Below are 55,789 nucleotides of genomic sequence, written 5' to 3'. Positions count from 1 at the left end.
ATCGACCTCGGCGTCTTCCGCCTGGGCGTCCGCCGACTTCTTCGCAGGTTGCGCCGCCTTGCGCTTGCGCCGATCCTCAACCCGGTCGACCATTGCATTCGTCGCCGAATCGCGCAGCCGGCCCAGCAGCAGATAGCTGAGCATGGTGGAGATGAGGATCGCCGCGATCCCGGTGATGAGCGACCACTTGAAGATGCCGATCATCACCGCCAGGACGAGGACGAACAGGCCGATCCGGGCCAGATTGTACAAGAGGAACTGACGCATGATCCACAATGTTAGTCCGTTAGACTGGGAGCGTGGCTAGAGGGTTAATTGCCGGTGTCGTCATTCTGGTGGCGATCACCCTGTACAGTCTGTTCGACTGCGCGATGCGAGATCGCACAGTCATCAGAATCATGCCGAAGTGGGGCTGGTTCTTCATCATCCTCTTCATCCCGCTGATCGGGCTGCTCATGTGGTACATCTTCGGCCGTGGCACCGTGGCCGGGCCCGGCCGCTCCGCCGGAAAGCCCAGCCGCCGCGGCCCCATCGCACCGGATGATGATCCGGAATACCTGCGGCGGATCCAGGACGACCTCGAACAGCGCAGGCGCCGTGAGGCACATGAGCGCGAGGACCGGCCCGACGCGGATGCCGGAGACGTGACCAAACGCGACGACGAGGACCGCTGAATCGCAGGTCCCGAAATCATTGGGGCGTTTGTTCCAGATTGGGCCGTATGAACGGTCGAATCTGAGACAAACGCCCCAATGATTTTCAGGGGTGCGGATTTTCAGGGGCGCTCAGTCCTGTGGCACCCAGGGGGCGGGCTCGTGCCGCAGGAAGGCGCGCATCCCGGCCTGGGCCTCGGCCGCCATGAACAGACGCGCCGACAACACCGCCAGTTCCGGCGTCCGGCGGGCCACATTGTCCACGACCCTCCGGTTCGCCAGGCCCTTCGCCGCCTCCAGACCCGATGGACCGGCCGCCTGCAGGTCTGCGGCGAAGGAGTCCAGGGCCTCGTCCACATCGGGGACGACCCGGGTGATCAGCCCGACCCGCTGGGCCTCTGCCGCATCGATGACATTGCCCCGCATCGACAGTTCGGCCATGGCCCGCGGGGTCAGGCGCTCCTCGAGCACCGCAACGGTGACGGTGGGAGCCGCACCGATCCGGACCTCGGTCATGGCGAAACTCGCCTCGGGCCCGGCGAAGACCACATCGCAGGCCGCGACCAGTCCTGTGCCCCCGGCGCGCACGTGACCGTAGACCGCGCCCACCACCGGCTTGGGTCCGGCCAGCAGGAGAGAGAACAGGTCGCCCAGCTCCAGTCCACGGCGCACCTGTAGGTGTTCGGGAGTGGCGCCGAAACCCTTCTGTTCGCGCAGGTCCGCGCCCGCGCAAAAGGTGTTTCCGGTGTGGGTGAGGACGACGTAGCGGACGTCCTCGTCGTCGTAGGCCCGTTGGACGGCGGCCTTGACCTCGCCGATCATCGCCAGGCTGATCGCGTTGCGGTCCGCGGTGGATGCCAGGGTGACGATGCCGGCCAGGCCGCGCCGCTCATAGGTCACCGGTCCGCTCATCTCGTCTTCGAGCGCGGCGTCCACACTCGGCTGGTCGGGGTTCGAACTCATGAGTACCACCTCTTCCACGTGCGTTCCGGCATCGGCGCCGGAAATCGACTCCCTTCGATTGTCACACGTCCAAGGCGCCCTGTGGGCTCGCCGAGCGACTGGTTCCCGCCGGTCACTCGGCGAAATGTTACAGCCCCGAGTAGGAGTGCAGACCGTTGAAGTAGGTGTTGACGATCGTGAAGTTGAAGACGATGCACAGGAAACCCACCAGGTTCAACACCGCAACCTTGTTCGCGCTCCAACCGCGGGTGGCCCGCGAGTGCAGATACGCCGCGTAGACGACCCAGACGACGAAGGTCCAGATCTCCTTGGAGTCCCAGCCCCAGTAGCGGCCCCAGGCGACCTCGGCCCAGATGGCTCCGGCGATCAGCGTGAACGTCCAGGTGATGAAGCCGACGGCCGCGATCCGGTAGCTGACCTGTTCGATCGACTTCGACGAGGGGATGCGGTCCTTGTCCAGCCAGCGCAGCCAGCCGGGTACGCCCTTGACGGAGGCGGATTCGCGCTGGGCCCGCTTCGCCTGCGAGCTCGCGACCGGAGCCGATTCCCCGCCCTCGGCCGCTGCCACCTTCTGGGCCCTGGCCTCGGCCTTCGCGGCCTTCTTCTTGGCCGACTCCACCGCTGCGTGACGGGTCTCCACGAAGGCCTTGAGCATCTGGAAGACGGCCAGGGCCGCGGAGATAGACAGCAGCGCCGTGGACAGGATCGCGATCGGCACGTGGATGTAGATCCAGTAGGACTGCAGGGCCGGGACCAGCTGGGCAGCCGGGGTGTAGAACACCGTGATGCACAGGCCCAGGCCCATCATGATGGCCCCGGAGACGAAGGTGCCCAGGTAGCGCACATCGCGCCATTTCATGACCACCAGGTAGACGATGCCGGCGATCGCCGTGGCGACCATGAGGTATTCCATCATATTGCCCCACGGCACCCGCATCACCGATAGGCAGCGGGTGACGATCGAGGCGATGTGCAGCAGCAGCCCGATGACGAACATGTTCGTGCCCAGGGCCGCGAGCTTGCGCCGCCCACCGGTTACCGCAGCATCGGATTCTCCGGCCGCGCCGGACTTCCCGGCCGCACCGCCGCCGGACTTCCCTGCACCCGTCGCCTGGTGTGAAACCGAGGCTTTCTCCGCGGTCTTCTCGGCCACGGCTGTGGCCCCGCTGCCGACCACGGATCGTTTCCGACCGGTCGTCCGGCTCTGCGCTCCAGCCGCATTCGCAGCCCTACCCGCAGCGCCGGCAGTGCCCGCACCCGCGGTCTTCTTCCCCTGTTCACGGGCGGCATCGGCCGCAGTGACGCGCTGCCGGCCGAACAGGTCGAACGCGTAGAACAGGAAGCTCAGCGCATAGACCGCCAGGGCCGAATACAAAAGCAGATTCGACCATGAGGCAAGGGTGATATTGACGTCCATCGGTATCCTCCGCCGGGGTCCCCGGCTAGTCTTCTCGGTCCTGCAAGTCTACGCTTAGGGCCCGCGCGGCCTGTTCGACCCGCGGATCGTCACCGCGGGCCAGGGCGGCGACCTCGACCGTGCCGTCCTTGACGCGCACCCACATGCGCCGTCTGGGCACGAACATCGATCCTGCCAGGCCCGCGAACAGCAGCACCGCGAACACCAGCATCAGGCCCTGCGTGGGGTCGTAGCGCACATCGAGGGAGACGAACTTGTCGATCCCGTCGAAGGTGATCGAACCCATGCCATCGGGCAGGTCCTCCGTCTGTCCCGGGCTCATCCGCAGGGTCATCGGCTGGCCCTCGGAGTTGCGCACCTGTTGCATCTTGTCGGTGTCGAGTTCGTAGACCGATTGCGGCACGCCCTCGCCCAGGCCCAGATCGCCCTTCCAGACGCTCAGGGCCAGCACGGGATTGCGCAGCTCGGCGAAGGTGGAGATGAGTTCTCCGTCGTCGTTGACTCCCGCGGTGGGCAGCAGCACCCCGCCGAAGCCCAGCTGATCGCTCGTGCTGCCGCTGGTCGTCACCCCGGAACCGGCTCCTCCGGTGTCGGGCACCTTGATGACCCCGCGCGAGGCGTAGTTGCCATCGGCGGGCAGGAACACCACGGGGCCGGCGAACACGACATCGCCCGCGTTATTGCGCACCGTGACCTTCGGCGCATAGCCGTTGCCGGTCAGGTAGGCGCGCGAGCCGTCCATCCGGATGGGCTCGTTGACCTGCAGTTCATGCCGGGATTCGACCCCGTCGCGGGTCTCCGTGACATCGGCGGCGAAGGTGCGCGGCTGGCCGAACTGCGGTCCGGAGCTGGTCGAGTCGAAGCTCGATTCGAAGTCGTTGAGTTTGAGCCGAAAGTCCGGCAACCGGTCGGGTGAGAAGAAGCGGCCAGGGGTGAACGAGTCATAGGACACCAGTGAGTTCGTGAAGGTCTCGCCCTGGACCAGGATCCGCTGGCCCGAATAGCCCAGGGTCGAACCGATCGCCATGGTCACGGTGACCGCCAGGATGCCCACGTGGAACAGCAGGTTGCCGGTCTCGCGCAGATAGCCGCGCTCGGCCGCGACGTGGTCGGCGTGCCGGTCGATCCGGTAGCCCGCCGACTTCAGCTTGGCCGCCGCCGCATCGAGCAGTTCATCGGCGCCGAGGTCCCCGCCTGCCCCCCGGGCGCCGGCACCGTCGGCGGCCGCCTCCTCGTCCGCACGGCCGACGGAGGCCAATGGGAAGGACTCATAACCGGGCATCCGGGTCAGCCGGCGCGGGGCCTTGGGCGGACGCGCCCGCATCGCCTTGAAGTGCTGGCTGGTGCGCGGGATGACACAGCCGATCAGCGAGATCATCAGCAGAATGTAGACGGCGGAGAACCAGAAGCTCGAATAGACGTCGAACAGCTGCAGTTTGTCGGCGATCTGCCCCCAGGCGCCATTGGCGTCGATGTAGTTCGTGACCCGCGCCGGATCCTGGATCCGCTGGGGCAACAGGGAGCCGGGAATGGCGGCCAGGGCCAGGATGAGCAGCAGGATCAGCGCGGAGCGCATCGTGGTCAGCTGCCGCCAACCCCAGCGCAGCATGCCGATGAAGCCGATATCGGGCGCTGCCTTCTTGCCGGGGCCACCGGGCCCGCCGGCACGCGCGCCGGGTTCCGCGCCCGGCTGGGAGCCCGTCCCGGCCTCGGCCAGTTCGTCCTTGCGATCGGCTGGTCCGCCACTCATCAAATCACCGTCTCAAATCCGCCAACGCTCAGCTGCAGCCGAGCCATCCAGGCGTTCCACAATCCACTGACCAATACGATCCCCAAGAGGATCAACATGACGCCGCCGGCCACCACGATCGCCCGCTGGTGGCGGCGCAACCAGGCCAGCCGGCCCAACCCCTTGCTCAGCAGGAAGGCCACCACCAGGAACGGGATGCCCAGGCCCAGGCAGTAGCAGAACGTCAGCAGGGCCCCGCGCCAGGGCGAGCCCGTTCCACCGAAGCTGGTGGACAGGGTGAGCACGGCGGCCAGGGTCGGGCCGATGCACGGGGCCCAGCCCAGGGCGAAGGTCGCGCCCAGCAGCGGTGCGCCCCACAGTCCGGCGGCCGGGCGCACCCCCAGATGGCGGTCGCGCTGCAACCAGGTGAAGCCGCCCATGAACACCACCCCGGCCAGGATCACCACGATCCCCATGATCCGGGTGATGATGTCGAGGTACTGCGTGAGCAGGGCGCCCACCGCGGAGAACAACGTCCCGAAGGCCACGAAGACCGCGGCGAAGCCCAGCACGAACAGGCCCACGCCCGCCAAGACGGTGCGGGTCCGCTGCTCTTTGAGCGTCGTGCCGGTCAGGCCCGTGACATAGCCGACGTAGCCGGGCACCAGGGGCAGCACACACGGTGAGATGAAGGACACAAGGCCCGCCAGTACGGATACCCCGATGGCCAGCAGGAGCGGGCCGGACATGACCGTCTCGGCGAACTGATGGCCCACGCCTCAGCCCTTCAGCACGTCTTCGATGACACCGCGCAGGGTGGAGGACTCGGAGGCGCCCACGATGCGGGCGGCGGCCCGGCCCTGGGCGTCGAGCACCACGGTCGAGGGCGTGGCCTGCGGGGGCAGGATGCTCGAGAGCAGGGACACCATCGCGCCGTCCGTGTCGATCATATTGGTGTACGGCACCTTGAAGGTGTCGATGAAGGACTTGGCCGCCGGCGCCTGATCGCGCACGTTCACGCCCAGGAACACGACGTCCTTCTTGAACTTCTGGGACACCTCGACCAGGTCGGGCGCCTCCTTGCGGCACGGTGGGCAGGCGGCGTACCACAGGTTGATCACGACGGCCTTGGGCCGGTACTCGGCCAGCGAGTGCTTCTTGCCCGCCAGGTCCGTGAATTCCAGGTCCAGGGGCTTGCCGCGGTCGCCCTCGCCCAACTGGGTGACGACGCCGTCGCCGGAGATGTAGCCCTGATTGGAGCCGGCCTGCTGGGCCAGTTCGTCATTGCTCGATTTGCAGGCCGAAAGCGTCACCAGCGCCGCGCCCAGCGTGATACTCAGGGCCGCGCGGCGGGTGACCGGTCGCTGCGTGTATTTCATGCCCCGGCCACGTTCTTCGCCGGCTGCAGATCCGCGCTCACATCGTCATAGTGCACGCCCGCCAGTTTCCCACCCTCGTATGTGAAGGTCGTGACAGAGGCCAGCGCGCATTCGCGGCGCCGCGGGTCGTGGACCAACGGGCGGCCCTGTGCTGCCAGGCGGGTCACCCAGATGGGCAGCTGGTGGCTCACGATGACCCCGTCGACGGTGTCCAGCGACTCATCGCGGGCGATCGCCTCGAGTTCGCGGCGCAGGGTGGCCATGGCCGCGCGCATCCGCACCACCTGGGCGGTGTAGGGCTCGCCCCAGGATGGGCGCAGCGGGTTGTAGACCAGCGGCAGGTTCTTCAGCTGCAGGAAGTTCGCGGCCCCCGCATGCTGGCCCTCAAAGCGGTTGGCCGCCTCGATCACACGCGGGTCCTCCCGCGGTTCCATCCCCAGGGCCGAGGCCAGGGGCGCGATGGTCTCGGCCGTGCGCAGCAGCGGCGAGCGGACCAGGGCACGGACCGTGAAGTCCCCGCCGGTGAAGTGCTCGCCGACCCGCTGGGCCATCCGGTGGCCCAGCTCGGACAGGCCGTAGCCGGGCAGGCGGCCGTAGAGGATGCCATCGGGATTGTGGACCTCGCCGTGGCGGGTCAGGTGGATGCGGACGGTGCTCATGCCAGACCTCCTCGATCAGCAGTGGCCGCGGCCGCGGAATCCTGTGCAGCAGCTGCGGCCCGGGCCGCCTTCGGCAGGGCCGCGACCACCCGGTCGAGCACCTCGGGGGTGTGGGCCAGGGACAGGAACCACACCTCGAAGGCGCTCGGCGGCAGGTGCACGCCCGACTCCAGCATCGAGGTGAAGAAGGCGGAGTAGGCGGCACTGTCCTGGCCGCGCGCATCGTCGTAGTCGCGCACCCGGCCGTCCGTGCCCGGCGTAAAGAAGACGGAGAACATGGAACCGGCCGACTGGATCGTGTGCGCCACGCCTGCGGCCGACAGCGCCGTGGAGATCTCCGGGCGCAGCCGGTCTGCGGCCGCTTCCAGATGGGTGTAGACGTCCGTTTCCCTCGTCAGGCGCAGGGTCGCGATACCGGCGGCGGTGGCCACCGGATTGCCCGACAGCGTGCCGGCCTGGTAGACGGGACCCGCGGGTGCCAGGTGGCCCATCACATCGGCGCGTCCCCCGAAGGCGGCGGCGGGGAAGCCCCCGCCCATCACCTTGCCGAAGGTGAACAGATCGGCGGGTCCGTCCGGGTAGCCGTCGCGGGCCGATTCGTAGCCGTACCAGCCGGTGTCAGAGACCCGGAAGCCGGTCATCACCTCGTCGGAGATCATCAGGGCGCCGGCTTCCTTGGTCAGCCGGCGGATCAGCTGGGTGAAGCCGTCCAGGGGCGGGACGATGCCCATATTGCCGGGGCAGGCCTCGGTGATGACAGCTGCGATCTGCGGGCCGTGTTCGGCGAAGACCGCGCGCAGGGCGTCCTGGTCGTTGTAGTCGACCACGATCGTGTCGCCGGATTCCGCGCCGGTCACGCCGGGGCTGTCCGGCAGAGCGAAGGTCGCGAGTCCCGAGCCCGCGGCGGCCAGCAGCGCGTCCACGTGGCCGTGATAGCAGCCGGCGAACTTCACGATCTTCGACCGGCCGGTAAAGCCGCGGGCCAGGCGGATGGCGCTCATCGTCGCCTCGGTGCCGGAATTGACCAGACGCACCTGCTCGACGGGCGCCACCCGGGCCACGATCTCTTCGGCCAGCACGACCTCGTTCTCACCGGGAGTGCCGAAGGAGAAGCCGCGGGCTGCTGCCCGCTGCACCGCGTCGAGCACCTGTGGATGGGCGTGGCCCAGGATCATCGGGCCCCAGGAGCCGATCATGTCAACGTACTCGTTGCCATCGACATCGGTCAGGATGGCGCCCTTGGCGCTGTGGATGAAGCGCGGGGTGCCGCCGACGGCCTGGAAGGCGCGCACCGGCGAGTTGACTCCGCCCGGGGTGACCCGTTGGGCGCGGGCGAAGAGGTCCTGCGATCGGGCGGTGGTGCTCATCCGTTTCCCTCCTGCTGGTGCAGATGTGCGTTGACCTTGGCGAACGCCGAGGCCAGGGTCGTCAGTTCGTCATGGTCCAGTAGGTCGATCAGATTGTCCCGCACGCTTTCCACATGGCGCGGTGCGGCGGCAACCAGCTGCCGATACCCCTCCTGGGTCATCACGCAGATGATGCCGCGGCCGTCCTCGGAGGCCGAACAGCGTTCCAGCAGTCCGCGCTTCTCCATCCGCGACACCAAATGGGTCAGCCGTGAGCGGGAGATTCCGCTGAGGTCGGCCAGGGCGGCCATCCGGATCTTCCAGTCGGACTGTTCGGACAGCCGGACCAGCAGTCCGTACTCGCTCAGCGAGAGCCCGCAGTCGGTGCGCAGATCGCGGTCGAGCTGCGCGTCGAGCAGACCGTAGGCGTTCCAGAGTTCGCGCCAGGCCAGCTGTTCGCAGTCGTCGAGCCAGCGTGGCTGGGACCCGGTTGCGGACTCGGCCGCAGCGGAGGACCCGGTCCGCTCAGTCATCGCCATCACGGAGTCTGCGAGCGAATTCGGTCGCATAGTAGGTCAGGACGGCGTCGGCGCCTGCGCGCTTGAAGGCCATGAGCGATTCCCAGACCGCCTTGTCGCGATCGATCGCACCGGCCCGGGCCGCGAATTCGATCATCGCGTACTCGCCGGAGATCTGATAGCTCCAGACCGGCACGGGGCTGGCCGCAGCGACCTCGGAGAGCACGTCCAGGTAGGGCAGACCCGGCTTGACCATGACGATGTCGGCGCCCTCGGCCAGGTCCAGGTCCAGCTCCAGCAGGGCCTCGCGGCCATTGGCCGGGTCCTGCTGATAGGTCTTGCGGTCACCGGTGAGCTGGGAGTCCACGGCCTCGCGGAAGGGACCGTAGAAGGCCGAGGCGTACTTGGCGGTGTAGCCCATCACGATCGTCTCCGACAGGCCGGCCTCGTCCAGGGCCACGCGCACGGCACCAACCTGGCCGTCCATCATGCCCGACAGGCCCAGCACGGTCGCGCCGGCCCTCGCCTGGGCGATCGCCATCGCCGCATAGCGGTCCAGCGTCGCGTCGTTGTCCACGCCGCCGTCGGCGGCCAGCACGCCACAGTGGCCGTGATCGGTGAACTCATCGAGGCACAGGTCGGCCATCACCACGGTGCGGTCGCCCACCGCCTCGCTAACCGCGCGCAGACCGCGGTTCAGGATGCCCTCGGGATCATCGGCCTGGCTACCGGTGGCGTCGCGGTGGGTCGGGATGCCGAAGAGCATCACGCCGCCCACGCCCGCATCGGCGGCCTCCCGCGCCGCCTCGACCAGGGATTCCAGCGTGTGCTGGAAGACCCCTGGCATGGATTCGAGTTCGCGCGGGGCGCTGAGGTCCTCGCGGACGAACAGCACCTCGATCAGATCGGACGGGTGCAGACGATTCTCCCTGACCAGCCGGCGCACCGCCGCTGACTGCCGCAGACGGCGCGGACGGACCGAGCCGGGTGCCAATTCGAATTCGCTCATTTCACACTTCTCTTCTTGTTCCGACGCCGGGTCTGCGAGGGCCGCACCGGCACCTGTCCCGCCGTCACCTGTTCATCGCGCTGAGTTCGGGCGAACTCGGCCAGATCTGCCACCAACCGGTCCAGGTTCGCCTCGCCGGCGATGACATCGACCCGCAGGCCCTGATCCATCGCGGTCTGTGCGGTGGCCTGCCCGATGCAGGCGACCACCGTGGTGGCCGGGGGCTTGCCGGCGATGCCCAACAGATTGCGCACCGTCGAGGACGAGGTGAACAGCACCGCGTCGAAGTCCCCGCGCTTGATCGCCTCGCGCACCGGGGCGGCGGGGGGCGCTGCGCGCACTGTCCGGTAGGCGGTGACGTCGTCGACGTCCCAGCCCAGCTCCGTCAGGCCCGCGACCAGCACCTCGGTCGCGATGTCGGCACGCGGCAGCAACACCCGGTTGAAGGCGTGGTCGTCTTTGTCGAACTCGGGCCAGTCGGCCACCAGGCCGCGGGCCGAGTGCTCGCCGCTGGGCACCAGGTCCGCCTCGATCCCCCAGGTCGCCAAGGCCTCGGCGGTGGGTCCGCCCACCGCTGCGACCCGCACGCCGGCCAGGGCTCGGGTGTCCAGGCCCAGGTCGTCGAGCCACATCTTCACGGCGCGCACCGCGTTGACGCTGGTGAAGCCGATCCACTGGTAGTCCCCGTCGACCAGTGCGTGCATTGCCCGCTCCATGTGCTTGGGGCTGCGCGGCGGAGCGATCGCAATGGTCGGCACGATGGTGCCCTCCGCGCCGTACTCGCCCAGCAGGTCCGCGGTCGAGGAACCCTGTTCCTTGGTCCGCGGGATCAGTACCTGCCAGCCGAACAGCGGGCGGGTCTCGAACCACGCCAGGTCACGGCGGACGCCCGCACCCTGGCCCAGTACGGCCTGCAGCAGACCACAGGTCGGCGCAGCGGGTGCCGGGTCCGCGGTGGTGTCCGCCGGGGCGGACAGGTGCGCGATCGCCGTGGTCAGCGTGAACTCATTGGTCGACTGGTGGATGGTCGACAGGCCCGAGGTCAACAGCACGGGCAGTTCCGGGTCCCAGCCGTCGGCGGCCAGGGACTTCAGCCCGGCCAGCAGGTCGACGGCGGATCCGGTGAGCACATTGGCGGTGTTGCGGTGCTTCGAGGCGTCCGAGTGGGTCATCTCGCCCGCCTCGATCAGGCGCAGGGAGCGGACCCGGTTGCCGGTGATCTCCGTGCCGGTGAAAGCGCCCAGCGAGGCGACCACGCCCACGCCCGGCACGATCTCCAACGGGACCTTGTTGCGGTTGACGGCCGAGGCCTCGTCAGCGGTGGAGGCGAAGAGCACCCCGTCGTCAGACACGATGCGCACCACCAGGCCGTGGTCCAGCGCCAGTTCTGCCAGACGGCGCCCGCGCGTGCTGGCCGCCTGTCCCAGGGTCGCGGCGTCGATGCGTTCGACCCCGGCCGCGACGAAGGCGGACAGGATGTCGTCGTGGGCCGGTGCGTCGTAGACCACGGCGGAGGCAGCACCCAGCAGTTCGGCGCCGCGGATCGTCAGCAGCTGCGGATCTCCGGGGCCCGCGCCCAGGAAGTACACGGCGGGCAGCTTGGCGTTCAGATGCGCCTTGTGCGCGCTGGGCTTGTGACCCAGGCTCTGCTGGGACAGGGACTGTTCTAGATTCATGAGCGTCCTCCGACCATGCCAGGCAGGTTCTCCGTCGGGGCGTTGGATCCGGCAAGGGTATCCGGGACCTCGCCCAGGATGTGCAAAAGTTCGTCCGCGGAATCGTAGCCGATCCGCAGGGCCGCATGGAGCGCCGCGGAACTCGACAGTTCAGGGGCGCCGTCCGCGCCGGCGGGCAGGGCCGTCAGGTGCGAGACCCGCTGCAGGTGCCCGTCGACCCCGGCCATCACCGAGGCCAGCCGCAGGGTCGAGCCCTCGATGGTCGCCAGCGCCCCGATCGGGGCGGAGCAGCCCGCCTCCGAGCGGCTGAGCACCGCGCGTTCGGCGGCCACCCGCAGGGCCGTTGACGGATCGTTGATGGTGTTCAGAGCGGCGCGGATCTCCGCGTCCGTGTCGCTTAGGTCCGCGTCCTCGGAGCGGCATTCGATCGCCAGCGCGCCCTGCCCGGCCGCCGGCAGCATCACGGAGGTGTCCAGAGTGTCGGTCACCTCGGCCAGGCGGCCCAGGCGGCGGACGCCGGCGGCGGCGATGACCACGCCGTCCAGCCGGCCCTCGGTCACGTGCTTGATGCGGGTGTCGACATTGCCGCGCACCCCGCGCACGTCCAGGTCGGGACGGGCCGCACGCAGCTGGGCGGCGCGCCGGGGCGAACCGGTGCCCACCACGGCGCCGGCCGGCAGTTCGTCCAGTGTCAGCCCGTCGCGCGTGATGAGCACGTCGGATGGATCCACGCGCGGGGGCACCGCGGCCAGGTCGATACCCGCGGCCGGAGCGGTTGGCAGGTCCTTGAGCGAGTGGACGACCATGTCGACCTTGCCCGTGAGCAGGGCACGGCGGACCGCGGAGACGAACACGCCCGAGCCGCCCAGTTTGGCCAGCGGGGTCATATTGACGTCGCCCTCGGTGACGACCTCGACGATCTCGATCCGCCAGCCGGTCAGGGCGGCCAGCTGCTGGGCCACGGCCGTGGACTGGGAGCGCGCCAGGCGGGACCGGCGGGTGCCCAGGCGCATGGTCCGGCCGGTGAAGAATTCGGGTTCGACCACATCGAGGGTGTGATCTGCCACCGGGCGCAGGCCGTCGGCCGGCACATAGTGGTTGGCGCTGGCGGTGCGCTTGGGCATGCCCTCCGCGGAGAAGTCCACCCGGTTCCGGTCGAGTTCGCCCTGCTTGTCCGCCGGGGTCTTCGAGAGGTCGAACAGGTTCGTCAGGGCTGCCGCGTAATCGACGGATTCGTCCTCGGCGGACAACTCCTTGACCCGCACGGTGGGCGTGTGGATGATCTTCTCGGCGATCCGCTGGAGTGTCCGGCGGATCTCGGCCAGCTGGGACTGCGGCACATCGCCACCGAGCTTGCGCGCGAGCCTGTCGTATTCGCCGTCGACGATCTCCTGGGCCTGCTCGCGCAGGGCGGAGACCGTGGGGCTGACCTTCTTCGCCACCCGGTGGACGGCTTCCTCGTCCAGCGCGGCCTGGATGATCTCCTTGACCTCGCCGATCACGGCGACCACCGACGATGTCTCCTGGGAGGAGGTGTCCGCGAACTGGCGGGACAACTCACTCAGTCCCATCACGCGCACATGAGGCAGTTCGGCGACGTCATGGGCGATGTCGTGCGGCAGGGCCAGGTCGATGAAGAACTTGTTCTTCGAACCCACCTCGTCACGCTGCAGGGCCTCAATCGCGGTGTCCTTGTCCACCACGGTGCCGCGCGCTCCGGTGACGGACACGATGAGGTCGGCGGCGGCAAGTTCGCGCACCAGGGCTTCGTCCGTCCACTGGACCGCGCGTCCGCCCAGCGGGGCGACCAGGCGTTCGGCCTTCTCCAGAGTCCGGCCCAACACGGTGATGGACTTGATGGAGTGCCGGTGCAGGGTCGTGACGGCCAGACCCGACATGGCGCCGGCACCGATCACCAGGGCGTTCGCCCTGGTCAGCGGCCCGATGTGGGCAACACCGGCGCCCAGGGCCGATTCCAGCAGGGATTGGGCCACGGAGTCCAGGGCGGTCTCCGAATGGGCCCGTTTGCCGACCTCCAGCGCCTTGTCCAGGATGTGGATCATATCGGGGGTCAGGGTCTTCGCCTGCCGGGAGGCGCGTGCCGAGTCGCGCAGCTGACCCAGGATCTGGGATTCTCCCAGGGCCATGGAGTCCAGTCCGGCGGCCAGTGTGAAGAGGTGCTCCTCCGCCTTCTCCCCGAAGTGCGCGTAGAGGTGCTGCGACAGCTCCTGCCAGTCCAACCCGGTCACCGCGACCAGGGCGGTGCCGATATCGGCCAGACCACCGTGGAAGGCCGTGACGTCGGCCAGGACCTCCAGTCGGTTACAGGTGGAGAGCACGTTGACACCGGCGACGTACTCACCGGCCAGTGCCCGCGTGCGCAGATCAGTGACTTCCCCACCACCGAGCGCGAACGCCTCCAGGACCGACATCGGCGCGGTCCGATGGTTCACGCCTATTACGAGGAGAGTCAATGTGTGCCCCCTTCAAGAGACGAACACCCACGGGCCCCGGTGGGGACTTCGCGTGAGTGTTCAAGGAATTTCACGCGGACTCCGCACGGTCGAGCGCGCGGGCAAGACGGTCCGGATCGACACGGTGGAAACTGTGCTGGCGTCCGTTGATCAGAACGACGGGAACATCCCAGTCGTATTTGGCCCGCAGGTCATCATCGGAGTCGATGTCGACTTCCGTGAGGTCCACATCGCGACAGGCGATTCCGGCCAGCACGACCCGGCGCGCGGCATCGCACAGATGGCAGTCGGCGCGGGTCAGAAAGGTCAGTGCGACACTCATGTTCGCGGATTCCTCATTGCTGATGAGCCCGGGCGGGCACAGGGTCCGTAGCGCAGGTACAGGCGCTCCCGGCGAATGCGGGAGCGCCTGTCGCGAACACGGACCGACTCTGGGACGGTTCTGCGGATCCCCTGCCGCCGATCGGGCGGGAGTATGGATCATCTCCCGAACCGGGGTCCGGGAGCCACCAAGAACGTCTTACTTCTTGTTGCGGCGCTGATGACGCGTCTTGCGAAGCAACTTGCGGTGCTTCTTCTTGGCCATACGCTTGCGGCGCTTCTTGATGACTGAACCCACAGTAAGTCCTTTGCTTAAGACACTAATGACGAAGAACGCCCGGATCGCGCGTCCCCTAGTGGAGCCGACGATAGAACGTAACACCCAATTCTATCGCCCAGTCCCCACGAAACCCAAACTTCACAGAAATTCCGGCTGTTCGTTACCTCACCCCACCCGCCGATCCGTCATAAACGTGCGGCTGAACCGGCGCACAGCGCACATCTGTGACGGCTCGGCGAACTCACGTGAATCAGTCGTAGTAGGCGTCCAGACCGTAGAACGGGAAGATGTTCTTGCGCGTGCTCATCACCGTGCGGTCCAGATCCGACTCCGGGTCGTAGCCGGTGGCCCAGGGCTGGAACTGCCCGTCGTGGCCGTCGGTCATGGCCAGTGGGGCGCGGTCCCTGCCCGTCATGTTCGCCACATAGTTGCGCCACCGTTCCGGGGTCGGGGTCAGCGGATCCAGATCCAACCCGGCCGCGATCGCCACCAGATTGGTCCACGCCCTCGGCACGACCTCGGCGATGGCGTATCCGCCGCCGCCGGTGGCCAGCCAGCGGCCCTCGCACAGGTCATCGGCCAGATCCCGGATCCACATGGCGGCAACCCGCATGGCGTCGACCGACAACCGCAGGTGAGTCAGCGGATCCACATCGTGGCCGTCGCAGCCGTGCTGGGACACGATGATCTGCGGATCGAACTCGCGCAGTACAGCGGGGACCACCGCATCGAAGGAGCGCAGCCAATCGGCGTCCGCGGTGCGCGGGGGCAGCGCGACGTTGACCGCACTGGCTGCCGCCTTGAGCCCGCCGATGTCATTGGCGAAGCCGGTACCGGGATAGAGGAACCGGCCGTTCTCGTGCAGCGAGACGGTCAGCACCCGCGGATCGTCCCAGAAGAAGTTCTCAGTGCCGTCGCCGTGGTGGGCGTCCAGGTCGATATAGGCGATGCGTTCGTATCCCGCGTCCAGGAACTGCTGGATCGAGGCCGCCACGTCGTTGTAGACACAGAATCCCCCCGCCTTGCCCGGCATCGCGTGGTGCATGCCCCCACAGAAGTTCACGGCGCGTTCGTACCCGCCGGAGGTGATCGCCCTGGCGGCCTCGATGCCGCCCTGGAAGATCCGCCCCGATGCCTCGTGGATCTGCCCGAAGGCCGGCACGTCCTCGGTCCCGATGCCGAATGCCTGCTGCACCTCGTCTGGGATGTCGGACCCGTGTTCGGACATCCGCCCGGCGTCGTTGACCGCGGCGATGAACTCGGGACTGTGCAGTCTGGACAGTTCGGCCTCGTCGACCTCGGGCACCGACCTGATGTGGATGCGCGCGCTGTCGAAGAGCCCGAAGTCCTGGGCCAACTTCGCCGTCAGGTCCAGGCGCAGGGGATGCATCGGGTGACCTGTGCCGAAGTTGTATTCGGTGAACACCTCGTCCCAGATGACCAGGACGTCGGTCTGGCGTTTGCTCATGGTTCATACTCTAACCGCCTGATGACGCGGATCACGCACAGGCCACGATCCGGACACTCGGCAGACGTCCGGGCCGGGAACCGGGCGCCCCGGGATCGTCGGCCGGGCCCGCCGCCCCGATGCCGACTACGATGTCCGTGTGAACGTCCAACCGCCGCCCGAACAGGGCCAGCACCGGCAGCCGGGGCCCCAGGGCCCACGTGCCCGAGGCGCCGGAGCGGCCGGCAGGCTCAGGGACCTCGTCGACCGGCTGGCCAGCGGTTCGCCGGCGCGCCTGGCGATCTTCTCCTTCCTGGCCGTCGTAGTCGTCTTCGCCGTGCTGCTGTGCCTGCCGATCTCCCATCAGGGGCCCGCACTGGACGCCGGCACCGGGGACGGCAGCGCTCTGGGCGACACCGCCGGACGGACCGCGGGTTGGGACCCGGACCTGGGCCACTATCTGGCCCGCAGCATCTTCGTGGCGGTCTCGGCCGTGTGCGTCACCGGCCTGTCCCCCGTGGTCACAGAGGACTACTGGTCGCCCTTCGGCCTGGGTGTCATCACCGCGGCCATCCAGGTGGGCGGCCTGGGCATCCTGACCCTGGCCAGCGTGCTGGGCATGGCGGTGTCCAAACGGCTGGGCCTGCGCCAGCGGCTGATCGCCGCGCAGGCGACGAACACCCTGCAGCTGGGCCAGGTCGGCACCCTGCTGCGCACCGTGGTCACCACGATCATCTCCGCCGAGGCCGTGGTCTTCCTGTTGTTGTTCCCCCGCTTCCTGATCCGCGGGGACTCCTTCGGGATGTCCGTGCTACATGCCCTGTTCTATTCGATCTCGTCGTTCAACAACGCGGGCTTCACCGTCCACCGCGGCGGAATGGAGTACTTCGCGGACGACCCCTGGATCCTCAGCGTCATCATGGCCTCCGTGTTCGTCGGCTCCTTGGGCTTCCCCGTTGTGCTCATCATGGCCGTCTGGTGGCGCCGCCCGCGGTCCTGGGACCTGCACACCAAGCTGACCCTGGCCACTTCCGGTCTGCTGGTGGTCTTCGGGGTGGCCTTCCTCTACCTGTTCGAGTACTCCAATTCGCAGACCCTGGGCCACAAGGGCGTGGGCCAGACGTTCATGGAGACCCTGTTCATGTCCGTGATGCCGCGCTCCGGGGGCTTCTCCACCTTCGACATCAACGCGATGAACCCTTCCTCGCATCTGATCCTCGACGTGCTCATGTTCATCGGCGGCGGATCCTCGTCGACCGCCGGCGGCATCAAGGTCACGACCCTGGCCGTGCTGCTGCTGGCCGCCTGGTCCGAGGCCAGGGGCCTGGGCGATGTCGTGGCCTTCCGGCGGCGGATCGACAGGGCTGCGATTCGCCTGGCGATCAGCGTGACCCTGGCCGGCTTCGTGATCGTCATCGGCGGGACACTGGCCCTGCTACAGGTCACCGGGCAGCAGTTGGACCAGGTGCTGTTCGAGGTGATCTCCGCCTTCGGCACCTGCGGCCTGTCGACCGGGGTGACCGCCGCCAGCCCGCCCGCCGGGCTCTACGTCCTTTCCGTGCTGATGCTGGTGGGACGGCTGGGTACGATAACCCTGGCGGCAGCGATGTCCGTCCGGGACACCCAGCGCATGTTCCGCTACCCAGAGGAAAGGCCCATCATTGGCTAACAGGTCCACCGACGCGCCGGAGCACGGCCGGGCCCGCGCGCCGTTCCCCTTCGGCGCCTTCAAGCGGGAGCCCAAGGCGACCGCGTCCTCGGTCCTGGTCGTCGGGCTGGGCCGGTTCGGTGCCGCGACGGCCGAACAGCTGATCCGGCTGGGCTACGAGGTGATGGCCGTCGAGCGCAATCCGAACCTGGTGCAGGACTGGTCGGGCCGGCTGACCCACGTGGTCGAGGCGGATTCGACGAATATCGACGCGCTGCGCCAGATCGGCGCGCAGGAGTTCTCATCCGCAGTGGTGGGCATCGGGACATCGATCGAGGCCAGCGTGCTGACCACGGCGAACCTGGTCGATCTGGGCGTGGACCAGGTGTGGGCCAAGGCGATTTCGGCCTCGCACGGAAAGATCCTGCGGCGCATCGGAGCCGAACACGTGCTGTTCCCCGAGTCCGAGGCCGGGGCCAGGGTCGCGCACCTGGTGTCGAGTCGGATGCTGGACTACATCGAGTTCGACGACGGGCACTTCGCGGTCGTCAAGATGCGCCCGCCCAAGGAGATCCAGGGCTTCACGCTGGCCGAATCGAAGATCCGCTCGACCTACGGCGTGACCGTGGTGGGCATCAAGAGCCCCGGGCGCGACTTCACCTATGCAGAGCCCGAATCGCGCGTGGGCAAGCAGGATGTGCTCATCGTCGCGGGCCACGTCGAACTGCTGGGGCGCTTCGCCGGCCGACCCTAGGCGCACTTCCCCGTGGGGCTGCGGCCCCCACGGTCCGGGGTTGTGGCCCGTCACTCCCCCGCGCCCGGGCCCCGCGTGGGACAATGGAACCATGATCGAAGTCTTGAGCCCTGCCGAATTGGAACGCGCCGAAGTCAGTGGAAAGTTCATCGGCGACACCCTGCGAACGCTGAGGGAACGCACCCGGGTGGGCACGAACCTCATGGAGATCGACGCCTGGACACACGAGCTGATCGACGCCGCCGGCGCGGAATCCTGCTATGTGGACTACGCCCCGTCCTTCGGCTCGGGCCCGTTCGGCCACTACATCTGCACCTCGGTCAACGATGCTGTGTTGCACGGGATGCCGCGGAAGTACAGGCTCAAGGACGGGGATCTGCTCAGCCTGGACCTGGCCTGCTCGCTGCACGGGATCGTCGCCGACGCCGCGATCAGCTTCGTGGTCGGCACGCCGAAATCGGATGAGGACCTGCGGATGATCGAGGCGACCGAGGCCGCACGCGCCGCCGGCATCGCCGAGGCCCGGGTGGGCAATAAGATCGGCGATATCTCGCACGCCATCGGCGAGGTCCTGCGCGGTTACGGCTATCCGGTCAACACCGACTTCGGTGGGCACGGCGTGGGCTCGACCATGCACCAGGACCCGCACATTCCCAATGACGGTCGACCCGGCCGCGGCTACAAACTGCGCGAGGGCCTGCTGCTGGCGATCGAGCCCTGGGTGATGGCCGGCACGGATCAGCTGGTGACCGATAAAAAGGACGGCTGGACACTGCGCTCGAAGACCGGCAGCCGCACGGCGCACAGCGAGCACACCGTGGCGATCACGGCCGACGGCCCCAAGATCCTCACTGCCTGAACGATCTGGGCCCAATCCCGGAGTGGCTCCACACTTGCTTGTGTGGCTCGATAAATCTGCTTCTATCGAGCCACCCAAGCTAGTGTGGAGCCACTTTCGGGTCCAGGCACGGTACGGTTCGGTTCAGCCCTGCCCCTGAGCCGCGGGGACCGCCAGTTCGTAGCCGCCCTCGCTGAGCACCGTGGTCCAGTCCCCGCCCAGGCGCTCCTCGGCCCATTCCTCGGTGGTCTGGCCCGTCTCCGAGGGCCGCAGCAGCACCGCGTCCGGCTTCACCTGGTCCAGTCTGCCGTACCAGTAGGTGTGCGTCTTGGGCGCCAGATACGCCAGCAGGCGGATATCGGTGGCCACGGTGCCGTACTGCTCGGCGGCCTGCACGGCAGGGCCCGCGTCGATCGCGTAGCGCTCGGATTCCCACAGCAGGTTGATGTTCGTGCTGCCCGCCAGGGCGATGACGCCCGCGGCCGCTGCGGCCGGCGCCCAGGTGCCCAGGGTCCGTTCCCGCACCGTCTGCGCGGCCTCGGTCCGGGCGGCAGAAGACTGCGCGGCATAAGCCTGCGCGACAGGTTCCGGGGCCGAGGCCGCGGCGTCTTCGCGCTCGGCTGCGGCCGCCGCTTCCGTGCCGGCACCGGCCGGCCCGGCGGCACCCGACTTGGCCGCACCGGCCCGTTTCCAGCCCGTCCAGCCCGGCCCGGCGATCCCATCGATCAGCGCGAGCGCCGCAATCGGCACCAGGCCCGCCGTGTAGTGAAAGCTCAGACCCCAATAACCTTCGACGTTTCCCACGAAACGCCAGGCCAGAGTCGGCAGAACCATGAGCATGAGTGGGCTGCGCAACCCCACCGCCCCCGCCGCCAGGACCAATGCACCCAGGGTCGCGAGTTTGGTCTGTGCGCCTGCACCCAGGGCATCGAGGGCCGAGACATTGTCCGTGTAGTCGTACTGACCGGAGTTGTTGAATGCCGGCAAGATCAGCAGGACCGTCACCGCGAACCACAGCACGCCCCAGACGAACAGTCCCAGTTGGTACTTGGTGGCCCGCTGGCGTAACCATACGGCGATCCCGAAGGCTGCGACGGTCAGCCCCATGTCCTCCTTGACGAAGACCAACAGGGCGATTGCGATGGCGCCCGCCAGATGGTGGCCACGTAGCCACCACACCAGGCCGAAGGCCAACAGCGGCACGGCGAAGGCGATCTCATGGAACTGCGAGGTCACCGAGTTCAGCAGCCCATAGGACCCCACGTAGGCCAGGGACAGGGCCCAGGCCCCGGCCGCCGGCAGCTTCTGCGCGGCATAGGACGCCACGGGCCAGGCCGAGGCCGCGAACAGCACCGCCTGCAACAGCATCAGAGTCAGGCCCGAGGGCCAGATCTTGAACACGGGCATCAGCAGCCACAGGATCGGGTGGAAGTGGTCGCCCCACAGGTTGTAGCCGGGGCCCTTGATGTCGACGATCGGCGCCTGCAGGTGCGCATAGTCGTTCAGCAGCTGGGTGAAGATCCCCAAGTCCCAGGACGGCGAATAGTAGATCCGCCACATGATGATGGACAGCGCCCCGTAGAGCACCAGGGACACCGCTGCCGAGGCTCCGGGCAGGATCCGCTTCGTCATGCCGCCGGCCGCGGCCTCAGTCCCTGCCCGCGCCTTACCTTCAGGCATTCTCACGTTCTCGCCGCCGGCCGCGGCTCCAGTTCCAGCCCGCGCCTTACCTTCAGGCATTCTCACGTTCTCGCCGCCGGCCGCGGCTCCAGTTCCAGCCCGCGCCTTACCTTCAGGCATTCTCTTCTTCCATAGCCTGGGCGCGGTTGTAGGCGGCTTGGGCGGCGGCCTTGACCGTGGCCTCGAGGTCGTGGGCGCGGAAGGTCTCGATCGCCGCATGGGTGGTGCCGCCCTTGCTGGTGACGGCCTGGCGCAGTGCTGCGGGATCCTGTTTCAAAGCCAGGAGCGATCCCGCGCCCTGGGCCGTCGCGACGACCATTTCCCGAGCCGCGTCCTCGCTCAGACCCAGATCCACGCCCGCCTTGACCATCTCCTCGGCCAGCAGGAAGAAGTAGGCGACCCCGGAGCCGGAGATGCCGATCATCGCGCCGATCTGCTCCTCGCTCATGGCGAAGACCCGTCCGGCGCCGGACAGCAGTCCCGACAGTTCCTCCACCCGTCCGGCGGGCACCCGCGAGGCCGGGGCCAGAGCAATGACACCCTGCCCGATCTCGGACGGGGTGTTGGGCATGATGCGCACGATCGGGTTATCGGGGACCAGCTGTGCCAGGGTCTCGATTGAAACCCCCGCTGCCATGGACACGATGACCTGTTCGGGTTCCAGGCTGGGCGCCAGGTCGGTCAGGGTGTCGGCGATCATCCAGGGCTTGACGCCCAGGAAGACGAAGTCCGCCCCGGCCGCCGCGTCCCGGTTGGCCGCAGGGTCGGCGTCCAAGGCCATGGTCGACACGCCGGTACGCTGGGCCAGGGCCTCGGCGCTGGCCTGCGACTTGGTCGTGGCGCGGGCGTTCTCCAGTGGCACCCCGGCTGCATCGACTGCACCCCCGGTGGAGGCATTCGGGGAGGCCGGGTCCGCAGAGGACAGCATGCCCGATAGCAGCGCCCCTCCCATCGAGCCGGTTCCGATCATCGCGATGCGCAGGGACATGGAGGGTTCCTCACTGTGTTGGTTGCAGTCCGCATTCCACTCTAGCTGGCCACGGCCGAACGCTCCTCAACCACTGACCGGGCCCCTGCGATCGGCCGGTCTCAGTGGCCTGCCCCGGTCGTCCGCCTCAGTCCCCCGCGGAACGGCGCCCGGTTTTGGTGTGTGTGCCGGCAGCCCGCGCGTCCTGGCCCAGGTGGGTGCGGGCGAAGGCCAGGGAATCGGCTAGCATCTTCTCGCGGGCGGAGCGCTTCGCGGTGAAACGCGTATTGACCTCGACGACCACGGTGCCATTCCAGTCGGTCTTGGCCAGGTGCTGCATCGTCTCTGCCACCGGCATCTTCCCGGTGCCGGGCACCAGGTGCTCGTCCTTGAGGGAACCGGCGCCGTCGGTCAGGTGGACGATCGCCAGACGGTCCTGAATCTCCTTGACAGTCTCCAGGGCGTTCATCCCCGCGGTCGAGGCGTGGGAGAAGTCGAAGGTGAAGGCGTCATAGTCCTCGTCCAGCGGGTTCCAGTCAGGGGCGTAGACCATGACTTCGCGCAGGCCGGCGCGCCACGGGTACATATTCTCCACGGCCAGGGTCACACCGGTTTCCTGGCTCATCGCGCGGACGCCGGGCACGAAGTTCTTCGCGTATTCGCCCTGCCAGCGAAACGGCGGGTGCAGCACGACCGTGCTCGCTCCGGCCCTGGCCGCGATCTGACAGGTCTTGCGAAGCTTCTCCCAGTGGTCCTTGTGCATCACCCGCGGCATCAGCAGCAGGGTGGGGGCGTGCAGGCTGAGCACTGGCAGTCCGGTCCGATCGACCTCGCGCAGCATGAAGTCAGGGTCCTGGGTCTGAGCGTTGTTCGTCACCATGATCTCCACGCCGTCGTAGCCCAGCCGCACGGCGGTGTCGAAGGTCTCCGAGACCTCCATCGGGTAGACGGATGAGGAGGACAGGCCGACCGGGATGTCGAAGGCCGAGGAGTGTTTGACCCCGTGCTCGTAGACGGGGTTCGATTCGAAGTAGGCACGGTGCTTGCGCCCGTTCCTCTTCGCAGCGTTCTTCTTGGTGTAGGCCTTGTGGCCACGCACCTTGGCTACTTCCGCGTGCTTCTTGGACTTCCCTTTTCCGCTCACACTCGTGAGTGTAGACCGCGGACCCTAGGAATTGCGGGGACGGCCGCTGGCCGGTCCTTGCACGACCATTCTCCCCGCGCGACTTGTCCTTGTACTACCGATTCCTTAGAAACCCGCGGGCGTTCGGAGTCCCACATGGCTGATGTGCACACCGGCGGTACCAGTGGATTCCTCGGCGGAATCCAACAGGTCCAACTTGCGCATGATGATGCCCTCGCGCAGGGCCCAGGGCGAGATCCGCATGGACTTGATGTCGAAGATCGTGAAGGCGGCCTCGGCGACGATCGCGCCGGCCAGGATCTGCCCTGCGCGCGATTCCGAGACTCCGGGCAGCAGAGTGCGTTCCGATGGAGTCCGCGCTGCCAGGGTGTCGACGATCGTGCTCAGATCCTTGCGCGCCAGTTTGCGGGGGACGTAGATGCCCTCGCCGCTGGGGGCGGCGCCTGCCAGGCGGGCCAGGGTCCGGAAGGTCTTGGAGGAACCGACGACCTTGTCGAAGGGGCCGACCCGGTTGATATCGCCGGCGATCCGGCCGATCAGGTGGCGGGCATGGCGACGCAGGGCGTGAACCTGGTCGACACTGGGCAGATCGTCGGGCAGGAAGTCGGAGTGCATCCGGCCCGCGCCCAATGGCACCGATACCGCCGCATCGGGATATTCGTCGCGTCCGGCGGCGATCTCCAGGGAACCCCCGCCGATGTCGAGCAGCAGGATGTTGCCGGCCGACCAGCCGAGCCACCGGCGCACGGCCAAGAACGTCACCCTGGCCTCGTCCTGGCCGGTGAGCACATTGAGTTTCAGGCCCGTCTCATCGTGGATCCGATCGATCGTCGCATCGCCGTTGGGCGCCTCGCGAATCGCCGAGGTGGCGAAGGCCAGGATCTGTTCGGCGCCCTGGTCCTCGGCGATCTCCATCGCATCGTGGCAGAACTGGACCAGCCGTTCGACTCCGTAGGACGAGATGGAGCCATCCTCCTGCAGGTATTCGGCCAGCTTCAGGATCTCCTTGTGGCTGCTGGCGGGCAGGGGTGGGGCGCCGACGTGGGCATCGACGACCAGGAGGTGAATGCTGTTGGACCCGATGTCCAGGACGGCTAGACGCATGGGAAAAGTCTAAGCGTGCGGCGAGGCCAGTCCAAAGACTGTGCCAATACCGCGACGCCAAAGGGCCCGGTCCCCGCGGTAAGCGGGGGGCCGGGCCCTTATGGGAGATGCGTCGCTACAGGAGCGTCAGTTCTTCGGCTTGCGGTTGTCCGCGCCGATGAACCAGGCCTGCTGCTCAAGCTTCTCGATGTAGTTGTGCAGGATGTCCGAGGTCGTCGGATCCTCGGCGTCGACCTGATCGTGGACCTCGCGCATCGTGTTGGTCGTCGCGTAGATGGAGTCGACGATCGCGTCGATCGCGTCGTGGGTCGAGATCTCGCCCTCCGGGAACTCCGGCAGGCTGGATTCCTTGGCGACGGTGGCGGTGCGGCCGTCGGGGGTCGCGTACAGCTCACGCATGCGCTCTGCGAAGTTATCCGAGGCCTCACGGGCGATCTCGACCATTTCGTCGAGGTTCAGGTGCAGGTCGCGGAAGTTCTCACCGAGGATGTTCCAGTGGGCCTGCTTGCCCACGGTGCTCAGGTCGATGAGGTCGACCAGAACGCGCTGGATGTTGGCGGACAGTTCTGCTGAAGCGGTGAACGGCTTGACGCTGGCCATTGTGATCTCCTTTTTCGGTTTCCCTTGATCGTTACATTGAGCATAGCAAAGAATTGAGCGATTCAATTCCCGATTCACTGATCTTCTCCGGTGATCTCCCACTCGCAAGGCAAGGCTGAACGAGGAGAGTCCGACCTTGCCAAGGCCCGCCAAACCTAGGGACGGGGCACCTATAAGGAGGTTCGGTAGTCCTTGCCTGTCGATGGTTCGGACATTGCCGAAAGACACTATACGCAGAGCGTCTACCCTCTATTCAATATGCGTATGAAACCTTTGTTCAACAATGCAACAATACCCTTATATTCAACTCGGTAACGCCGGATAATCGCTTTTCATTCATTCGTCCGGCCGTCTCAGCGATGCACCGGCACATTCTTGACAGAGGCAAAGCCCGGCAGTGTGAGCGTGACCGTGTGCACGGATTCGGGCAGCGGCGGCAGTTCTGCGTAGAGCAGTTGCCCCGAGTCGTTCGTCCGTTCGGGGAGTTCGCTGCACACGCAGGCGGTGTCTTCCCCACCGATCGAATTCACCGGCACATATGTGTACGGGTGGTAGACCCGTCCGCCGCCGGCATCGGCCAGGCCCAGGGCCCGGGTGTCCATCAGAGGCGGTCTGGCCAGCTGGAAGGACCCGGTGTCCACCGTGCCGTGGGCCAGGTTCTTCAAGCGCCAGGTCACGCGGGTCTCCTGCGCATCCGTCTGTACACTCACCGCCTCGGCTCCCACCTTGACCGGGCCGCTTGCAGCATCCAGGGTGCCCGCGCCCAGACCTGCCGAATCGGTTTCCTCCTGCGAACCCATGATCTGCTGTGCGGCCTGCTCTGCGGGCAGGGTCCCCGCGGCGCCCGGTGCCCCTGGCGAAGTCGCACCGGACCCGGCACCGCCGGGTGCGCCGTGGGACCCGGCGCCATCACCGCCCGGCGTCGCGCCACCACTGCAAGCGCCGAGCACCGCCGCGGCCCCCAGCGCGATCAGCACCGGGACCACCCGCCCGAGCCGGGACCTCGGCCTACCGGATTCGAACATCACGATCCTCCTTCCGAGGAGAACTCGACGGCAACCCGCCGGTTCTGCTGCCGGCCCTGCTCCGTGTCATTGGAGGCCACGGGGTGTTTCTCCCCCGACCCCGCGGTCTTGAACGTCAGACCGGCCTTGTGTACCTGGGCCCGCAGCGCTTTGACGACGGAGTCCGCCCTATCCTTGGACAGTTTCAGGTTGTGCGAGTCACTGCCCCGATCGTCCGTGTAGCCGGTGACCTGCACCGTTCCAGTGCCTTTGTCCGCCAGCCGCTTGGCCACATCGGCCACCGTCGCCTTTGCATCGGGGCGCAGCGTGGCCTTGTCGGTGTCGAAGAGCACGTCGGAGTTCAGGTCCAACCGGGTCGAGCCGCTGCGTTCGTGTTCGGTCTGCGCCCCGTTGCGACTGTTGCGCACCAGATCCCGGGTGTACTTGCGCGAATCGGCCTTGGCCAGCTGTTGTTGGTCCGGCAGGCGGGGCCAGCCATGACCCAGGGGCACGATGCCTGCGTCGACCGCAGGGGTCGGCGGTGCGGTATCGACGGGCACCCCCGTGATCAGGTTGCCGAAGCCGAACTCGACGGTCACCGTCTTCACGTCCGGCGGCAGGCTGGGCAACACGGCGTAGCCGACCAGGGGCACGGCGGTGCCGTCGTAGCTCGACAGATCGCTCTGGTCGGAACAGGCGCAGGTGTTCTTGCCCATGGCCAGCGGCTGATAACGCTTGAGCCCGGCGCCGTCGATGATCGCGACGGATCTGAAGGCGGTGATGTTGTAGTCCTCGCCCAGACCCGGTCGGCGATCGACCGCGCCCGCTGTCACGCCGGGACCGCCGACCGAGAAGTACACCGCCGTGCCGCCTGGGATCCGGGACACGGAATGGATCGCCCCATGGATGATGGCCCCGTCGGCGTTGCCGTCGGCATGATAGGTGAAGGTGCCGGCCAGCGGCACGGACGCAGTGCCCGGCGCCGTGGCCGAGGCTCCGGCTTGGTCTTCAGGCCCTACCATGTCTTCGGAGGCTGCTTGATCTTCGGAATCGGCCGGCGCCGCGTTCGCCGGTGGGCCGAGGCCGGATATGGTCAGTGCCGACAGCGCCAGCAGACCGACGGCCGACAGGGTCGAGGCCTTTGCGAATTGTCCGGTCCATTTGTGTTCGTCTGTACTTTGGTTCCGTCGTGCGACCACAGAGGTCGCCTCCCCTCGACTCGACATTGAGTGACGGACGCCATACACGGTACTCCGATATCGCAGGAATGGAATGCCTGCGGCCCTGCGACTCCGTATGTGGGCGCAGTGGCTCGCCGTGGTTCAGAAGGGTGGGACGTCGGTGTCGTCAGGGTCGGTGCCTGCATCCGTTGCGTAGGACCCATGAGTGCCCCACGGCATGCCGCCAGAACCCGCAGGGTCTTTGCTCGCAGTACTGGACAGTCCTAAGGAGTTCGGCGGGTCTGGTGGATCGGGTGGGTCCGATTCTGCGTTCCAGTCCGGTGGGGAGAAATCCTCCGGCACCCACACCGGCGGCAAACCCGCAGCGCTCCCCGCAGCACTCACATCCACCAGAGCAGCCGCGAACCGGGAATGGAATAGGGGCCGCTGCTCGATATCGACGTGTCTGGGTGGAATCCACGCCGGCAAACCACCAATCAACTCGGCCCTCCACCCATGCTGGTCATGCCACGTGTGATGGAACCGGCACGCCAAGGTCAGATTCGATACCGTCGTGGGTCCACCAGTGGACCAGGGGATCATATGGTGGGCATCACACCACCCCACCGGCATATCACACCCCGGGAACGTACACCCCCGATCACGAGCAGCAATCAACTCAACCTGCCGCCGCGTAGCAAACCGACTAGCACTGTGCACGGTGACTTCCCGGGTACCCGGCTGGTGGGCCTGGAAATACACAAGCGCACCCGGAGACAAGGACTCCAGATCCTGCAACCCGATGGGACCGGCAGTGGATTCAACCTCCGCCTTCCCCTGCGCATACTCTTCAGCAGTCGCCGTGACCACCAGGGCCATCCCCGCACCCTGCGGACCCGAACCCGCAGCCCGATCAATCAACGTGGCGAACATGTCATGCCGACGTGCCCCATCGGGCCGCTCCCGATACCCAAACGGATGATTCGCTTTCGTCGTGGGCCGGCCATCAACCGTCACCGCGCTAGCCGGCAGGTCCTGAGGTGGCAGGTCACCGGGCGGCACATCAGCTGTCACGGATTCCGCACCGTCGGGCACACCGGTGCCGACTCGCTGAGCCTCCCCGGAGTTCACTTCAGTCGTGTCCTGTCCAGGCTCCTGCCGGTTGGTCAACAAGCCATGCAACTTCCCACCCGTCACCGGATCCAACAACCCCGTCAGATTCCACGCACCATTCCTCCGCGGAGTCACCGTCACATGAAACTCATCAACCAACGGCGGAACCTCCGCGAAACGTCCATCAGGATCCAGGTAGTCCCGAATCCGAGAACCCAACACACGAACCTGGTCCACATCAACACTCGGCACCGTCTGAACCAACAGTCTCTCCGCTGTGGCGTGATGAACATGCCGGACCTGGCGGGGGATCTTCTCGATCTCCCGGATCACCGCCTGCGCCTGATCCACCGACACACCCCCACCAGCCAACGCGTGGGCAACATGGGGGTAGGCCGGTTCCAGACGGGCACCCGTGAAAGACCGGCCGGCACCGATCGCGTGCGCGAACCGCACCCGCCGCCTCGCGGCCGCCCCATCAATCCTCAATAGGCGAGTCAACAGAGCCGGAAGAGTCTTCGCACCATAATCAACAGTGGGCACCTCGTATTCGGCACGCGCCAGAACAACAGCCTCGGTCGAGGTGGTCACGCGGGACAGGTGTTCGATTCCCTTGAGCACCAGGAGCAGGTCGGAAGCGTCAAGGCTGGGATCCGTACCCACACCGGCACCCAGACCAGTGAGGGCCTCGGCCGCAACAGCGAGTTCCGGAGCGATCTCCTGTAGACGCTCCCAATCGTCGGGGGTCAGCAAGGGGTCTGCCGGGCGGGCGAAGGCCTCGGGGTTCTTGTCATCATCGGGGGAACCAGCGCGCGGGAGGGTGGAATCAATGGTCATGTTCTCTTCCCTCCTCATCCGCGCCGGTTTGGAACCTGGACTGGCTGTTTCAAAGCACGCCTGTGCTTGTGGTGTCGGGGAAGACAAGCCATAAAACCTGACGGGACTGCACTGTCCGATTCGGGTTTCCTGACCTACTTCAAGTGTAGCGTGTGTCACTCATGAAGGGAAGGGTTTATTCGAAACTGGTTTCCGATGTTTGCCGAGTAATGGTTGTCTGTTTCGGTGGCAGCAGATGCGCTGGGTGGCAGGGTATGCGCGCGCATCTAGTGCCACCGAACGCAAGTGGTACCACCGAAAGGCGGGCACTCGGCCTGAGGACACATCCGATTCGCGAATACCGCCGACAAGTGATGCCGCCGGCGACGACTAGGAGGATTTCGCGCCGAACTCGTGGCCGTCTTCGATCAGGGAGCGGAGCCAATCGCTGGTCGCGGATTCCTCCGACCTCACGACCACGTGGTGGTTCCACCTGTTCTTGGAGACCTGGGTGACGTCGTGAAAGTGCGAGTCGTCCTTCTTCCGATCCAGTCTCACATTGAGGTACAGCGTCCCGTCCGCTGTCCGCTGATAGGCCCACAGCCATAGGAATTTCCGCTTCACGGAGAAACTCAGTTGCGCCTTGAGCTCGCTCTCCACGCCGCCCAGGGACCTGGCGTACTCCTCGATGGCCGCAGCGAACCCCCGAGTCCTCGGCTTATCGCCGAACTCGCCGATCATCTTGTTCGAGCCCTCAGCCATCGGCCCCCTCCATCGAAGTGGCGCTGCCACCGGGGCCTCGGATCCCAGACCAGCCGGCAACGTCGCCCCTGCCGTTCTCACTGCTTCCCGCACACACTACCGTGCCGTCGGACCGCAGGCCCAGGGTATGAGTTGACCCGGCCGCGACGGCGACAATGTCCTCCCAGCCTCTGACATCACATTGCCCCCGAGTGTTGTCGCCGACAGCCACCACCCTTCCCGAGGCGCACAACCCCACGGTGTGGTAGCTCCCTGCGGCGACGGACACGATTTCCCGCCATAGCTGAACCCCCTCTGTCGCCGAGGCGTCTCCGACTGCATCGACCCGACCAGCACGGTCGAGTCCGACGGAGTGCATATACCCGGCAGCGACTGCGATGAGATCCTTCCAGCCCGCCACCGCACACTGTCCTCTGCGGCTGTTGCCGACGGCTACAGCTCCACCGTCCGAGCGTAGGCCGATCGAATGCCAGTCGCCGCAGGACACCGCGACGATGTCCCGCCAGCCGTTCACCTCGCAGGCCCCTTCGGTGGTTCGCCCGGTCGCGAGGACGGTGCCGTCGGCGAGGACCCCCAGGGTGCAGCGCCAACCCGCAGCCACCTGCTGCACGCCTCGCCAATGCGCGACGTCGCATTGACCGTCGCCGTTCCACCGGTCGCCAACACCGTGCCGTCGGCGCGCAGACCGATGGTGTGGGACTTTCCAGTGTTCACAGCGGTATGAACATTGCCCGCTGCTACGGAGACGATGTCGGTCCACTGATCGACCGCGCATTCCCCGGCCCGGTTGTCACCGACGGCGACCACCGTACCGTCACCGCGCACGGCAACCGAATGCCGTCGCCCGGCGGCAAGTGTGGCCAATGTGGCCGTGGCACCGCGGCTCCTCGCACTCACACCATCAGGATAGGCCCCCCTCACCCCTGCCAGTGGCTGCGGCGGAATGAGAAGTCGGGACGTTCTTTGGCGAAGAAGGCCGCCTGGCCCTGTTCGATCTCGGTCCGGTAGGCGGCATCGAGCCAGGCCGGCGGCGCGTCCACCTCGTCGAGCTCCCCCGCCAGGATGGCCTTGGCGCCGGTCTGGCTCAGGCTGGACAGTCCGGCGATCCGCTCCGCCAGCTTCCCGGCCGCCTGCAGCGGATCGGCCGCGGTCTCGTGGAAGAAGCCCAGCCGGTCCATCGTGTCGAAGTCGACGATCTTGGCACTGAGCAGTAGGTAACGCGCCCAGGACTCCCCCAGCACCCGGGCCAGGGACCGGGTGGGCCCTGGCGGGTAGACCAGGCCCAGCTTCGCCGCGGTCACCCCGAAGATCGACCCGGGTGCGGCGATGCGGATATCGCAGGCAGCCGCCAGTTCCGTGCCCCCGCCCACGCAATTGCCCTCGATGGCGGCCAGGGTGGGGGTGCGCGCTGCGGCCAGTGCGGCCTCGGCGGCGGAGTTGAGCTCCCAGAAGTCCGCCAGCGGGACGTTCAGGTCCGCGATATCGGACCCCGCGGAGAAGTGCCCGCCGGCACCCGTGATGATGAGCGCCGCGATCGAATCGTCGGCGTCCACCCCGGCCACGATCTCCGGCAGGGCGCGCCACATGGGGCGCGAGAGCGCATTGCGCTTATCGGTGCGGTCGATCGTCAGGGTCGCGACCCCGGCAACAATGTCGAAACCGAAGCCGGGCAGGTCGGTGGGACGGTACGGGCTGCTCATATGGAGATCTCCTGTCTGGTCGGATGCGTGATCGGGCCGAGGCCGGGCCCAGGTCCGGGCGGGCCTGCGCCCGCCGCGCCGGTGAACCGGGGTGAATGGCCCCGGCCCCGCCGGCACCCGCAACAGCGGGTGCCGGCGGGGCCGGTCGGTGCAGGTGGACTCAGCCGCGGTCGGCCGGGACATCCCGCTGGGGCACGCCGTTGTAGGCGGCCAGCGGACGGATCAGGGCGTTGGACGCCTGCTGTTCCATGATGTGCGCGGTCCAGCCGGTGATGCGGCTCATGACGAAGATCGGGGTGAACTGATCCGTGTCGAAGCCCATCAGGTGGTACGCGGGGCCCGAGGGGTAGTCCAGGTTCGGGTAGATCCCCTTACGGCCCACGAAGTCCTCTTCGAAGGTGTTGTAGAGGTCCAGCAGATCCTTGGCGTCCTTGACGGCGACCATTTCCTCGAAGGCCTTGCGCATGGTGGGAACGCGCGAATCGCCGTTCTTGTACACGCGGTGGCCGAAGCCCATGATCTTTTCCTTGTTGGCCAGCGCCTTGTCGATCCAGGCCGAGGCCTTGTCGGCCGTGCCGACCTCTTCGAGCATCGCCATAACGGCCTCGTTCGCGCCACCGTGCAGCGGGCCCTTCAGGGCGCCGACGGCACCGGCGACCGCGGAGTACATATCCGAGGTCGTCGAGGTGATGACGCGGGCGGTGAACGTCGAAGCGTTGAAGGAGTGCTCCGCGTACAGGATCATCGAGATGTCGAAGCACTTGACGACCTCGTCGGCCGGAACCTCGTCGAAGACCATCTTGAAGAAGTTCGCGGCGTAGCCCAGGTCCTCGGTGGGTGCCACCGGGTCCAGGCCGTGACGGCGGCGGTGGTCGATCGCGACGATCGTGGGCAGCTGTGCGTAGAGGCGTTCGGCCTTGGCGCGGTTGGCGTCCTCACCGTCGTATTCCGCTTCCGGATCCCAGGCGCCCAGCCAGGACACCGCCGTCTGCACGACGTGCATCGGGTGGCAGTCCTTGGGCAGCTGCAGGATCAGGTCGACCAGCTCGGGTGCGATGGCGCGCTGTGCGCGTTCACGGGCCGTGAAGTCCGCCAGCTGGGCCGCGGTCGGCAGCTCGCCGTTCCAGATCAGGTAGGCGACCTCTTCGAACGTGCAGTTCGCCGCCAGGTCCTGTACCGCGTAGCCGCGGTAGGTCAGGGAGTTGGTTTCCTGGACGACCTTGGAGACCGCCGTGTAATCGACGGTGACGCCGGCCAGGCCCTTCTTGATGTCCTCGCTCACTTGTGTCCCTCCTGAGAGAAGTTGAAGACGTGGGAGTCGAATTCGTTATATGCCGCGTAATCGATGGTGTCGTACAGATCCGCGCGGGTCTGCATACCGTCGACCACGTTGATCTGAGTGCCCTCGGACCGGATGGTCTGCAGGCCGCGCTTGATCGCGCCCATCGCGATGCGCAGCGTGGTCACCGGGTAGATGACCAGCTTGACGCCGGCATTCGCCAGCTGTTCGGTGGTGTACAGATCGCTCTTGCCGAACTCGGTCATATTGGCCAGGATCGGCACGTCCAGGGCGTTCGCCATCTTCTCGAACTCGCCCAGGTCGCGCATGGCCTCGGGGAAGATCAGGTCCGCACCGGCGGCCGCATAGGCCTTGGCACGGTCGATCGCGGCGTCCAGGCCCTCACCGGCGCGGGCGTCGGTCCGGGCGGAGATGACGAAGTTGTCGTCACGGCGGCCGCGCACGGCAGCGGAAATCCGCTTGACCATTTCGGCGGTCGACACGACCTCCTTGCCGTCGAGGTGGCCGCAGCGCTTCGGGTTGACCTGGTCCTCCAGGTGCATCCCGGAGATCCCGGCGTCCTCGAACTCCTGCACGGTACGGGCGACGTTCATCGCCTCGCCCCAGCCGGTGTCGGCGTCGATGAAGGTCGGCAGGTTCGTCACCCGCGCGATGTTGCGCCCGTGGTCGGCGACCTCGGTCAGGGTGGTCAGTCCGATATCGGGCAGGCCCTGCGAGGCGGAGAATGCGCCACCGGAGATGTAGACGCCCTCGAAGCCGGTCTGTTCGATCAGTTGTGCGTTGATCGGGTTGATGGCACCGGGGAACTGGACGATCTTATCGCCGGCCAGCAGGGCGCGGAAGTCCGCGCGGCGTTCGGCGGCGGTCCTGGTTGCTCCCAACATCAGAAGATCCCCTTCGAGCCGGAGTGCTTCAGACCTTCCACTGCGAAGGACAGGCCGCGGATGCCGTCCGCATCGAGTTCGCGCAGGTTCTGAGCCAGGTCCAGGAAGCGGTTCTGCTCGGACTCGCTGACGATACCCTCGGCCAGGGTACAGAACTTCTGGATGTAGTTCTCACGCCCGAAGGGCCGGGCGCCCAGCGGGTGGGCGTCGGCCACCGCCAGTTCGTCGACCAGCTTCGAGCCGTCCTCGAACTCGATCTCCACGCGACCGCCGAAGGCCATCTCGTTGGGATCGGTCGAGTGGTAACGACGCGTCCACTCGGGGTCTTCCTCGGTGGAGATCTTGTGCCACAGTTCCACGGTGTCCGGCCGGGCGGCGCGTTCGGGAGCGTAGGAGCGCTCGTGGTGCCAGCCCTGATCCTGCATGGCCACGGCGAAGATGTACATGATCGAGTGGTCCAGCGTTTCGCGGCTGGCCTTGGGATCCATCTTCTGCGGGTCGTTGGCGCCCGTGCCGATGACGTTGTGCGTGTGGTGCGAGGTGTGGATCGTGATGTGCTTGATCTTGGACAGGTCCTCGATCTCACCGCCGAGCTTGCGGGCCAGGTCGATCAGGGCCTGTGCCTGGTATTCCGCGGAGTGCTCCTTCGTGTAGGAGTCCAGAATCGCGCGCTTGGCCTCGCCGGCACCGGGCAGGCCCACGGTGTAGTGGGCGTCGGGGCCGTCCAGGATCCAGGCGATGACGCCGTCTTCGCCTTCGTAGATCGGGTTGGGCGAGGTCTCCCCGCGCATCGCGCGGTCCACGGCCTCGACTGCCATCTTGCCCGCGAACGCCGGCGCGTGCGCCTTCCAGGAGGAGATCAGGCCCTTGCGGGACTGACGGGTCGCGGTGGTCACGTGCAGGGCCTGGCCGATCGCCTCGTAGGTGACGTTCGGATCCAGGTGCAGCATGGCGCCCAGGCCGGCGGCGACCGACGGGCCCAGGTGGGCGACGTGGTCGATCTTGTGTTCGTGCAGGCAGATGCCCTTGGCCAGGTCGATCTGGATCTCGTAGCCGGTGGCGATGCCGTTGATCAGGTCAGCGCCGGAGACGCTGCCCAGGTGCTGGGCGACGGCGATCATCGGGGGGATGTTGTCGCCGGGGTGCGAGTACTCCTTGGCCAGGAAGGTGTCGTGGAAGTCGAGTTCGCGCACGGCCACGCCATTTGCGAAGGCGGCCCATTCGGGGGAGATGTGGTCGCTCAGCGGCTGGCCGAAGACGGTCGCACCCGGTTCGAGCTTGTGGGGCAGGGCCTGTTCGCGGGCGTGGGTGGGCGCCTTGCGATTGACGGAGGCGGCTGCGACGGAGGCGTTGTCGATGACACGGTTGATCACCATGTCCGCGACTTCCGATTCGATCGCGACCGGGTCGGCTGCGACCTGGGCGATCTTGTAGGCCAGCTGGTCCTTGCGCTCCAGGTTCTCAGCGCTCTTGTATACCCGGACTTCGTGGTTGATCATGGAGGATGCTCCTATTGTCGACTTTGACCTGATGCCGCGTCCACACCCCAGCCTAACGGTGTGCGCGCCTGGCCGGTAGCCCTGCGGCGCTTGTATGGGGATGCGGGCGACGTGTATCTGCCACCACAAATATATCTTGACATCAAGGTATTTCCCAAACCGTGGGTCCGCCGTTGGTCCGCCCGTGGGTCCAACCACGGGTCCGAACGGCGGACAGGCCGTTCGCTCGAACCGGGGCTCGACCGGACTCCGTCGGCACCGCGTCGAGGCCGCGTAGAGTGGGCCGCGTGAGTATCGAGATCGCCCCCGTGCCCCAGACCGTCATCGACGCCGTGATCGCCCGTGCCCTGGACGAGGACGCCCCCACCGGCGACCTCTCAGCGCAGACCTTCGTCCCCGCCTCCCTGACCACCACGGCCAGGGTCGTCGCCCGCGAACCCGGCGTGATGGCCGGCGGTGCCGTATTCGCCACCGCCATGGAACAGGCGGCCTACCGCACCCAGGCGCCCGGCGCGCCGGCCGGAATCGTCCCGCTGGCAGCGGGCGCCGCCGGCACCGTGTCCGTCCGACAGCTGGTCGCCGAGGGCGCCCCGTTCTCCACCGGAGACGCACTCATCGAGGTCTCCGGCCCCGCCCACGCGGTGCTGCTGGGCGAGCGCACCGGTTTGAACCTGCTGCAGCGCCTGTGCGCGATCGCCGCGCTGACCGCGCGCTATGTGGCCGCTGCGAACGCAGGCCGGGCGCAGTCCGACCCGGAGCACGGCACCACGGCACGTCCGGTGCGCGTGGTCGACACCCGCAAGACCACCCCGGGCCTGCGCACCCTGGAGAAGTACGCGGTGCGCGCAGGCGGCGGGCACAATCATCGCGCCGGCCTGTCCGATGCGGTGATGCTCAAGGACAACCACCTGGCCCTCCTGGGCGAGGGCGAGGCGCTGACCGCCGCCCTGCGCGCCGGCAAGGAGAAGCTGGGCCACACCACGCACCTGGAGGTCGAGGTGGATCGTTTCGAGCAGATCGAACCCGTGCTGGCCGCCGGTGTGGACACCATCATGCTGGACAACTTCGGCCCGGCCGAACTGGCCCGCGGCGTGGCCCAGGTGGCCGGGCGCGCCCTGGTCGAGGCCTCGGGCGGGGTGAACCTGGAGACGATCGGGGCGATCGCCGCCAGCGGGGTCGACATCGTCTCCGTCGGCGCGCTGACGCATTCGGTGGTCAACCTGGACCTGGGCCTGGACACCGTCGAGGACGTGCTCACCGTCTGAGCCGACCGCGTTATAGTGGAGGGACAACGACAGGGGAGCGCCACAAGGGGCGCTGAGAGTGCAGTGAACTGCAGACCCTCGAACCTGCTGCGGTTAGGACCGCCGAAGGAAGTCGAGTTCTCTTTCCCCTCCTGATCATCACAGGAGGCGAGCATGACCGATCATGCTGTCCACAATTCCGTGTCCACCCGCAGCACCTTCCGCTGGCGAGTCGTCGACATCGTCACCGCATCCGTGCTCGGCGTGGTGTGCGGACTGATCTTCTGGCTGTGGGCCGCGGCCTGGAGCTTCGTCGAACCGCTGTTCGCATTCTTCCCGCCGGCCTCCGGCCTGCTCAGCGCCGGCTGGGTGCTGGCCGGACCACTTGCCGGACTCATCATCCGCAAACCGGGCGCGGCCCTCTATGCTGAGGTATTGGCCGCCATCGTCGAGGCCACGCTGGGCTCCCACTTCGGCTTCGGCGCGATCATCTCCGGGCTCTGTCAGGGGCTGGGCGCCGAACTCGCGTTCACGGTCCTGGCCTACCGCCGCTTCGGCTTCGGCACCGCGCTGTTCTCCGGCGCGCTGGCCGGCCTGGCCCTGGGCCTGAACGAGAACCTGCTGTACAACACCGAATGGCTGCCCGCGTGGAAGTTGACGTATCTGGGCACGACCGCGGTATCCGGACTGGTGATCGCGGGTGTGCTCATGTGGGCGGCCGTGAGGGCACTGGCACGTACCGGCGCGCTGTCCGCATTCGCAGCGGGCAGGGCGAAACAGGAGGTTTGAGACTGTGAGCGTTGAAGCGACGACCCGGGGCGGCACACCACCGCGCGCCGTGGGGAACCGGCTGAGCTGGCGGGTCGTCGACATCGTCACGGCATCCGTGCTGGCGGTGGTCTGCGGCGTCATCTACTGGATCTGGTCGGCCGGCTGGACCTTCATCACCCCGGCCTTCGCGGCCTTCCCGCCCGGCGACGGGATCCTCTCGGGCACCTGGGTGCTGGCCGGGCCCCTGGCCGGGCTCATCATCCGCAAGCCGGGTGCTGCCCTCTACGCCGAGGTCCTGGCCGCCGTGACCGAGGCCGTGCTGGGCTCCCACTTCGGGTTCTCCATCCTGCTGACCTCCCCCATTCAGGGACTGGCCGCGGAGCTGGCCTTCGCCGTCTTCGCCTACCGCCGCTTCGGCTTCCCGGTCGTGCTGTTCTCCGGATTGCTTACGGGTACGGCGCAGGGCTGCATCGACAATATCGTTCTCTACGCCGAATGGCTGCCCGTGTGGAAGACGTCCAGGATCGCGTTCTGCGCGGTCTCCGGGCTGCTCATGGCCGGCCTGTTCGTGTGGTGGATCGTGCGCGTCCTGGCCCGCGCCGGAGCACTGACCGCATTCGCCGCCGGGCGCGGTGCCGACGAAGCGCCGGGCTCCCGCGGTTCCGCAGCCGAGGCCACTGCCGGTTCCGACCGAACGCGCGCCACCGCGGCCGGCGCCCCGACCGGTACCTCGACCGGCGGCTCCCCCGCACCGGGCGCCTCGGCCGACGGGCGATCCGACGTAACCGACCGGAGACCGGATGACCCCGCCGTCGTCCCCGCCGAGGTCGTGGCCAGGGACTTCTCCTACCGGCACGCCGGCCGCAAACGCGCGGCCTTCTCCCACCTGTCCCTGACGATCCCGGCCGGCCAGAAGGTATTGCTGGCGGGGGCCTCGGGCGCGGGGAAGTCGACCTTCCTGCACGCCCTGGCCGGGGTCCTGCCGGCCGAATCCGGCTACGCCACCGGAGAACTGCTGGTCGCCGGCGCCGCGCCCGATCCGACTCGCGGGACCTGCGGCCTGGTGCTCCAGGACCCCGATTCGCAGGCGGTCATGTCGAAGATCGGCCACGACGTCACCTTCGGGCTGGAGAATCTGCGGGTGCCCGCCGAACAGATCCCGGCCAGGGTCGCCCACGCGCTGGACCTGGTGGGCCTGGACTATCCGCTGGACCATCCGACCACGGCCCTGTCCGGCGGGCAGAAGCAGCGCCTGGCAATCGCCGGGATCGTCGCGATGCGCCCTGGCCTGCTGATCCTCGACGAGCCGACCGCCAACCTCGACCCCGAGGCCGCCGTGGCCATCCGCGATGTCATCGTCGACGCCGCCACCGCGACCGGCGCCACCGTGGTGCTGGTCGAACACCGCCTGCCGCTGTGGGCCGAACACGTGGACCGGATCGTGGTGCTCGGCGCCTCGGCCGACGACGCCGAGGGCACCCGGATCATCGCCGACGGATCGCCCAAGGCGGTGCTCGGCGATGAACTGCTGCGCCCGCACCTGCGCGCGGCGGGCCTGTGGCTACCCGGCGAGGCTGTCGAGGTCCCCGACGACATCCCCGACGGCTCCCTTGGCACCACCGACACCGGGCAGATCGCCGCGGTGGGCGCTGCCGGCCGGGACGCCTCCGGTAGGGACGCCGCAAGCGGTGTGGCCCCCGCACAACCCCTGCTGTCCACCCATGCCCTGCAGGTGGGCCGCGAGTCCCGCGCCGTGGCACGGGTGCCGGGACTCGAGCTGCACCCCGGCACGGTGCTGGCGGTGCGCGGTCCCAACGGCGCCGGCAAGACCACCACCGCACTGACCCTGGCGGGCCTGCTTCCTCCGGTGGCGGGCGATGTCGTGGCCGGTGAGGGCCTGGTGCGCCTGCCCGGTGCCGCGCGGGTTCCGAAGTCCACCCATCCGGGCGAGTGGAGTTCCAAGGAGCTGGTCGAACGGATCGGCATGGTCTTCCAGGAACCCGAACATCAGTTCATGCGGCCCAGCGTGCGCGCCGAACTGGAATACGGCCCGCAGCGGGCGGGCTGGGCCGAAGCCGATGTCGCCGCGCGCACCGCGCAGTTGCTCGACGCGCTGCGCCTGACACCCCTGGCCCAGGCCCACCCCAACACCCTGTCAGGCGGTGAGAAGCGCCGGCTCAGCGTGGCCGCGATGATCGCCGCGCGCCCGCCCGTGCTCATCGTCGACGAGCCGACCTTCGGCCAGGACGCCCTGACCTGGGGCGCGCTGGTGGAGCTGTTCGAGGAGCTGATCGCCGGCGGCACCGCGATCGTCGCCGTCACCCATGATGCGGACTTCGCCACTGCGATCGGCGCGCGCACCGTGCACGTCGACCAGGTGGGGAACGCTGGGAGGCGGGCATGACCTCGGCCCCGGAAACCGACACGGTGCGCACGAGCGCTGCGGACTTCGCGCCCGCCGCGGGCTGGGTCATGCGGATCAACCCGGTGGCCAAGATCGCCGTGATGGCGCTGCTGACCCTGGGCGTGATCCTGAGCATCGACGTGGCCTCGGCCTCGACCATGTTCGTGCTGCAACTGATCGCGCTGCCGTTGATCCGGCTGCGCTGGAAACTTCTGTCGCGCCTCTGGTTCCTGCCCCTGACGGCCCTGTTGGCCGGTTGGGGCACCGCGATCCTGGCAGCCAAGACCGGCACGGTGCTGGTGGACCTGGGGCCGCTGACGATCACCAGCTATTCGGCGTCCATGGGCCTGGCGATTTTCCTGCGCGCCATGTGCATGATGCTGCCGTGCGTGGTGCTGGTGCTCACCATTGACTCCACGGAGTTGGCCGATGCGCTGGTCCAGCTGTGGCACCTGCCCGAACGCGTGGTGCTGGCGGCCCTGGCCGCCAGCCGCCTGCTGGGCCTGTTCGCGGCCGAACTCGACACCCTGCGGATGGCCAGGCGGGCGCGGGGCGCGGCCTTCACCGGGCCCCTGGCCAAGGTCGCCGAGTTCTTCCCGCTGGCCTTCGCCCTGCTGGTCCAGGCGCTGCGGCGCTCGGGGAAGCTGGCGATGGCGATGGAGGGCCGTGCCTTCGGTACCGCGCAGCGGACCTGGTCGCGCAAGTCCCGATTGGTGGGCGCTGACTGGCTGTTCATGACAGTGGCCTTCCTGATGGCCGTGCTGTCGATCGCCACGGCCTTCTGGGCGGGCACCTGGAACCCGATCGTGTGAGGCGAGCCGGGGCCTCGGCCCGTGCGCGGTAGCGGCCCGCCGGGTTCGGGCGGAGCCGCCGCTCAGGGCCACCCGGTGCAGCCCGGGGTGCGGCGCCGGGATTGTGACCGGCGTCGCAACGCGTGGCAGGATGAGGGCATGACGCGTACTGCACTGGATTTCGACGACAACTGGTTCGACCCGGAGGAGCTCGTCGAGTTCCGCCGCCGTCTGCCGATCACCTACGTCAACGCGGTCCCCGTCCAGGTCGACGATATGGGCCGGGTCGAGCGCATCGGCCTGCTGCTGCGCACTCTGGCCAGCGGCAAGCTGGGCCGGGAGATCGTGGGCGGGCGGGTGCGCTACCACGAGTCCCTGCGCACGGCGCTGATGCGCCATGCGGAGAAGGACCTGGGTCCGCTGGCCCTGCCCGAGGTCCCCGCCTCGCTGACCCCGTTCCACGTCGCCGAATACTTCCCCACCGAGGGGATCGGGCGCTACCACGATCCACGCCAGCACGCGGTCGCGCTGTGCTACATCCTGCCGGTGCGCGGGGAATGCGCCCCGCAACAGGACACCCTGAGCCTGGACTGGCTGACTCCGGCCGAGGCCCTGCGCGATGACATCGTCACGGATATGGCAGGCGGCCAGGAGCACATCGTGCGCGCCGCCCTGGCCCACCTGGGCGTGCTGCCCTGAGGATCGGCGTGAGGCAGGGCTGCTGAGAGAGGAGGGCCGCGATGGGCGATGTCCGCATGCAGATCACCCGGCCCGGCATTTCCCTGGCCGAGGCCACCGCACTGGCCCCGCAGGTCCGCGAGTGGCTGCGCTCCGAGGGATTCGCCGACGGGAGCCGGCGATTCGGCGACTGGATGTACGAAGGCAGCTTGGGCGACTACATCGGTCCCTGGATTCTGGGCACTCACGAGGGTCGACTCATCCACGATGTGCCCGTGTGCGTGATCGTGGGCTGGAAGCACTACCTGGCCGAGGCCGGCTATCCGGCCGTCGTCACCGCCTGTACCGCGTGCGGGGCCGCATCGCCGGGCGAGGCGGAGATGGAGCGGGTCTACCGGGACTGGTGGGCTGACCCAGCCGTTTCCCCACGAGTGATCTGTCGGGAATGCGGCCACGGCGAGGCCCTGACCGACCGTGATCTGGAGGACGTCGAGGTCATCGCGCCCCTGGCGATCACCCTGGGCTCCGCAGTAGCTGCAGACCAGATAGTCGATGACATCGCGGAGCGCTTCGGCGGCCACTGGTTCCTCAGCGCCTACCGGCTGTAACCTCCGCGATATATGGCCCGGGTTACCATCGCATATGCCCGAACTCGCCCTCCGCCCCATGACCACCGCCGACTGGCCCGCCGTGCGCTCGATCTACGCCGCCGGCATCGCGACCGGCAACGCCACATTCCAACCGGAACCACCGAGCTGGGAGGACTTCGACGCCGGACACCTGTGCGCTCATCGACTGGTGGCGGTCGAGGAGGCAGACGGAGTGCTCGGCTGGTGTGCCGTATCGCCCACGTCCTCGCGAGCCGTCTATTCCGGGGTCGTGGAGCACTCGGTCTACGTCTCCCCAAGCGCCCAGGGCCGCGGAGTGGGCCGGGAACTTCTGCACGCCCTGCTGGAAACCACCTCGGCCGCGGGTATCTGGACCGTGCAGGGCTCGGTCTTCCCGGAGAACACGGCCAGCCTGGCCCTGCACCGGTCCATGGGCTTCCGCGCGGTGGGCCGCCGCGAGCGCATCGCGCGCATGGACTACGGCCCCTATGCCGGACAGTGGCGCGACACCATCCTCATCGAGCACCGCGTTCGCGCCTAGGCCACCCGGGCACAGGTTCCGCAGCGGCCCTCAGCATGTTCACAGTTTCAGCCCGCGGGAACTCCCAGGCAATCTCTTCCTAGGCTGGTCCCATGCCCAGACTACGCATCGAGATCCCGGCGACCGACCGCGTCGAAGCCAAACGGATCGCAGCCGACTACCAACGGGGAAGACCCCACCGAGGTCTTGAGGAAGAGGTGGAGCAATCCGCCTGGGATCGGGGTCGAACTCCCCTAAGCCGTCCCACCTTCATCGGTCTGACGAATGGGGATCAGCCCCTCTACAAATTCGACATCGAGGTCGAGTCCGTGGTGTGAGCTGACACCGGGCCAGACGCACATTGGATACCATCAATCACGCAAAGCGATGATGAGTAGCGGCAAATGCAATTCGACGACGTCGCGGACAACATCCACGTCGACTCCGAAATACTGGTGGACCAGGATGTTGCGGAACCCGCGAATCTCCGGCCAGGCGATCTCCGGATGTGCATCCGTAATCTCCTGCGGCAGGTGGTTGGCCGCCTCACCGATGATCTGCAGATTCCGCTCTATGGCATCCTCAGCCATGTTGACCAGATCCGGAGAACCACTGTCCAATGCGGCAACATACCGCTGACACCGTTCAACGGCCCCGATGATGTCGGTGATCCGTTCGCCTGGTCCACGGCTCACAGCGGCACTGCGTCCGCGAGCGCCGTCGCGGAGACCGGCCGTTTGAGTAATTGCACGGGAAAGATGTCGATATCGTCTCGGCCGAACAGCAGGCGAGTCTCCTCCATGAGCCCGGATGCTCGCATGAGCAGGTTCCCATCTGCGGGATCCATTTCCACCAGGATGTCGATATCGCTGCCTGAATGCGCGGTGCCGCGGGCCACGGAGCCGAAGAGCAGAGGATTCCTCGCAGAGTACTTCACCAGAAGCGCCTGGAATTCACCGCGGCGCTCTTCTATGAGGCGCCGCAGCGAACAAGTCTCAGGTGTCACGGACATGTCTAAAGAATAACCGCCGCCCGACCGCTTGGACAGAGGGCGGCAGCAGACGCCTCGGGCCCGGGGAATCCGCGATGTGCGGGGTGCCCCGGGCCCGGGATTCGCGCGGCAGCGCTCAGTTATGCAGCAGCGCTCAGCAGTACTGCGCTCAGTCGATCTGCAGTGCTCAGTCGATCTGCAGTTCGCCCATCGGCTCCCAGCCGGTGCCGTCGACCTGGCGGGACACGATCTGCGGCGTGTGCTTCAGGTGCGGGCGCATGGATTCCAGCCCGGCGGCGAAGTGATCGCTGCTGACGTGGGGACCGGCGCCCTCGTCGGTGAAGCACTCGACCAGGTAGTACACGTTCGGCTCTTCGATGCTGCGCGACCATTCGAAGAAGTTGTTGCCGTCCTCCGCGCGGGTGGAATCGGTGAACTCCTTGACGATCTGCGGCCAGGCCTCCACGCTTTCGGGCTTGACATCGTATTTGACGACGATGAAGTACATTCGTCCTCCTAGGTATTCGTGCTGCGGTGTTCTGCGGGCGGCATGCCGCCCGCACACCCATCTTCCCCACTATCCGATCACATCGGCGCCCGCCCTGTCACGCCCCGGTTCTCACCGCGCGATAATCCGTCGTGTGCCAGAATCGGGGCATGAGCACAACAGTCGATGAAGACCTCCTGCTTGCCTCCGATCCCGCGTCTGCGCCTGCTCCGACTGCGTCCCCGAGCCCCGAGCCCTGCGGCACCGTGCACCGTGCGATCGCGATCCTCGAAGCGGTGGCCGAGCACGGATCCTCGACGGCCAAGTCGATCTCCGAGCACACCGGCATCCCCGTGCCGACCGTGTACCGGCTGGCCAAGGAGCTGTGCGCCGAGGACTATCTGGTCCACCTGCGCCAGGAGAAGCGCTTCGCCCTTGGCTACCGACTGCACCGCCTGGCCGGGCGCCTGCACGCGGATCTGGGGGTCCGGCCCGCCGTGCGCAGGGAGATCGACCGGCTGCACGCGGCGACCAAGATGGCCGCCTATCTGGCGATCCACCGCGGCAGCGAGTTCGTGGTCGCCTATGTCGCGGACTCCCCCGCCTGTCCGCGCATCAAGCCGATGAAGTTCGGTTTCCGGGAGAACCCGCATGCCACGGCCTTCGGCAAGCTCGGCCTGTCGGATGCGGATTCCGCGGACCGGATTCGGATCCTGGGCCCCTGCCCCCTGCCGAACCTCACCCCCAAGACGCTCACCACCACCACTGCCCTGGACGAGGAACTGGAGCGGGTCGCGACCTCGGGGATCGCCTGGGAGTACGAGGAGTTCTCGCCGGGGACCACGTGTGCCGCCGTCCCGCTGCGCGACGCCGCGGGCACGCTGATCGGCTCGGTGGCCGTTTCCGCGCCCAGCCCGCGCTACCGGGGCCAGCGCACCCACGTGGAGCACCTGTTGCGGGCCGCAGCCGAACGCACCGGCCGGATCTACCGCCTGGGCGCCTGAGCCGGGGCCGAGGTCCCCGCCCGGTGCCGCGGTGCGCTGCCTCGCGCGCAGCGGGTCCGGACTCACAGCGGCCCGGGGCCGCGGCCTCGGCGGAATGAATCTCACCACGCGATAATGGCGGGTTCCGCGGGCCGCCCGAGCCGTCTAGCCTGGCTGCACAGGTCAACGACGACTCAAGGAGGCAGGCATGTCCGAGTACGGACCACTTCCGTCCAAATATCCCCAGCTCAACCAGATGGAGTTCACTCCGCAGGCCAAGGAGACGCTGGTGCACATCATCCGCACCGCGTTCCCGCACAAGAACTTCCCCGACGGCCCCTACCAGCGGATGGCCGAGAGGATCATCGAAATGGCCGATGAGTCCCGCTGGTTCCGGCTCAAACTGATCCAGGGCGTGCAGACCCTCGATTCACTGGCCGGCGGGTCCTTCACCTCACTGGCCCCCGATGGCGCCACCGCCGTGCTCAAGCAGGTCGAGCGCACCGAGTTCTTCGGCTTCATCCGCCGTTCCACCGTCCTGGAGATGTACGAGGACGAAGAGGTGTGGCAGGCCCTGGGCTATGAGGGCCCCAGCTTCGATCAGGGCGGCTACATCAACCGCGGCTTCAACGACCTGGACTGGTTGGACGAACCGCGCGTCGAGGAATCGGCCGAGGTCATGCCCGATCTGCGCAACGCCGGGCCGGTGGCCGGCAGCGTCACTGAATCGGATGCGGCGGAGGCCAACAACGCCGGTGGCACGACGGGCTCCGGCGCTAAGACAGAGGGGAAGTGACTCCGATGGCGAACATCGATCAGAACGAAGAGGCCATCGTCATCATCGGCTCGGGTGCCGGCGGAGGCACCCTGGCCTATGAGCTGACGGCCAAGGGCCTGCCGGTGGTGGTGCTCGAGGCCGGGCCCTATCTGCGCAATGAGGACTACCTGAACCTCGAGTGGGAGGCATTCAACCAGATGGCCTGGCTGGACCCGCGCACCACCTCGGGCAGCTGGCGTGTCGCCCAAGACTTCCCGAACCTGCCCGCCTGGATCGTCAAGGCCGTGGGCGGGACCACCACCCACTGGTCGGGCGCAACACCGCGGTTCAAGGCCCACGAGTTCAAGACCCGCAGCGTCTACGGACACCTCGACGGGGCCAATCTGCTCGACTGGCCGATCAGCCTGGCCGACCTGGAGCCCTATTACGACCGGGCGGAGAAGGCGATGGGCTCAACCCACCGGCACGGCCGTCCACCGTTGCCGGCGAACAACAACTACAAGGTGCTGGCAGGGGGCGCCGAACAGCTCGGCTACAAGCACTATGCGACCGGCCCCTACGCCACGAACGCCGAACCCTATGATGGACGGCCCGCCTCGATCCAGGACGGCTTCAACTTCCAGGGCGATAAGAACAAGTCCAAGTGGTCGACGATGGTCAGGGAGATCCCCCGCGCCCAGGAGACCGGACTGCTGGACCTGCGTCCGGAATCCCAGGCCATCCAGATCACCCACGACTCCTCCGGCCGCGCCGATGCCGTGGTCTATCTGGACTCCGAGGGCAATATGCACAGGCAGGCCGCCAAGCTCGTGTGTCTGGCGGGCAACTCGATCGAGACCCCGCGCCTGCTGCTGATGAGCGCCACTGCGCAGTTCCCCAACGGCCTGGCGAACTCCTCGGGCCAGGTGGGCCGGAACTACATGCGGCACCTGACGGGATCCGTCTATGCCCAGTTCGACAAGCCGGTGAGCATGTACCGGGGCGAGACGATGGCGGGCCTGATCGCCGACGAGTCCGTCCACGATCCCTCGCGCGGATTCGCAGGCGGCTTCTACATGGAGACGATCTCCCTGGGACCGGCGTTCCTGGCGTCCTTCGTGGAGCCGGGTCTGTGGGGCAAGGCCTTCACCGACATCATCGACGCCTACAAGAACACCGCGGGTATGTGGATCGTGGGCGAGGACATGCCGCAGGAGTCCAATGCCGTGACCCTCAACGGATCGGTCCAGGACGCCTTCGGACTACCCGTGCCCAATGTCCACTTCGACGATCACACGAATGATCTGGCGATGCGCGAATACGGTTATCAGCACGCTCAGGCGCTGTATTCCGCCGTGGGGGCGAAGAGTTCGCACCGGACCCCGCCATATCCTTCGACCCACAATCTGGGCACTGCCCGGATGAGTGAGCGGCCCGAGGACGGGGTGGTCGACAAGTGGGGCAGGGCCCACGATGTGCCGAATCTGTTCATCTCCGACGGATCCGTGTTCACCACCTCGGCGGCGGCGAATCCGACGCTGACGATCGTTGCCCTGGCGATCCGGCAGGCCGAATACATCGCCGACCAGCTGAAGTCCGCGGGTATCTGAGCCGGGGCCCTACAGCAGCGAGTAGCGCCCGCCCGCATCGATTCCGACGGGGCGGGCGCCTTCGTCGTCCTCGTCCGGGCCCCGGGCTGCGTCCCCGCCGGCCCGGCCCGGGCGGGCGATGCAGACCAGGAAGTCCGAGTCCGGGCCGAAGGGGTCCAGCTGCCAGGTGGAGAAGCGCTGTTGGATGCCCAGGCCGGCGGCGGACAGGTCGGCGAAGAAGTCCTCGAACTCGTAGCCGCGGCCGGCACCGAAGCCCACCACCAGTTTGCCGTCGTCGGCCAGGCGCAACGCCAGCGAGGCGATCGCCGAGGCCCGGCGCGCGGGGTCCAGGAAGGCCATCACATTGCCGGCGGAGAACACCACGTCGAAGCGGCGGTCCAGCGGACCGCCCGGCTCGACCTCGAGCTTCTCCAGATCGCCCACCAGCCATTCGCCTGCGGGGTAGTCGTCCTGTGCGGCGGCCACCAGCACGGGATCCAGGTCGACGCCCACCACGGAATGCCCGGCCGCCAGCAGACTGCGGCTGGCACGGCCGGTGCCGCAACCGGCGTCCAGGATGGTCGAGCCGCGCTGGGAGATCGCATCGATCAACCGGCCCTCGCCGTCGATGTCGTGACCGGTGCGCTCCAGTTCCTTCCACCGATCGGCGTAGCTCTGCGAGTGCTCCGGGTTGTTCGCGACGATGGCGCGCCAGCGGTTCTTACTCATGGCGCCCAGTTTACTTCCTGCCCGCCCCTTCTCTCTTAAGTTCCACTACTTGACGAATTGGTGAATGGGAGCGTTCCCGCACAGTGTTTTCAACATTTCGTTAAGTAGTGGAACTCTGGGGAGGCGGGGTGGGGAGGCGTGTCAGCGGCTCGTGCGATGCTGGGGGCATGGCTAAATCGTCTTCGGTCTATCAGTGCACGGACTGCGGCTACCAGTCCCCCAAATGGCTGGGCCGCTGCCCGCAGTGCCACCAGTGGGGCACGCTGGAGGAGGGGAACTCCACCTCTGCCGCGGTGCGCACGAAGGTGGCCAAACCCGTCCCCGGCAGGCAGGCGCAACGAATCAGCGACATCGATCCGCAGACCGCCACCGCCTGGCCCACCGGAGTGGGCGAACTCGACCGGGTGCTCGGCGGCGGCTTCGTGCCAGGGGCCGTGGTGCTGCTGGCCGGGGAACCTGGCGTGGGCAAGTCCACCCTGCTGCTGGACGTGGCGGCCAGGGCGGCGCGGGCGAAGTCCAAGGTTCTATACGTCACCGGCGAGGAATCGGCAGGGCAGGTGCGGCTACGGGCCGGGCGGATCAATGCGCTGGAGGACAATCTGCTGTTGGCCGCGGAAACGGACTTGGGCACCGTGCTGGGCATGGTGGAGTCCGAAGCCCCCGATCTGCTGGTGGTGGACTCCGTGCAGACCCTCGCATCAGCAGAGGTCGAAGGCGTGCCCGGCGGTGTGACCCAGGTACGGGAAGTGGCGGCGGCCGTCATCCGCACCGCCAAGACACATGCCATTCCCACGGTGCTGGTCGGCCACATCACCAAGGACGGCAACGTCGCCGGCCCCCGCCTGTTGGAGCACCTGGTGGACGTGGTCTGTTCCTTCGAAGGCGACCGACATTCCCGGCTGCGCCTGCTGCGCGCTTTGAAGAACCGCTTCGGCCCCACGGACGAGGTGGGCTGTTTCGATATGACCGAGGGCGGCATCGAAAGCCTGGAGGATCCCTCCGGCCTGTTCCTCAGCCGTTCGGGCAAGGCCGCACCCGGCACCTGCCTGGCCGTCACCCAGGAGGGCCGCCGCCCCCTGGTGGTCGAGGTCCAGGCCCTGGTGGCCGAGGCCGCAGGCGGTTCCCCGCGCCGTACCGTTTCCGGGGTGGACGGTTCCAGGGTGGCGATGAACCTGGCCGTGCTCTCGAAGACCCTGGAGAACTCGACCAAACAGGACGTGTTCGTCTCCACTGTGGGTGGGGCAAAGGTCACGGAACCGGCCACAGACCTGGCGGTGTGCCTGGCCCTGGCTTCGGCGATGGCGAACCGGCCGGTCTACAGCAGGCTGGTGGCCATTGGTGAAATCAGCCTGTCCGGGGAGATCCGCCGGGTCCCCGATGTGGGCCGCAGGCTCTCGGAGGCGGCTCGCCTGGGCATCACCAATGCGGTGGTGGCCAGGGGCAGTCTGGAGAATGTAAAGGCGCCCGCGGGAATGCGCATCAGGGAATGCGAGGATCTGGGGGAGGCCCTGCAAGTGGTGATGCCATAGGGCCGGCCGCCCTGGCCCAGGACTCCCCCGTGCCCAGGATTCCGCCGTGCCTAGGACTCTTTGGCCTTCTCGGTGGACTTCGACGCTTCGACCTTGAAACCGGCCGGCGCGGTCGACTTGTCGCCCAGTTTCACAACCAACTGGTAGTCGCCGGCGGGAACCTCGTCGGCGACCCGATTGCACTTGTCATCAACCGATTCCATATGCCACTCCAGCTTGGCGTCCTTAGACGCACCGGCCGCGAAGGTCGCGGTCTGGTCGTCGACGGTGCCCGTCTGGCAGAAGCGCGAACTCCACACTGTCTTATCGCCCTGCTTGATCTGGAAGTCCTGCTGCTTGACGCCCACGGCGATATTGCAGGATTCCCCGCTGGCGTTCTTCACCGTCAGGGCCATCTTCACCATGCCATCGGGCTTATACGACTTCTTGTCCGTCTTAGCCGACATCTGCACCGCGCCCTCATCGCACATGCCGCTGGCCTCGTCGCCGACGGGAACCGGAGCAGTGGGCGTCGGCGTGGACGCCTCCGTCTCCTGAGCCGCCGCGGCCTGCTGGGCCGGATCGTCCTGCGCGGAGGCCTTGCCCTTCTTCAGGCCGCCGACCAGCAGGCTGATGCCCACGATGAACAGGACGACCACCAGCAGGGTGAGCACGACCAGGGCGATCCTGCGCCTGCGGTAGACTGCCGCGGGCAGTCGCCTGTGCCCCGTGAGATGTGACTGACCTTGTGCAGGGCGCGTACCGGGCCGCGCACCCCCTGGACCATTCGTGGAAGGAGACATATCCCCTTCAGCCTATCCGGCTTAGGGGGTGAGCAGACGATGACACGCTCCACCAACACCCAACTCGGCACCGAACTTCCCCATGTCCCCTCTCCTGTCCTGAAACGTGCACACGGGGCGATCACCTCGTGGTTCGCCGCGCACGCCCGCGACCTGCCATGGCGACGCCCCGGCACCACCGCATGGGGTGTGCTGGTGTCCGAGGTGATGAGCCAGCAGACTCCCATGTCGCGGGTGGCGCCCCGCTGGGAGGCATGGATGGCCCGTTGGCCCGAACCAGCCGACCTGGCCGCGGCCCCCACCGCCGAGGTGCTCAAGATGTGGGACACCCTGGGCTACCCCCGCCGGGCCCTGCGCCTACAGGAGTGCGCCGCCGCCGTCGCGGCCCTGCCCGGGTCCGAGGTACCCGGTGACGTCGACGAACTCCTGGCCCTGCCCGGCATCGGCACCTACACGGCTGCGGCGGTCACTTCCTTCGCCTATGGGCGGCGGGTCGCAGTGCTCGACGTCAACATCCGCAGGGTGCTGGCCAGGGCCTTCCGCGCCCTCGAGCACCCCAAGGCGGCCCTGTCGAAGCGGGAGCAGGCCTGGGCCCTGGAGCTGGTGCCACGCGGGGAAGACGTGCCAGGGCCGCCGGCCCATGTCGCGTGGAACGCGGGACTGATGGAGCTCGGCGCGCTGGTGTGCACCTCGCACAATCCGGACTGTGCTGCCTGCCCGCTGGCCGCCGACTGCACCTGGCTGCGCGCGGGGAGGCCCGCGGCGCCTGCGGCGCACAAGCCCAAGACACAGGCCTGGGCCGGCACTGACCGGCAACTGCGCGGGGCGATCATGGCCGTGCTGCGCCAGGCCGGGCCGGCGCCGGTCCCCGTCGATCTGTTCACCGCTCCGGTGCTCCGCTTCGATCCCACCGCCATGGAGTCCTTCGACGCCGCCGTGCAGAAGGCGATCATGCGGGTGCGGGAACTGGGAAATGAGGAACGAACCTCGGGCCTAATTGCCGATCTGGTCTCCGACGGCCTCGCCCGGGTCTCAGAAAGTGGGATCACACTGCCCTGATACTGGGACAATCGCGATATGAGTGAGACAATCGGGGCATGACAATACTTCGATCCAGAACAGTCACGCACGGTCGCAATATGGCCGGTGCAAGGGCGCTGCTGCGCGCCGCAGGGGTCGATTCGAAGGACTTCGGCAAACCGATCATCGCGGTTGCCAACAGCTTCACCGAATTCGTCCCGGGCCACACCCACCTGCAGCCGGTGGGGCGCATCGTCAGCGACGCCATCAAGGAAGCCGGCGGCATTCCGCGCGAATTCAACACCATCGCCGTCGACGATGGCATCGCGATGGGCCACAACGGCATGCTCTACTCGCTGCCCAGCCGTGAGCTCATCGCCGACGCCGTCGAATACATGGTGGAGGCGCACCGCGCTGACGCCATCGTGTGCATCTCGAACTGCGACAAGATCACCCCGGGCATGTTCATGGCCGCCATGCGCCTGAACATCCCCGTCGTCTTCGTCTCCGGTGGGCCGATGGAGGCCGGCCGGACCACGTTGACCGACGGGTCGATCAAGACGCTGGACCTGATCGACGCGATCAGCGAGGCGGCCAACGACGATGTCTCCGATGAGGATATGAACCTCATCGAGCAGAACGCCTGCCCCACCTGCGGATCCTGCTCGGGCATGTTCACCGCCAACTCGATGAACTGCCTGACCGAGGCCATCGGCCTGTCACTGCCCGGCAACGGCTCGACCCTGGCCACGCACACCGCCCGCCGCGCCCTGTATGAAAAGGCCGGCCAGACGGTCGTGGATCTGTGCCACCGGTACTACGACGAGGGCGACGAATCCGTGCTGCCGCGCAATATCGCCACGCAGAACGCCTTCGACAACGCCATGGCCCTGGACATCGCGATGGGCGGATCGACCAACACGATCCTGCACCTGCTGGCCGCGGCCCAGGAAGGCGGCGTCGACTACGACCTCGAGGACATCGACGAGCGTTCGCGCAACGTCCCGTGCCTGGCCAAGGTCGCACCGAACACCATCAACGGCAAGACCTTCTACGTCGAGGACGTCCACCGGGCAGGCGGCATCCCCGCACTGCTGGGCGAGCTCAACCGCGCGGGCCTGTTGCACCAGGACGTCCACTCGGTCCACTCCCCCAGCCTGAACCAGTGGCTGGACGACTGGGATGTGCGCGGTGGCAAGGCCACCGACGAGGCCTGGCAGCTGTGGCATGCCGCCCCCGGCGGCGTGCGGTCCTCCAAGGCCTTCAGCCAGTCCAATGAGTGGACAGAACTGGATCTGGACGACCAGAACGGCTGCATCCGCGCCTTCCCGCATGCCTACACCAAGGATGGCGGGCTGGGCGTGCTGCGCGGCAACCTGGCTCCCAACGGCGCTGTGGTCAAGACCGCGGGCGTGGACGAATCCATCTGGCACTTCGAGGGCCCGGCCGTGGTCTGCGAATCCCAGGAGGAGGCGGTCCAGAAGATCCTGGACAAGACCGTCAAGGAGGGCGACGTCGTCGTCATCCGCTACGAGGGCCCCAAGGGCGGCCCGGGTATGCAGGAGATGCTGCACCCGACCTCGTTCCTCAAGGGACGCAAGCTGGGCAAGAAGTGCGCACTGATCACCGACGGCCGTTTCTCCGGCGGCACCTCGGGCCTGTCGATCGGCCATATGTCGCCCGAGGCCGCGGCCGGTGGCGATATCGCGCTGATCGAGGACGGGGACCAGATCCTCATCGACATCCCTTCGCGCAAGCTGGAGCTGATGGTCGATGACGCAGAGCTGGACCGCCGTCGCGAGGAGCTCAAGGCCAATGGCGGTTTCAAGCCGAAGAACCGCGACCGCCAGGTCAGCCGGGCACTGAAGGCCTATGCACTGTTGGCGACCTCGGCCGACAAGGGCGCAGTGCGCAATACGGAGCTGCTGGACGCCTGACCGCTTGGTCGGCGCTGCAATAGTCGCCGATGAGCGCAGGAACGGCCTCGGGCCACGTGGATCACCCGTTATTTCGGGTGGCCCATGTGGCCCGAGGCCGTTTTCGCGCCTTCCGCTCGGTCCGGTCCGAACTGCCCGGCTGCGGTCCCATATCAGCCGGTGCCGGCGATGGTCCGCAGGACGTCCAGATGGGCCCGCCAGCGCTTAAGGCCCTCCGGGCTCAGGGACACCGTGGTGCGCGGCCGCTTGCCCACGAACCCCTTGGACACCCGCACAAACCCATCCTTCTCCAGTTCCGAGATCTGCTTGGACAGTGCGGAATCGCTGATGTGCAGATCGTCCTTGAGGTCCGCGAAGGAACTGCGTTCCACCGCGGCCAGCGCCGCCACCAGGGAGAATCGCACGGGATTGGCCAGAGCGGGTTCCAGGGCGAAACGCGGGTGGGTCCGCTGCGGTCCCTCAGCCTCCCCCTGATTCCGCACGGGCATCAGGCGCCTCCTCGGGATGCGGTTCCACGGGTTCCGTCTATGCGGGGCCGACGCGAGTATCCGGCCTCCGTGGCCACCGCGATGACCAGCAGCGGCAGAAACAGCGGTGCGATCCACAGGAGTGCGGCCTGCGGAACCACCACGAGCCCCAGGATCCACAGCACTGCCCAGCATCCGATGTAGATCGACCAGCGCAGGCCCATCCCGCGGCGCCAGCGCTCCCGGAACAGGAACAGGATCACGATGGCGACTGCGATCCAGGCGAGGAGGAAGATGAGCAGCGTGGTTTCCAGCGACAGCGAGCCCGGCTGCGACACCTCGGAGATGTCGAAGTAGCGGGCCAGCAGGTACAGGGATGCGGCTGCGCACATGATTCCCAGGGAGATCAGCGCTGCGGGGACCGGGGTGGGCGTGTTCCGTTCGGCATCCCCCACCCGGTCCAGCAGTTCTCCGGCCTGCTGTGCGGACAGGGCCCGATCATCTGCGGCTCCCGAGTTCGCGGCCTCCGGGCGGCCACGCCCCACTCCGGCATTTGATTCTGGTTCGCGTTGCATGGCTGGGCTCCTTTGCCTCGTTGCGTGTCTGCGATCTAATGCTTTCCATTAGAGCATTCACTTTCCAACCTGGCAACTACTTTCATGCGGAGAGGTACTTCGCGGTCACGCTCTCCCCGGCAGCATCCGTGGACTTCGCACCGGCGGCCAGCTGCTCCGGGGTACCGGTGGCCACGATCCGGCCGCCGTCGGCACCACCGCCTGGCCCCATATCGATCAGGTGGTCGGCATTGGCGATGACGTCCAGATCGTGCTCGATCACCACGACGGTGGCCCCGCCGTCGATCAACCGCTGCAGCACCCGCAGCAGGGTCTGCACGTCCAAGGGGTGCAGGCCGATCGAGGGTTCGTCGAAGACGAACAGCGCATCGGACTGGTCCCGGCCCACCTCGCCGGCCAGCTTCAGCCTTTGTGCCTCGCCGCCGGACAGAGCGGTGGTCGCCTCGCCCAGGGTCAGATAGCCCAGGCCAAGTTCGACCAGGGTCTCCAACACCCTGGCGGCCTTCTTCAACCCCGGGGTACCGCACAGCGCGGCGGCGGCCTCGCGCACGCTCAGGCCCAGGACCTGCGGCAGGGTGAGCGTCGCGCCGGGCTCGGCGCTGGCACCTCCATCTCCGGCTGCTAACTCCAGGCGCACCCCGTCGGCCCGCGCGCCGTAGCGGGAGCCATGGCACACGGCGCACTCCATGTCGATGTCCGGCAGGAACTGCACGTCCAGGCTCGTCTGCCCGGTGCCGTCGCACTCGCTACAGCGCAACTCGCCGGTGTTGTAGGAGAAGGCCCCCGCTTTCAACCCGGCCGCTTTGGCAGCCGGGGTCTTCGCATAGGCGCGCCGCAGCTCGTCCATCACCCCGGAATATGTCGCCACCGTCGAGCGCACGTTCACCCCGATCGGGCTGGCGTCGACCACATTGACCCGTTTGATGCCCGCGGGGTCGATGTGCGTGACGTGCTCCGGCAAATCACCACCGGCCGCCCGCAGGGCCGGAACCAGGGATTCGAGCACCAGGGTGGTCTTGCCAGAACCGGACACCCCGGTCACCGCGGTCAGCCTGCCGATCGGCACCTCCACATCCAGGGCGTGCACGGTGTGCAGCGGTGCGGTGCCCAGGCTCAGGCTCCCGTGGGCGAACACCTCCCCAGTGGGCACGTACGCGCGCACCCGCTCCGGCGCCTCGGCCCTGATGAATGGTGCGATCCGGGACCGCTCCTCGCACAGCATCTGATCCAACGGACCCTGGGCTACGACCCGGCCGCCCTCGGAGCCGGAGCCGGGGCCGATCTCCAGCAGCCAGTCCGCCTCGCGCAGCACCTGCACATCGTGGTCGACGACGATCACGGAGTTCCCGTCGGCCAGCAGCCGGCGGATCACCTCGAGCAGGCCTCGAATGTTCGATGGGTGCATGCCGATCGAGGGCTCGTCGAGCACATAGAGCACCCCGGTGGTCTCATTGCGCACGGCCCGCGCCAGTTCCGCGCGCTGCCGCTCGCCGGTGGACAGGGTGGACTGGGCGCGGTCGAGGCCCAGGTAGCCCAGCCCCAGGTCCATGAGCATTCCGGCGGTGTCGAGGAACTGTCCGCCGATCCCGGCTGCCATGGCGCGCAGTCCGGGCAGCTCTTCGGCCGCGGGCCGTGGCGCGGTGGACGCGGTGTCTGCGTCACTACCCCCGAACAGCCGCTGGGGCAGGTCCCGGATCCAGGCGGCCGTGCGGGCCAGCGGCCAGGCGCTGACCTGGGCCAGGTCGTACCCGTCGACGTCAATGGCGCGGACCCGCTCGTTGAGCCGGGTGCTGTGGCAGTCGGGGCAGGTCTGGACGGAGAGGAAGCGGTTGATGCGGTTCAGGCCCTTATCGGTCTTGGCCTTGTGCAGGGCTTCGACGACGGTGTCGTGGGCATTGTGGTAGACGGCGTTGAACTGGAAGACCTTGCCGCTCTTCGACGGCACGGTCACCTCCCTGGACACGGCCTCGCCGGCGAACACCAGGTCCCGTTCCCGATCACTCAGCCGGGAGAAGGGCACGTCGGTGCGCACGCCCAGGGCCTGGGCGACCTGCCCCATGACGCGCAGCCCGAACAGCTGCCA

General features: G+C 67.5%; 56 protein-coding genes and 1 riboswitch (2 of these 57 only partly in view). Of the genes, 18 read left to right on the top strand and 38 right to left on the bottom strand.

The features are described from left to right. Positions 1-267, bottom strand: the 5' portion of a protein-coding gene (locus tag NQ036_RS08310; protein ID WP_257048259.1) for a DUF4229 domain-containing protein. Its footprint begins 33 nt before the window's first position; 267 of the gene's 300 nt are visible here — the first part of the coding sequence; its start codon is at positions 265-267; the stop codon falls past the left edge of the window. 32 nt (positions 268-299) lie between these two features. On the opposite strand from NQ036_RS08310, the gene NQ036_RS08305 reads away from it, so the two are divergent. After that, entirely contained in the window at positions 300-674 is a 375-nt protein-coding gene (locus NQ036_RS08305) for a PLD nuclease N-terminal domain-containing protein (protein WP_257058261.1), read from the top strand. A gap of 111 nt (positions 675-785) precedes the next feature. Here NQ036_RS08305 and NQ036_RS08300 read toward each other — a convergent pair whose 3' ends face one another. From NQ036_RS08300 to NQ036_RS08235, 14 genes are all read right to left on the bottom strand, one after another. Beyond that, positions 786-1,616 (bottom strand): enoyl-CoA hydratase-related protein, encoded by an 831-nt coding sequence (locus NQ036_RS08300; RefSeq protein ID WP_257058259.1) that lies wholly within the window; start codon positions 1,614-1,616, stop codon positions 786-788. A gap of 127 nt (positions 1,617-1,743) precedes the next feature. After that, positions 1,744-3,033: a c-type cytochrome biogenesis protein CcsB gene (gene ccsB, locus NQ036_RS08295; RefSeq protein WP_257048255.1), complete on the bottom strand. Its 1,290-nt coding sequence runs from the start codon at positions 3,031-3,033 to the stop codon at positions 1,744-1,746. Positions 3,034-3,058: 25 nt separating this feature from the next. Next, positions 3,059-4,783, bottom strand: a complete 1,725-nt coding sequence (locus tag NQ036_RS08290) for a cytochrome c biogenesis protein ResB (RefSeq protein ID WP_257048253.1) — start codon at positions 4,781-4,783, stop codon at positions 3,059-3,061. Continuing rightward, positions 4,783-5,511, bottom strand: a complete 729-nt coding sequence (locus NQ036_RS08285; protein ID WP_257048309.1) for a cytochrome c biogenesis CcdA family protein — start codon at positions 5,509-5,511, stop codon at positions 4,783-4,785. Before NQ036_RS08285 ends, NQ036_RS08290 begins: the two co-directional genes overlap by 1 nt. Positions 5,512-5,541: 30 nt before the next feature. Continuing rightward, positions 5,542-6,141, bottom strand: a complete 600-nt coding sequence (locus NQ036_RS08280) for a TlpA disulfide reductase family protein (RefSeq protein WP_257048252.1) — start codon at positions 6,139-6,141, stop codon at positions 5,542-5,544. Then, entirely contained in the window at positions 6,138-6,800 is a 663-nt protein-coding gene (locus tag NQ036_RS08275) for a histidine phosphatase family protein (RefSeq protein WP_257048251.1), read from the bottom strand. Before NQ036_RS08275 ends, NQ036_RS08280 begins: the two co-directional genes overlap by 4 nt. Next, complete coding sequence (gene hemL, locus NQ036_RS08270) at positions 6,797-8,167, bottom strand: glutamate-1-semialdehyde 2,1-aminomutase (RefSeq protein ID WP_257048250.1); 1,371 nt, start codon at positions 8,165-8,167, stop codon at positions 6,797-6,799. Before hemL ends, NQ036_RS08275 begins: the two co-directional genes overlap by 4 nt. Next, positions 8,164-8,679: a MarR family winged helix-turn-helix transcriptional regulator gene (locus tag NQ036_RS08265; protein ID WP_257048248.1), complete on the bottom strand. Its 516-nt coding sequence runs from the start codon at positions 8,677-8,679 to the stop codon at positions 8,164-8,166. Before NQ036_RS08265 ends, hemL begins: the two co-directional genes overlap by 4 nt. Further along, on the bottom strand, positions 8,672-9,673 hold the full coding sequence (gene hemB, locus NQ036_RS08260; protein WP_257048246.1) for a porphobilinogen synthase: 1,002 nt from the start codon (positions 9,671-9,673) through the stop codon (positions 8,672-8,674). Before hemB ends, NQ036_RS08265 begins: the two co-directional genes overlap by 8 nt. Next, positions 9,670-11,349: a bifunctional uroporphyrinogen-III C-methyltransferase/uroporphyrinogen-III synthase gene (locus NQ036_RS08255; RefSeq protein WP_257048245.1), complete on the bottom strand. Its 1,680-nt coding sequence runs from the start codon at positions 11,347-11,349 to the stop codon at positions 9,670-9,672. Before NQ036_RS08255 ends, hemB begins: the two co-directional genes overlap by 4 nt. Further along, complete coding sequence (gene hemA / locus NQ036_RS08250; RefSeq protein WP_257058258.1) at positions 11,346-13,823, bottom strand: glutamyl-tRNA reductase; 2,478 nt, start codon at positions 13,821-13,823, stop codon at positions 11,346-11,348. The genes NQ036_RS08255 and hemA overlap by 4 nt, the downstream gene beginning before the upstream one ends. A 70-nt stretch (positions 13,824-13,893) precedes the next feature. After that, complete coding sequence (locus NQ036_RS08245; RefSeq protein WP_257048243.1) at positions 13,894-14,145, bottom strand: glutaredoxin family protein; 252 nt, start codon at positions 14,143-14,145, stop codon at positions 13,894-13,896. 198 nt (positions 14,146-14,343) lie between these two features. Then, positions 14,344-14,442, bottom strand: a complete 99-nt coding sequence (locus tag NQ036_RS08240; RefSeq protein WP_003792170.1) for a 30S ribosomal protein bS22 — start codon at positions 14,440-14,442, stop codon at positions 14,344-14,346. A gap of 232 nt (positions 14,443-14,674) precedes the next feature. After that, complete coding sequence (locus NQ036_RS08235; protein ID WP_257048240.1) at positions 14,675-15,892, bottom strand: acetoin utilization protein AcuC; 1,218 nt, start codon at positions 15,890-15,892, stop codon at positions 14,675-14,677. Between the two features lie 139 nt (positions 15,893-16,031). Between NQ036_RS08235 and NQ036_RS08230 the strand changes: the two genes are divergently transcribed. The 3 genes from NQ036_RS08230 (at position 16,032) to map (ending at position 19,132) form a co-directional block, all read left to right on the top strand. After that, positions 16,032-17,540 carry a potassium transporter TrkG gene (locus NQ036_RS08230; protein WP_257048238.1) on the top strand — a complete coding sequence of 503 codons (1,509 nt, stop codon included), beginning with the start codon at positions 16,032-16,034 and terminating at the stop codon, positions 17,538-17,540. Positions 17,541-17,634: 94 nt separating this feature from the next. Further along, on the top strand, positions 17,635-18,273 hold the full coding sequence (locus NQ036_RS08225) for a TrkA family potassium uptake protein (protein ID WP_257048307.1): 639 nt from the start codon (positions 17,635-17,637) through the stop codon (positions 18,271-18,273). A gap of 91 nt (positions 18,274-18,364) precedes the next feature. Further along, positions 18,365-19,132: a type I methionyl aminopeptidase gene (gene map, locus NQ036_RS08220; RefSeq protein WP_257048237.1), complete on the top strand. Its 768-nt coding sequence runs from the start codon at positions 18,365-18,367 to the stop codon at positions 19,130-19,132. Between the two features lie 123 nt (positions 19,133-19,255). On the opposite strand, the gene NQ036_RS08215 is transcribed toward map, so the two are convergent. The 15 genes from NQ036_RS08215 to NQ036_RS08145 all read right to left on the bottom strand — a co-directional run bounded on the left by NQ036_RS08215 (position 19,256) and on the right by NQ036_RS08145 (position 34,844). Continuing rightward, positions 19,256-20,791, bottom strand: coding sequence for a DUF2079 domain-containing protein (locus NQ036_RS08215; protein WP_257058256.1), 1,536 nt, complete (start codon positions 20,789-20,791; stop codon positions 19,256-19,258). 112 nt (positions 20,792-20,903) lie between these two features. Then, positions 20,904-21,779, bottom strand: a complete 876-nt coding sequence (gene proC / locus NQ036_RS08210) for a pyrroline-5-carboxylate reductase (RefSeq protein ID WP_257048235.1) — start codon at positions 21,777-21,779, stop codon at positions 20,904-20,906. 127 nt (positions 21,780-21,906) lie between these two features. Beyond that, the gene (locus tag NQ036_RS08205; RefSeq protein ID WP_257048234.1) at positions 21,907-22,902 is read right to left on the bottom strand and encodes a sugar phosphate isomerase/epimerase; all 996 of its coding nucleotides are present in this window, start codon (positions 22,900-22,902) and stop codon (positions 21,907-21,909) included. Between the two features lie 105 nt (positions 22,903-23,007). Next, complete coding sequence (locus tag NQ036_RS08200) at positions 23,008-24,006, bottom strand: Ppx/GppA phosphatase family protein (RefSeq protein ID WP_257058254.1); 999 nt, start codon at positions 24,004-24,006, stop codon at positions 23,008-23,010. 126 nt (positions 24,007-24,132) lie between these two features. After that, a complete protein-coding gene (locus NQ036_RS08195; protein ID WP_257048232.1) occupies positions 24,133-24,606 on the bottom strand; it encodes a Dps family protein in 474 nt (157 codons plus the stop codon). Positions 24,607-24,959: 353 nt separating this feature from the next. Beyond that, positions 24,960-25,631, bottom strand: coding sequence for a hypothetical protein (locus NQ036_RS08190; RefSeq protein WP_257058252.1), 672 nt, complete (start codon positions 25,629-25,631; stop codon positions 24,960-24,962). Continuing rightward, positions 25,631-26,632, bottom strand: coding sequence for an OmpA family protein (locus NQ036_RS08185; protein ID WP_257058251.1), 1,002 nt, complete (start codon positions 26,630-26,632; stop codon positions 25,631-25,633). The genes NQ036_RS08190 and NQ036_RS08185 overlap by 1 nt, the downstream gene beginning before the upstream one ends. A 300-nt stretch (positions 26,633-26,932) precedes the next feature. After that, the gene (locus NQ036_RS08180) at positions 26,933-28,720 is read right to left on the bottom strand and encodes an HNH endonuclease signature motif containing protein (RefSeq protein WP_257048228.1); all 1,788 of its coding nucleotides are present in this window, start codon (positions 28,718-28,720) and stop codon (positions 26,933-26,935) included. Between the two features lie 369 nt (positions 28,721-29,089). Next, complete coding sequence (locus NQ036_RS08175; protein ID WP_257058249.1) at positions 29,090-29,461, bottom strand: DUF5655 domain-containing protein; 372 nt, start codon at positions 29,459-29,461, stop codon at positions 29,090-29,092. After that, entirely contained in the window at positions 29,454-29,948 is a 495-nt protein-coding gene (locus tag NQ036_RS08170) for a hypothetical protein (protein WP_257058322.1), read from the bottom strand. Before NQ036_RS08170 ends, NQ036_RS08175 begins: the two co-directional genes overlap by 8 nt. A 23-nt stretch (positions 29,949-29,971) precedes the next feature. Continuing rightward, positions 29,972-30,286, bottom strand: a complete 315-nt coding sequence (locus tag NQ036_RS08165) for a hypothetical protein (protein WP_257058320.1) — start codon at positions 30,284-30,286, stop codon at positions 29,972-29,974. 92 nt (positions 30,287-30,378) lie between these two features. Then, positions 30,379-31,161, bottom strand: a complete 783-nt coding sequence (locus tag NQ036_RS08160; RefSeq protein WP_257048225.1) for an enoyl-CoA hydratase/isomerase family protein — start codon at positions 31,159-31,161, stop codon at positions 30,379-30,381. Between the two features lie 160 nt (positions 31,162-31,321). Continuing rightward, positions 31,322-32,443: a bifunctional 2-methylcitrate synthase/citrate synthase gene (locus NQ036_RS08155; RefSeq protein WP_257058247.1), complete on the bottom strand. Its 1,122-nt coding sequence runs from the start codon at positions 32,441-32,443 to the stop codon at positions 31,322-31,324. Beyond that, a complete protein-coding gene (gene prpB, locus NQ036_RS08150) occupies positions 32,440-33,345 on the bottom strand; it encodes a methylisocitrate lyase (RefSeq protein WP_257058245.1) in 906 nt (301 codons plus the stop codon). The genes NQ036_RS08155 and prpB overlap by 4 nt, the downstream gene beginning before the upstream one ends. Next, positions 33,345-34,844, bottom strand: a complete 1,500-nt coding sequence (locus NQ036_RS08145; protein ID WP_257058243.1) for an MmgE/PrpD family protein — start codon at positions 34,842-34,844, stop codon at positions 33,345-33,347. Before NQ036_RS08145 ends, prpB begins: the two co-directional genes overlap by 1 nt. 287 nt (positions 34,845-35,131) lie before the next feature. Here NQ036_RS08145 and nadC point away from each other — a divergent pair, with 287 nt between their 5' ends. From nadC to NQ036_RS08105, 8 genes are all read left to right on the top strand, one after another. After that, positions 35,132-36,109: a carboxylating nicotinate-nucleotide diphosphorylase gene (gene nadC / locus NQ036_RS08140; RefSeq protein WP_257058241.1), complete on the top strand. Its 978-nt coding sequence runs from the start codon at positions 35,132-35,134 to the stop codon at positions 36,107-36,109. Positions 36,110-36,130: 21 nt separating this feature from the next. Further along, positions 36,131-36,237, top strand: a riboswitch (TPP riboswitch). 25 nt (positions 36,238-36,262) lie between these two features. Next, positions 36,263-36,877, top strand: a complete 615-nt coding sequence (locus tag NQ036_RS08135; RefSeq protein WP_257048220.1) for an ECF transporter S component — start codon at positions 36,263-36,265, stop codon at positions 36,875-36,877. A 4-nt stretch (positions 36,878-36,881) separates the two neighbouring features. After that, positions 36,882-39,263: an ECF transporter S component gene (locus NQ036_RS08130; RefSeq protein WP_257058239.1), complete on the top strand. Its 2,382-nt coding sequence runs from the start codon at positions 36,882-36,884 to the stop codon at positions 39,261-39,263. Beyond that, positions 39,260-40,075: an energy-coupling factor transporter transmembrane protein EcfT gene (locus NQ036_RS08125; protein WP_257048218.1), complete on the top strand. Its 816-nt coding sequence runs from the start codon at positions 39,260-39,262 to the stop codon at positions 40,073-40,075. The genes NQ036_RS08130 and NQ036_RS08125 overlap by 4 nt, the downstream gene beginning before the upstream one ends. Before the next feature lie 138 nt (positions 40,076-40,213). Then, a complete protein-coding gene (locus NQ036_RS08120; protein ID WP_257048217.1) occupies positions 40,214-40,753 on the top strand; it encodes an NUDIX hydrolase family protein in 540 nt (179 codons plus the stop codon). Between the two features lie 41 nt (positions 40,754-40,794). Continuing rightward, the gene (locus NQ036_RS08115; protein WP_257048216.1) at positions 40,795-41,340 is read left to right on the top strand and encodes a hypothetical protein; all 546 of its coding nucleotides are present in this window, start codon (positions 40,795-40,797) and stop codon (positions 41,338-41,340) included. Between the two features lie 34 nt (positions 41,341-41,374). Next, positions 41,375-41,881, top strand: a complete 507-nt coding sequence (locus NQ036_RS08110; RefSeq protein WP_257048215.1) for a GNAT family N-acetyltransferase — start codon at positions 41,375-41,377, stop codon at positions 41,879-41,881. A 92-nt stretch (positions 41,882-41,973) separates the two neighbouring features. Further along, positions 41,974-42,198 (top strand): hypothetical protein, encoded by a 225-nt coding sequence (locus tag NQ036_RS08105; RefSeq protein WP_257048214.1) that lies wholly within the window; start codon positions 41,974-41,976, stop codon positions 42,196-42,198. Positions 42,199-42,231: 33 nt separating this feature from the next. On the opposite strand, the gene NQ036_RS08100 is transcribed toward NQ036_RS08105, so the two are convergent. The 3 genes from NQ036_RS08100 to NQ036_RS08090 form a co-directional block, all read right to left on the bottom strand. Then, a complete protein-coding gene (locus tag NQ036_RS08100) occupies positions 42,232-42,555 on the bottom strand; it encodes a HepT-like ribonuclease domain-containing protein (RefSeq protein WP_257048213.1) in 324 nt (107 codons plus the stop codon). Continuing rightward, entirely contained in the window at positions 42,552-42,872 is a 321-nt protein-coding gene (locus NQ036_RS08095; RefSeq protein ID WP_257048212.1) for a nucleotidyltransferase family protein, read from the bottom strand. Before NQ036_RS08095 ends, NQ036_RS08100 begins: the two co-directional genes overlap by 4 nt. A 166-nt stretch (positions 42,873-43,038) precedes the next feature. After that, entirely contained in the window at positions 43,039-43,359 is a 321-nt protein-coding gene (locus NQ036_RS08090) for a putative quinol monooxygenase (RefSeq protein WP_257048211.1), read from the bottom strand. Between the two features lie 149 nt (positions 43,360-43,508). Between NQ036_RS08090 and NQ036_RS08085 the strand changes: the two genes are divergently transcribed. The 3 genes from NQ036_RS08085 to NQ036_RS08075 all read left to right on the top strand — a co-directional run bounded on the left by NQ036_RS08085 (position 43,509) and on the right by NQ036_RS08075 (position 46,688). Next, a complete protein-coding gene (locus NQ036_RS08085) occupies positions 43,509-44,342 on the top strand; it encodes an IclR family transcriptional regulator (RefSeq protein ID WP_257058237.1) in 834 nt (277 codons plus the stop codon). A 187-nt stretch (positions 44,343-44,529) separates the two neighbouring features. After that, a complete protein-coding gene (locus tag NQ036_RS08080) occupies positions 44,530-45,117 on the top strand; it encodes a gluconate 2-dehydrogenase subunit 3 family protein (RefSeq protein WP_257048209.1) in 588 nt (195 codons plus the stop codon). Between the two features lie 5 nt (positions 45,118-45,122). After that, positions 45,123-46,688 carry a GMC family oxidoreductase gene (locus NQ036_RS08075; RefSeq protein ID WP_257058211.1) on the top strand — a complete coding sequence of 522 codons (1,566 nt, stop codon included), beginning with the start codon at positions 45,123-45,125 and terminating at the stop codon, positions 46,686-46,688. Positions 46,689-46,697: 9 nt separating this feature from the next. Here NQ036_RS08075 and NQ036_RS08070 read toward each other — a convergent pair whose 3' ends face one another. Beyond that, positions 46,698-47,396 carry a bifunctional 2-polyprenyl-6-hydroxyphenol methylase/3-demethylubiquinol 3-O-methyltransferase UbiG gene (locus tag NQ036_RS08070; protein ID WP_257058210.1) on the bottom strand — a complete coding sequence of 233 codons (699 nt, stop codon included), beginning with the start codon at positions 47,394-47,396 and terminating at the stop codon, positions 46,698-46,700. 167 nt (positions 47,397-47,563) lie between these two features. Between NQ036_RS08070 and radA the strand changes: the two genes are divergently transcribed. Then, a complete protein-coding gene (gene radA, locus NQ036_RS08065) occupies positions 47,564-48,925 on the top strand; it encodes a DNA repair protein RadA (RefSeq protein WP_257048206.1) in 1,362 nt (453 codons plus the stop codon). A 50-nt stretch (positions 48,926-48,975) separates the two neighbouring features. Here the strand turns inward: radA and NQ036_RS08060 are convergent, their stop codons facing one another. Next, entirely contained in the window at positions 48,976-49,707 is a 732-nt protein-coding gene (locus NQ036_RS08060) for a hypothetical protein (protein ID WP_257058209.1), read from the bottom strand. Between the two features lie 39 nt (positions 49,708-49,746). Between NQ036_RS08060 and NQ036_RS08055 the strand changes: the two genes are divergently transcribed. Continuing rightward, positions 49,747-50,766, top strand: coding sequence for an A/G-specific adenine glycosylase (locus NQ036_RS08055; RefSeq protein WP_257048204.1), 1,020 nt, complete (start codon positions 49,747-49,749; stop codon positions 50,764-50,766). Between the two features lie 38 nt (positions 50,767-50,804). Beyond that, positions 50,805-52,664 carry a dihydroxy-acid dehydratase gene (ilvD, locus tag NQ036_RS08050; RefSeq protein WP_257048203.1) on the top strand — a complete coding sequence of 620 codons (1,860 nt, stop codon included), beginning with the start codon at positions 50,805-50,807 and terminating at the stop codon, positions 52,662-52,664. 152 nt (positions 52,665-52,816) lie between these two features. Here ilvD and NQ036_RS08045 read toward each other — a convergent pair whose 3' ends face one another. From NQ036_RS08045 to NQ036_RS08035, 3 genes are all read right to left on the bottom strand, one after another. Then, entirely contained in the window at positions 52,817-53,152 is a 336-nt protein-coding gene (locus NQ036_RS08045) for a transcriptional regulator (protein ID WP_257048202.1), read from the bottom strand. Continuing rightward, complete coding sequence (locus NQ036_RS08040) at positions 53,152-53,706, bottom strand: hypothetical protein (protein ID WP_257048201.1); 555 nt, start codon at positions 53,704-53,706, stop codon at positions 53,152-53,154. The genes NQ036_RS08045 and NQ036_RS08040 overlap by 1 nt, the downstream gene beginning before the upstream one ends. Positions 53,707-53,788: 82 nt before the next feature. Then, on the bottom strand, positions 53,789-55,789 hold the 3' portion of the coding sequence (locus tag NQ036_RS08035; RefSeq protein WP_257058208.1) for an excinuclease ABC subunit UvrA. The gene runs 597 nt beyond the window's last position; only the last 2,001 of its 2,598 coding nucleotides appear in the window; its start codon lies off the right edge, out of view; the stop codon is at positions 53,789-53,791.

This window comes from Brevibacterium sp. 91QC2O2 (genome assembly GCF_024580695.1).
Lineage (GTDB): Bacteria > Actinomycetota > Actinomycetes > Actinomycetales > Brevibacteriaceae > Brevibacterium > Brevibacterium moorei.
Note: the sequence above shows the minus strand (reverse complement) of the source record. Positions and strands in the feature narration are given on the sequence as shown.

Coding starts and splice junctions, on each gene's coding strand:
- NQ036_RS08280 (WP_257048252.1), bottom strand. CDS start 6,141: ATGAAATACACGCAGCGACCGGTCACCCGCCGCGCGGCCCTGAGTATC.
- NQ036_RS08055 (WP_257048204.1), top strand. CDS start 49,747: ATGACACGCTCCACCAACACCCAACTCGGCACCGAACTTCCCCATGTC.
- NQ036_RS08075 (WP_257058211.1), top strand. CDS start 45,123: ATGGCGAACATCGATCAGAACGAAGAGGCCATCGTCATCATCGGCTCG.
- NQ036_RS08190 (WP_257058252.1), bottom strand. CDS start 25,631: ATGTTCGAATCCGGTAGGCCGAGGTCCCGGCTCGGGCGGGTGGTCCCG.
- NQ036_RS08045 (WP_257048202.1), bottom strand. CDS start 53,152: ATGCCCGTGCGGAATCAGGGGGAGGCTGAGGGACCGCAGCGGACCCAC.
- NQ036_RS08285 (WP_257048309.1), bottom strand. CDS start 5,511: ATGTCCGGCCCGCTCCTGCTGGCCATCGGGGTATCCGTACTGGCGGGC.
- NQ036_RS08175 (WP_257058249.1), bottom strand. CDS start 29,461: ATGGCTGAGGGCTCGAACAAGATGATCGGCGAGTTCGGCGATAAGCCG.
- NQ036_RS08110 (WP_257048215.1), top strand. CDS start 41,375: ATGCCCGAACTCGCCCTCCGCCCCATGACCACCGCCGACTGGCCCGCC.
- hemL (WP_257048250.1), bottom strand. CDS start 8,167: ATGAGCACCACCGCCCGATCGCAGGACCTCTTCGCCCGCGCCCAACGG.
- NQ036_RS08145 (WP_257058243.1), bottom strand. CDS start 34,844: ATGATCAACCACGAAGTCCGGGTATACAAGAGCGCTGAGAACCTGGAG.
- NQ036_RS08085 (WP_257058237.1), top strand. CDS start 43,509: ATGAGCACAACAGTCGATGAAGACCTCCTGCTTGCCTCCGATCCCGCG.
- NQ036_RS08265 (WP_257048248.1), bottom strand. CDS start 8,679: ATGACTGAGCGGACCGGGTCCTCCGCTGCGGCCGAGTCCGCAACCGGG.
- NQ036_RS08195 (WP_257048232.1), bottom strand. CDS start 24,606: ATGGCCAGCGTCAAGCCGTTCACCGCTTCAGCAGAACTGTCCGCCAAC.
- ccsB (WP_257048255.1), bottom strand. CDS start 3,033: ATGGACGTCAATATCACCCTTGCCTCATGGTCGAATCTGCTTTTGTAT.
- radA (WP_257048206.1), top strand. CDS start 47,564: ATGGCTAAATCGTCTTCGGTCTATCAGTGCACGGACTGCGGCTACCAG.
- prpB (WP_257058245.1), bottom strand. CDS start 33,345: ATGTTGGGAGCAACCAGGACCGCCGCCGAACGCCGCGCGGACTTCCGC.
- NQ036_RS08160 (WP_257048225.1), bottom strand. CDS start 31,161: ATGAGCAGCCCGTACCGTCCCACCGACCTGCCCGGCTTCGGTTTCGAC.
- NQ036_RS08080 (WP_257048209.1), top strand. CDS start 44,530: ATGTCCGAGTACGGACCACTTCCGTCCAAATATCCCCAGCTCAACCAG.
- NQ036_RS08200 (WP_257058254.1), bottom strand. CDS start 24,006: ATGCGTCTAGCCGTCCTGGACATCGGGTCCAACAGCATTCACCTCCTG.
- NQ036_RS08290 (WP_257048253.1), bottom strand. CDS start 4,783: ATGAGTGGCGGACCAGCCGATCGCAAGGACGAACTGGCCGAGGCCGGG.
- NQ036_RS08235 (WP_257048240.1), bottom strand. CDS start 15,892: ATGAGCAAACGCCAGACCGACGTCCTGGTCATCTGGGACGAGGTGTTC.
- NQ036_RS08185 (WP_257058251.1), bottom strand. CDS start 26,632: ATGGTAGGGCCTGAAGACCAAGCCGGAGCCTCGGCCACGGCGCCGGGC.
- NQ036_RS08275 (WP_257048251.1), bottom strand. CDS start 6,800: ATGAGCACCGTCCGCATCCACCTGACCCGCCACGGCGAGGTCCACAAT.
- NQ036_RS08245 (WP_257048243.1), bottom strand. CDS start 14,145: ATGAGTGTCGCACTGACCTTTCTGACCCGCGCCGACTGCCATCTGTGC.
- NQ036_RS08215 (WP_257058256.1), bottom strand. CDS start 20,791: ATGCCTGAAGGTAAGGCGCGGGCAGGGACTGAGGCCGCGGCCGGCGGC.
- ilvD (WP_257048203.1), top strand. CDS start 50,805: ATGACAATACTTCGATCCAGAACAGTCACGCACGGTCGCAATATGGCC.
- NQ036_RS08095 (WP_257048212.1), bottom strand. CDS start 42,872: ATGTCCGTGACACCTGAGACTTGTTCGCTGCGGCGCCTCATAGAAGAG.
- map (WP_257048237.1), top strand. CDS start 18,365: ATGATCGAAGTCTTGAGCCCTGCCGAATTGGAACGCGCCGAAGTCAGT.
- NQ036_RS08070 (WP_257058210.1), bottom strand. CDS start 47,396: ATGAGTAAGAACCGCTGGCGCGCCATCGTCGCGAACAACCCGGAGCAC.
- NQ036_RS08125 (WP_257048218.1), top strand. CDS start 39,260: ATGACCTCGGCCCCGGAAACCGACACGGTGCGCACGAGCGCTGCGGAC.
- NQ036_RS08300 (WP_257058259.1), bottom strand. CDS start 1,616: ATGAGTTCGAACCCCGACCAGCCGAGTGTGGACGCCGCGCTCGAAGAC.
- NQ036_RS08115 (WP_257048216.1), top strand. CDS start 40,795: ATGGGCGATGTCCGCATGCAGATCACCCGGCCCGGCATTTCCCTGGCC.
- proC (WP_257048235.1), bottom strand. CDS start 21,779: ATGTCCCTGCGCATCGCGATGATCGGAACCGGCTCGATGGGAGGGGCG.
- NQ036_RS08120 (WP_257048217.1), top strand. CDS start 40,214: ATGACGCGTACTGCACTGGATTTCGACGACAACTGGTTCGACCCGGAG.
- NQ036_RS08255 (WP_257048245.1), bottom strand. CDS start 11,349: ATGAATCTAGAACAGTCCCTGTCCCAGCAGAGCCTGGGTCACAAGCCC.
- NQ036_RS08040 (WP_257048201.1), bottom strand. CDS start 53,706: ATGCAACGCGAACCAGAATCAAATGCCGGAGTGGGGCGTGGCCGCCCG.
- NQ036_RS08090 (WP_257048211.1), bottom strand. CDS start 43,359: ATGTACTTCATCGTCGTCAAATACGATGTCAAGCCCGAAAGCGTGGAG.
- NQ036_RS08060 (WP_257058209.1), bottom strand. CDS start 49,707: ATGTCTCCTTCCACGAATGGTCCAGGGGGTGCGCGGCCCGGTACGCGC.
- NQ036_RS08180 (WP_257048228.1), bottom strand. CDS start 28,720: ATGACCATTGATTCCACCCTCCCGCGCGCTGGTTCCCCCGATGATGAC.
- NQ036_RS08105 (WP_257048214.1), top strand. CDS start 41,974: ATGCCCAGACTACGCATCGAGATCCCGGCGACCGACCGCGTCGAAGCC.
- hemB (WP_257048246.1), bottom strand. CDS start 9,673: ATGAGCGAATTCGAATTGGCACCCGGCTCGGTCCGTCCGCGCCGTCTG.
- NQ036_RS08135 (WP_257048220.1), top strand. CDS start 36,263: ATGACCGATCATGCTGTCCACAATTCCGTGTCCACCCGCAGCACCTTC.